Here is a 57671-nt window from a genome sequence, read left to right as displayed (position 1 = left end):
TGATAAATGAACTGGAACGTGAAATAGAATAAAGCTTTTAACCAAAACAGATAACTGTTCTATTCTGTAAAAACTACATGAGGCTGGGACAAAAGTCCTAGCCTCTCAATTATTTTTGGATTGTCAAGCAAGACGCAGTGGTTGAGTGGGCTCTACTACGCTGATTTCATCAGCTTTTACAGCCCTACTCAACTGTGCGGAGGTGGGACGACGAAATCGAATTCTAACGAATGACCGATTTCTGTCCCACTCTCTCTCATAAACTATTCATTTGATTGATCCCTTTAGTCATCAGACTCCGCAAATACTTGAGTAGCTTTGACTGCTTTCTTCCACCCCTTGTACAGCTCTTCCTTACGAGATTCATCCATCTTGGGTTCAAAGATTTGAGCTGCTCCATGAAGAGATTTTAATTCTTCCAAGTCTTTCCAATAGCCTACAGTCAGACCTGCTAGGAAGGCTGCTCCTAAAGCCGTAGTTTCCAAATTTTTGGCACGAGCAATCGCAATTCCAAGAATATCAGCCTGAAACTGCATTAAGTAATCATTTTTCGCTGCTCCTCCGTCTACTTTTAGGACAGGGATAGGAGTCTTGGCATCTACCTGCATGGTGTCGATAATATCGCGTACTTGATAGGCAATGGATTGAAGGGTTGCCTTGATAAAGTCTTCCTTGGTTGTTCCCCTGGTAAGCCCAAAGACAGAACCACGCGCCTCTTGATTCCAATATGGTGCTCCAAGACCCGTAAAGGCAGGGACCACATAGATTTCATCCTGGTTCTGGGACTTCAGAGCATAGGCCTCGGATTCAGGTGAATGATCGATCATACGCAGACCGTCACGAAGCCATTGAATGGCACTTCCAGCGATAAAGATAGATCCTTCAAGGGCATAGTAGACCTTACCATTAATCCCATAACCAATCGTCGTCAGCAAGTTATTCTCTGATAACTGCATCTCCTCACCCGTATTCATAATGATGAAGGACCCAGTTCCATAAGTATTTTTGACCATACCAGGTTCAAAGGCTAATTGACCAAAGAGAGCAGCTTGCTGGTCTCCTGCCATCCCTGCAATCGGTACTTGTCCACCGTAGAAATGGAAAGGCGCTGTCTTACCATAGATTTCAGAGTTTGAACGCACCTCAGGAAGCATGGCTTTAGGAATGTTGAGAATTTCCAAAATCTCATCGTCCCATTTCAGTTCCTTGATATTGTAAAGCATGGTCCGCGCAGCATTGGAATAGTCAGTCACGTGGGCTGCTCCATCCGTCAGCTTCCAGACCAACCAAGTATCAATGGTTCCAAAGAGCAATTCTCCTTTTTCTGCACGCTCTTGTGCTCCTTCTACATGGTCCAAGATCCAACGGACTTTAGTCGCTGAAAAGTAAGCATCAATGACTAGACCTGTCTTTTGGTGGAAGGTTTCTACATAGCCTTGGTTTTTAAGTTCTTCAGCCAGTGGAGCAGTTTGACGAGATTGCCAGACAATGGCATTGTAAATAGGAAGGCCTGTGTTCTTATCCCAAACAACTGTCGTCTCCCGTTGATTGGTAATGCCGATCGCCTCGATTTGATTGGGCTTGATGCCACTTTCAATAAAGACCTCAGCGATCACCGACTGAACCGAGTTCCAAATCTCATTGGCATTGTGCTCCACCCAACCAGCCTGCGGAAAAATCTGAGTGAATTCCTTTTGACTAGAGCTAACTTGCTCGCCTTTTTTATTAAAAATGATAGCCCGCGAACTAGTGGTTCCCTGGTCAATCGCCATGATGAAAGTTTCTTGAGACATAAACTGCCCTCCTAAATTAGATACTTAAAAATCTTGTTCTTTCATAAACTAGTATACTCTATTTCATCTAGGATTTGTATCCATTTATTTAAGAAAATCCGGTCTAACATTTTCCTAGTACTTCCAGCTCTATCAGACCAAGCAAAAAGAGCCCTGAGGCTCTTCAAACTAGTATTCAAATGCTTATCAAGATCTGCTCTGATCTAACCGATTTAAGAACTCCATGGTCGGGCTGTCTTGATAAAGTTCTTTGAGAGGAATGTTCTGATAGACAGCTATTTCGTCCGAAGTCACACCGTAACGAATTAATAGATCATAAATACGATTTAAATCATGACGTAATTCATTCGTTATGAGGACATTATCACTTGTTTCTTTTGTTTTCCAATAATAAGATGGCAACACTTCCTTGGTTTCAATTAAAATAGTTTGCAATAAAGTTCCGCCATGACTATCCTTCTGAGAGATATCTGCTCCAAGTTCTAACATTTTTTTAAAAACCTTGAAGGATTGGTCAGCCTTTTCCTTAGACGAATACAACTGATATTGACCATTCCAACGTTTGATCATGCGCCTGCAGTCAAATACAGCTCTTCCACCGGCCGTTTGGATGACCGGTTGACAAAATGGATTCAGCTCTGTCGGTTCTTCGATAAAGTTAAGATCTGCCCCTCTATCAATGAGTAAGTCCGCAATATCTAAATGTCCCGATTTAATAGCGACTTGAAGAAGGGATTGGCCTTGATCTCTTTTAGGTTTGTCACCCGAAACAGCATTGACTTCTTCAGGCTTTTTATCCAATATCTGACGGACTCCCTCTAAATCTCCTCTTCGCAACAACTGAAAGGTTTTTTGCATGGTCTTTCCCCTCTTACCTAGTAAATAAATATCAGACTGTGTTAAAACTATGGTCCTACCTCTAGTTTCTTCGTTAAACTGATTATACCATTTTATGGACTCTACATTGAAGTCCTAAAGGGTGAAGATGACAGACTCTCACAGAAAGAGGTTAAACTTTATTTTTCCGATTTTCGTATTGCTACTAGCCAAGAGGATACTAGGATTTCGAACATAACCAGAAGGATAATCTGAGGAAGAGAACTCTGAACCAGCATAAGGACAGCCAGACTATCGATCAGCATGTGAGCGAGGATACAAGGAACAGCACCTTTCGAGTACTCCTTGAGCGCTCCAAATAGGAAGGTATTCCCTAAAATCATCAAGTAAAAGATGAGATAGTTAGACGAACCTGCTGTAATCCAAGGGAGTTGATAGATGGGAATATGCCAGAGAAACCAGACAAAGGAAAGAACCATCATTTTAGATATAAAGTGCTTGCTGAAGGAAAGATGCTCTTGTAAAAACCAACGCCAACCGACTTCTTCCAGACCACCATATAAAAATGTCCAGGGGAAATAGAGGAAGAAGGCCAAGAGGGAATTCCCAGTAAAGCGAACATTCATGAGCAGGATGGAGATCCCATAATAAATGATGGGGATGAAGAAAGCTAGGATCCAGGCCAGGGAACTTTCTTTTTGAAGAAAGACCTTTTTGAAAAATTCTCCCAGGGATTTAGTTTCACCTAAGACAATGGAAAAGCAAAGAGCCGTTATCATGGGAATCAAGTTCATTAGGATAAACAGGAGTGAGGCCCCCATACTACTCCTATCTGGGAGAAACCAAAGGATAACATGACCTACTAGAAATGTAGCAAGGAGGGCAGTCAGTGCATACCAGATAGCGACTGATTGTTTTGAAATAAATTTGCTCAAACCTTTCTCGATTTCCTCCTGTTCATTTTCTGTAAAATCTTTTAAGTCCATAACCTACTCCTCTTTATCTTTATATAGTAGATTTTACACTCTTACATGTGAATATACAACTAATTTGGATGGGATGTTGCTAGCCGTGAACAATCATAGAATAAGGAAAATCATGATTTCTTTTTTCCTAAAATACCGTACAAAAAGATCTGATGGATTTGCTTAACGTCTGTTTCTAAATTATCACTATGGGCTAACTGATTTCCTACACTATTGAAAGCATCCATAACATTTAAAACAAGCTCTGTTGATAAGTCTCTAGCAATCAGCCCCTCTTCTTTCCCGAGATTAATATAAGTGCGATAAATATCCCTTTTTTTTGCGGTTATCGCTTTCGTTAGGAGACTTGAGAAAGAGGGATCTCTCACCGTTTTATCTTGAAAATAGTCCGAGATTTGCTGACTCATTTTCTCCTGACATAGGTCTAAAGCCTGGTCTAGTTTTGTATTAAAAGCTAGATTACTTTTTAAAATATCCTCGGCTTGCTGGGTTATTTCTTCAAACAAGTCATTAACACAGAGAGCCACCAAATTATCTTTGCTCCCAAAATAATTATAGATAGAAACAGGTGATACTTTCGCTACCTCTGCAATAGATTTTATACTCGTTTCCTTAAAACCTTTTTCTTTGAATAGATGCAAAGCTGCTTGAATAATCGCTTGCTTCTTTTTCTCAGTCGTCTTTTGATATTGATTCATGTGAACACCTCAGTTACTACCAATTGTAGCATAAGTTTGAAATATATACCTGCATATTTCATTTTTTCTTGCTATTCTGACCACCTTTCTCTATAATAAAGTGTGAAATTTAATTATCAATATTTCAAACTTTATTTGCAAAAAAGGGAGGGAACATGCTCATTCAATATCTTATAAAACAGTCTAAAAATCCTAGTGGTCTTGTTGGGCGATTAATTACCAACATCTGGTCGTCCTATTTTAAGAAATTCAGTCTTTGGGCAATCAAACAGACTACCATTTCAGATAATAGTCGGATTTTAGAAATCGGTTATGGCGGTGGTAGCACTATCAAAAACCTACTTGCTTTAGATAAAAATCTTGACATTCATGGCATTGATATTTCCAAGGAGTCTTATCAAACTGCTAAACGGATGCTTTTAAAGTCAATAGAAAACGATAGTGTCCAGCTGATGGTTGGAAATGTTGAAAACCTTCCCTACCAAAATCATTATTTTGATCTTGTCTTTGCCATTCAGACCCATATTTTCTGGAAAGAATTAAAACAAAGCTTTCAGGAAATCTATCGAGTCATGTCCAATCATTCTACTCTGATTATTGCTTCCGAAAAAGAAAAAATTAAGTATCATATGACAGATTATGGAACAAGTTCTGAATTGAGTCAGTTATTAACAAGTATTGGCTTTTCAAAGATTGAAGAAAGGCAAAATCACAAATGGGTTTTATATATTGTCACGAAAAGTGAAAAAAATAAGAGTCAAATGGCGACCAAATAGCTCTTACTCTACTTGTTGAGCTTGAATTAACCCTAAAAGTATTTAGGGCAACGGAAAAGATGACGAGTTCATTAGATTTTTACTAAAACCTTAAAGCCATATCAAAAGAGCAGTTCAAAATAACTGCTCTTTTGATTTATAACTATATGAAGCAATGGAAATTAACCCAGCTTAGGATTTAGCTTTCTCCATACTACTACTAGCAATTCTCATAGCAAGAAGGATTATCAACACCTTAATCACAAGTGATAGCCATACACTCTCAGTTGATGACAGTTGTGATAAAGCATTGATCAACGCATGGGTCATGACACAGATCCATAAATTTTTCATTTTATGGTACAAGGCCGATAAGATAAAGCAGTTAGTTAGCAGACCTACTAGAAACGGAAGCAACTGAATGACAGCTAAAGAACCATCAATGTAAAAGTAAAAAAGATGCCAGCTAGACCAGGCTAAAAAGGTGATCAAAGTAGCTGAAAGATAAGGTATTTTTTCCTCCAAAGTTGGTTGAAAGAAATAACGCCAGCCAATTTCTTCAATCCCACCAAAAAGAAGGGCCTTGAAAAAGAGCACCACTGGCAAGACCAACGATTGAGTGATGATCTTACCACCTAAGATAAATGGGAAAAAGTCGAGTATCAAGAAAACAAGCACCAAACAATAATTTGCTAAACTGTCTTTGACTTGAAAAAAATCTTTGAGAACTTGTTTGAAACTAGATTGATGGTAACTAATGCTTGCAAGACTGCCCCACAAAGCTGATGACAACCCACCTACAATAACAGCGATGATCCCCATTGGTGATGTAAAATCAACCTTCACTCCTCCTACTCTTAAAAAGCAAACCAAAAGGCTGACTCCGAATACTTGACCAAAGGTCCCTAACAAATACATAGATAGGGCTTGCTTTCTACTCATTCGTGATTCCTTTTCTATTCTTTCATCTAGTTCATGACTCTATTAGATTTGGAGCATCCTACTAATCCGCATCAACCCAAAGATGGTATTGTTCACAGTGTAGACATCGAAAGAGATAGCCACACATAGAACCATCCTTGACTAAGTATTCAGCTACATCCTGAAGTTCATCACGTGCCTCATATTCTTCCAAGACTTGCTCTGCAATGCCCATCTCTTCCAGTTCACGAGTGCCAACTGTCCCCAGATAGGCACAGTAGTCTTGGCAACAAGAGAGCCAATATTCGCCCTGCCAACTACTATAGCCAGGAGTTTGACAGAATAGGATCTGGTCTTTTTCCTTATCCATGACCCCTTGCCAATCAGCATCTTGGATAAACTCTGCTTCAAACTTTTGGGCAGCACGACCAGTAGAAATACAAGTTGGACAGAGATGTCTTAGGTCTTCTACACAATAAGGTCTCAGAGCATAATAGATGGTGTGGTCTTCTCCACACGAAGGGCAGGTCTTAGGCTCCCCTTCCTTAAAGGAACCCGTCGCTAGTGGATCCGGATGATAGCGAAAGGTTGGCAATTCACTGACTTTCTCCTTATGAGCCTCTTTTTCTTTTTCGGTCAAGGGACGAGGGAGCGCAAAGCGATCTCCATGACTTAGACTCATCTTTTCTAAGGTGAAAAGTTTCTTAACTTGCTTGCGATCAGACTTGTCTACTAGCTCTGAGAAGAGAGCAAAGGCACTGGCATACAAGCCCAACTCCTGATACACATCCACCAAGACCTGCTTAGCTTCTGGAGTTTCCAGTAAGGTCAGCCGATCTGCAAATTCATAGAGAGCCAGCACGCTAGATGAATCCTTATCTTGCGATTGGAACTGCTTTTTTAAGTGGATATATTCTTTCATAGAATCGTTCATAGAATTGCTCACTTTCGTTTTTACAGAGAATCAAATACTAGTTTTGTTTCCTTCAGGTGATTGTATTCTAGCGTTGAAAATGTACTTTAAACCCATACTTGCCAGCATTTTGCTTGAGTTTTTCAACCAACAGTTCATTCTGTTTACTTTTTCCGAAAAAGAAGGGAATGGTCTTTCCATTTCTGAGTTCGATATAGAAAGCATAGCGACTCCCACCACCGGCGCGACCACGGAGCAATAAGTAGGTTATCTGCTCCATCTCTTTCAATGGGATCATACGACGACTGAAACACAGAGCAACATGGATATAGAAGATTCCACGGTTAATATGGAAGGGCGCAAAGAAGGGACCACCACTACGTCTCGCGATTGCCCTTCTTCTCAAGATAAGGAGAAGAGTGAAAAAGAGCAATAAAACTAGCACATATAGAATCGGAGCATACTCCATTATCTTTCTAAATTCTAACACGCTGTCCTTCATCCTCTACTTCATCTCAACCCATTTTTCATTATCCATGATAAAGGGCTTAGCCAGACCTTCGCCTGTGTAGTCTTGGTACTTGGTCTCTAAGTATTTGTAGACATCTTCCTTGGTCGCAAACTTGATGGCTTGATAGGGTTCTTCAAAGGTTAGCTTTTCGACAAAGAGATAGCCGTCCTTGGTAGGAACCAAGACACCGACATGACCGACAAAAAGGGTATTTCCATCCAGGTTATCATGAACGATAACAGAAAGCATGCGCGCATTTTCATTGAACTTGAAGTGAGAAAAATACTCTTCCATCTTCTTGGCATGGACCTTGACATCCGTTGTTGCTTCTGTCGGAACCCGTGAATACAGAATGTTAAAAGCTTCCTTGTCTGCCTCACCGAAGATCTTCCCTTTGTCAATCGCATCATTGTCCACGAACAAAAGTTCACTATCCGCTTTCATTTTAGGAATCTCGATACGATTCTTCAGAAGAGTATAGCTATTGATCCGGCAGTTGGTCCCGACGAAATCGCCCTTTTTCTTGGTCCACAAGTCACTGATCTTCTCAACATTGTAGTCTGTTTTCTTGAAGGTGCTGAAGTCACCCGTCAAGCCGACCGAGCCGACAATGCTATCATAGTCCGTTACTAGACCAAGAAATTTGTCTACACTTTCCTGATCCAAATAAGCAGATAAGAGAGCCCGCACTTCTTCGACGCTTTCCTTGCTATTGAGGTTGCTATAGGTGCCCTTGTAGTGCTCCTTGTCTGAACTAGATTTCTGTACAGTGGAACTTGCCTGCTTTTCCTTGGATTGCTTTTGGTTGGTCCCACAAGCCGCTAAAGCAAAAATCGCCAAGGTACAGCTAGTAAGGAGCATGAATTTTTTAGATGGTTTCATAAACTGGTTCCTTCTCTATTGATTAAAATGTTTGTACTATAAATTTTTCATATCGATAATCCTTTTCCTCTATTATAGTTTAAAACTGGCTTTGCTCCAACTATTTTTTACGAAATGAGAAAAGTTTATGAGCAGCAAAAAAGAGCTGGCAAACTGTCCAGCTCTTCAATATGTTACAAAAATCAAAATTAAAACTATTGTTTAATTCACCCAATCTATTTTTGCATGCTCTATTGCGTACTCAGCTTCTTCTTGAGTAAATTTTCTATATTCAACAAGTATTTTTAATAACCTTTCTTTTGAAATGTTGCCACCGTTTGAAGAAGATTCTGCTTGTTTCACAGCTTCCTCTTTCCAATCGAAATTACCTTGTTCTATGGCATAATCAGCCTCTTCTTGAGTAAATCGTTCAACATTTATAAGTTGCCAAACTAATTTTTCTTTCGAATAATGAAACTCTTGATAATATTTTGCTTTTAAAAGTGCTTGCTCTTTCCAGTCTACATTAAGCTTATTTAAAGCGTACTGAGTAGCATCCTCTGAATACCTGTCATACTTAGTAAGATAAATTTTAATTTGCTGCTGCGATAAATGCTTTTTTGACCAAGATTTAGCTTTTTCATATGCCCTTGTATATTCTGGATATAGTAAAGTTGGAGGAAATAGTCCTTTCATAAACATATTCATTAATGATTCTAAATCTTCCTTATTTTTTCTATCACTTGAAGAAGAGTATTTTTTATAATCATAATTCTGCGTACTAGAACTTGAAGTAGCGTATTCTTGTTTTGATGATTCAAAATCATCCTTATTTCCATCACTTGAAGAAGAGTATTTTTGTACAGGATTAGTCAACTGTGATCCTGAACGTGAATTTATCCATTTATTATAATTTATTTCATAATCAATTACTATAAGAGCTAGCATTCCTGCAAATAATCCAAAAATTGTAAAAATAAATATCAAAAACTTTTTCATCATGACTACCTTTACTTGTTTTTCTCCAATGAAATTTTCATCCCTCTGGAACTGCTTTCATTAGTATTATATCATGAAATATTGTTCATTTTTATTTACTAGTGTAAAAGTCTCTATGGCTAGTAAATAAAAAAGTGACTGCATTTCAACTGCAATCACTCATTCAATTGTGTGATAAAAAAATAACAAAGTATTATATTAGATTATTTAATCTTATGTTTGTTCATCTTTTCTTCAAAGATAGCTGTCATAATCATGCGGAGCTCTTCTCCTTCTTTTTCAGGAAGGTCTCCTTGACGTTTCGCCACGGCATAAAGTTCAGGGTATTGCTTAGCTACACGCTCAACTGTCTTGGTCGTCGCATGCCCTCTGACAAAGAATGGAATGCGTTTGATCCATTCTTGCGGTACAAGGGCAAGCAACTTCTTCGCCGCTTCCTTATCAGAAATCTCAGCCGTACTTAAACCTTGGTTGATTTGTTCTTGTTCTTTTTCTGTAAAATCATTTAATTCCATAGTAAACTCCTCATTTGTTTATCTAAGGCCACATTATACACCTATGAAGGGGAAAGTACAACTAAAGGATTTCGGAAAATAGAGCAAGGGTAAGTCAATACCTATTTGTACTTTTCTATCTCCGTTTTTAATAGACTGAGCATGCTAGCATGGTGCTCTTTGACACAATCATTGTCCCATTTTCGATCATATTTCTTGAGCAGGTCACTCATCACCTTCAATTTGGGACTTTGCTCTATTACACTTGGATCAGGTTATTTTTTTAAGAATCAGCATTCGAATTTACTTTAAATCATACTTCCAGTCTTCTCCATCTTGGTAGTAGAAAAATTCAGACAGGTCTTCTTCAAGAAAAATACGAAGCATATCCTCCATATCTAGAGAGAGGTCTAGATTTGGCAATTCTTTCAGGTCCTCCCACCAGACTTCCCCCTCTTCAGAGGATATTAAGTCTCCTTCAAACTTTTCCGTCTTATAAAAGAGAACTACATAACGAATGCCGTCTTCCACCCAATCTTTCATTCCACACATCTGCGGAGAAACAATCCTTAAACCAGTTTCTTCCTTCACTTCACGGATCACTGCTTCCGTAAATGATTCTCCCACTTCGACATGACCTCCAGGAAATGTAATGCCTGGCCAATCCTCTTTTTTACGATCAATAACAAGAACTCTATTGCCGTCTCTTACCATACAAAGATTTGTAAACTCTACGGTCTCATTCATACAAATACTTCCTAACTATGTTTGTCTTTTTCTTTAAGGATAGGATAAACAATCTGTACCCTATTCTTCTTTTGGTTGGACTTGCGTATGGGCTAGCAAGTCTCCTAGATGCCTCTTATCTTTCCGAAACATCATCATTGCTAGTAACGAAACTCCGAGTAAAGTCGCTGAAATAGAAAGGATAATGGATAACATATCAAAATCACTATAGAAGCCATGAATCGTGCCCATATGACCGAGTTGCCAAGGTAAAAATTTGATGACGTTTCTGATCAAGCTAGCTTGCACTGTTTTTTTCTGGTAGACCAGTTCAAGTCCCGCTTTTACCTTCCCAAAACTGCCATCATTTTTATAATCCAAGAATGTGAACAGGAGCGTGATTGGCAAAACAGAGGTGAAAAATACAAGCCACTGCGACTGAATTTCTGTAAACTCTGGGACGCCATTAAAAAAGATGATGTAAATAAGCATCGAACCTAAAAACAGAAGAACTAGGTAAGCTAAAATGAAAAGATAATCAAACAGAAATTCTGTCATTCTTTTTTTAAACGAAATAGGATTGATTGCTAACATCTTCATCACTGTCTCCCCCTTTCTCATCTCCTATTATAATATAAGGGCACGAATAAAGAAACTATTAATAAAAAAGAAAGACTGCAATCCTTTGATTCCAGTCTTCTTTCTTACTAATCTTCTCTATAAATAACAAATCCATTTGGCTGAATGATCAAGCGATCATGGGAAATGCTTCCAAGACTCATCAGATCTGCTTGTTCTCTTTCTAGGACAACGTCTTTCTTGGAGTGGTTAAAGTAGGCTTTGAGGAGCTGTCCTTCATGCCGCCATTCTACTGCCACCACGTCTGGCTCTACTTCTTCCAAGCTAACCTTGCCATACTGAATCATACTCGCTACTTCTTTTCGTAGCTGGATCAAGTCCTTCATAAAGTTCAGCATATCATAGTCCTCTGACACGCGCTCCCAAGGCATGACACGACGACAATCCGGGTCTGGGCCACCGATGAGGGCTAGCTCCGTTCCATAATAGATACAAGGCGTTCCTCGTTGCAGATAGAGGAAGGAAAGAGCAGACTTGACGGACTGAAGATTGCCTTTAGCCGTTGTCAGGATGCGTTCTGTATCATGGGAGTCCAAGAGGTTGAACATCACCTCAGAGATCTGCTGCCTGTAGTACATAGACTGGCTATTGATCTCCCAAATGAAGCGTTGCGTCTCCTTATGTCCTCGCAGGAAATAATCCTTGATACTTTCAGAGAGCGGATAGTTCATCACGGCATGGAACTCATCACCATTGAGCCAAGGTTGGGACGAATGCCAGATTTCCCCGAGGATATAGAGGTCTGGCTTCTTGGCCAAGACCGCCTTACGGAAATCCCGCCAGAATTGATGGTCGATCTCATTAGCCACATCCAGTCGCCAAGCATCAATATCAAACTCTTCAATCCAGTAAGTCGCCACCTTCAAAAGATAGGCCTTCACCTCAGGATTAGCCGTATTGAGCTTAGGCATATAGCCCGCAAAGGCAAAAGCATGGTAAGACAAGTCGCGACTATTCCACAGATTTTCTGAGGAGACAGGGAACTCTTTAATATGGAACCAGTCCTTGTAAATCGAATCCTCCCCGTATTTGACCACATCCTGCCATTGGGGTGAATCATAGCCAATATGGTTGAAGACGGCATCCAGCATAATCTTCATCCCACGCGCATGGGCCTCTTTCACTAGCTGGCGGAAGGTGTCCTTATCACCAAAATGTCGATCAATTTCAAAATAATCAATGGTATCGTATTTGTGGTTGCTTGGAGATTCAAAAATCGGGCAAAGGTAGAGCCCTGTAATCCCTAACTCCTGCAAGTAGTCCAAGTGATCGATGATCCCTTGTAAATCTCCACCAAAGAAATCCAAGATTTGAGGGGCAATAGAGGCATCCCAAGGGCGGACGCCTTCTGGTGAAATGGCTGGATTCCCATTGGCAAAGCGCTCAGGAAAGATTTGGTACCAAACCGTCTGCGCCACCCAATCTGGAACAGCACACCCATCAATCTCATGGATAAAAGGAAGCTTAAAGCCGTTCATGACGAAGTCCAGGTTCTCCTTGGTGTAGGCTGCTACACCTCGATCTCCGTACAAGGTCTTCTCTCCCGCCGTGGACTCTAATTCAAAGAGGTACTGGATCCGGGCATGGCGGACAGATACCGACACTTGCCAATAATCAAAGAGGTCGTCTGTCGTCACCTTGTCCATTTCCTTAGTTGCCTCATAAAGATCCTCTATAAAAATAAAGGGATCCCCATAGTGCAAGACAATCCGTTTGATATCTTCTTTCTTGGTCCGGATGCGAATATGGAGCTGGCCGTCCTTATAAAGATAGGCATACTCCGATTCAGGCCGGTGATAAATCGCTGCTAATTCCATTTGTCCTCGTCTCCTACTATACTCTCTTTTCATCATTTACCGTTTTATGCAAACGATTCCATAAACTATTTCTAGTATACTACTTTATAAAAACGTTTGCAATATGTTGAGAGAGATAATTTTAGACTACTAACTTTATAAGATTGTATTGCACACAAAAAGCCCAGCGATTGGGCTTAAAAATTTTTGTTGAAGCAATGACTTTACCTTATAAGCATCACTTTATACTGTTTCCTACTAAAATATACTACAGATCTATATTTCTGTTAATAGTTTATTGAACAGTTGTTCGAGCTTACTGGTATCTCCATAAACTGTTCCATCCATATATAAGTGATAGATATCATCATCTAAACCAATTGAAATTTCACATTCATAGCCTTTCATCAAAGCTAAAGAACGGATAACTTCTCGTTGAGTACGACCATTTCCTTCTCGAAATGGGTGAAAATAATTTAGATTATCTAATATCTCAGCTAAACTTTTACAAATCTCAATTTTATTATTTGCGTTCAGTAAATAGTTTGAAAGCAAAGTATTTAAAAATTTTTCTGCCATATCAAAAGACTGAACTGGCATAAAAGCATTTCCACTTTTAGATATATTTACTTGACGGTATTGACCTGCCTAAGTATACATTCCTTCAAAAAGAAACTTATGAATCTTTAAAATATCTGAAACAGTATTTACTTCAATTGGATTAATAAACAGTTTTAAACTTTGACTTGCTACTAAACGATATTCTAATTCTCGTGCTTTATTATCATTTTTCTCATTAAATTTATTTATGAGAACAGATGAATGGGGATAGGTGTATAAATTATCAGGGTCTATATAATCATACCCTTCATATATTTTTCTGACCATTATCCAACTCCTAATGCAACTGCCTCTTCTCTCAGTCGCTCCACGTCTTCTACCGTGGGATGCCATCCTTCAATCATATTGGTGCTCAGAGCAAACCAGACACTCTTAAAAACCTTTTTGTTGTCAAAAATCACACCCATAATCATCATTTTTTCTTTATCTACATCTAAGGTCATATTCTACCTCCGTCCTATTATTATAGCATATTTTAAATCATTTTAGTTCTCCTATTTAGTACTTACCCTACACAAAAAGCCCAGCAAATGGGCTTTCTCATTATCAAAATAACTGATCCTCATTCCTTACTTGTATGCCGCTTTCCAAGACTGAGCGCTTGCTCTTCTGACATTTCAACTACTTTGGCAAAGTTAGTATTTCGTGGCATGCTATCCTTAGAGTACCAATAAACATCAGCACTTCCATTTCTGGCCACATAAACAACTGGAGCTAGTTGACGAGTTGGCTGTGAAGGCTCTACAGGTTGAACGGGCTGTGCAGGCACTGCTGGCTGACTCGGTTGAGGGGCTTGACTTGGTTGCGTCTCTACAGAAGGACTGGCTGGTTGTGGTTGACTAGTTGGTTCTGTCGGCACTAAAGATGGCTTGGCGGTTCCCTTCAGATAGTCAATGGTCGCATTCTTGGAATAATTATCCAAGGTAACGGTGGTGATCCCATAAGCATCTACCGACTCTTTGGGACTACTTAGATGGATAGGCAGAAGGTTGCCATCTCGATCAATTCCTACATATTGCAAGGTCACCTGACGAGGAATCAATTCATCCCCCGTATAGACAGGCGTCACCTTATAATCCAGCCAATAATTGGGGTGGGTGGCCAGCCAGCTATCGAGCCGTTTCTCGTAGTAAAGCATGCCTTCCACATTACTATCCGCCGTCCCTTTATAATTTCCCGTATTGGCCCAGGCAGTTAGCGGAACCAGATTTTTCCCTTCATTGGTCAGGCCACTAAATTGATAACCAATCAGATGCCCTCTATGGAACAGCCAGGCCTTCTTCCCTTTGTTTCCATAAGCAATCTTAAAATTGTGCCAGCCAACCGGATTATAGCTGAGCCGTGGTTCTCTTTTTTTCTTTGGCTCATCCTTGTCCTGAAGCTGAATATGGGCAGAAGTTGCCCGACCTAAATGATCAAACTCACCTAGAACGAGTTGCTTATTGCCATTAAAAGGCAATAGATTCAGACTCTGGTAATCGAGACCTGTTTGCTCAGCTTGAGCCCCTTGAACAAAAGCCAAGGTTATAAAAACCGAGACCAGCGCAACAATAACATTTTTCAAAAACCGTTTTGTAACCATGATTGAAACTCCCACATTTCTATCTAGTGATATTATAGCAGAAAAAAGCGGTTACAGAACAAATAACTTTTTAGAACCTATTTTATGCTATTTTTTATTACTCCCAGACTTTCTGGAATTTTAAAATATTAATTTTAATTGTATTCATCATTCCATTTGAATGTATGGTAAAATAACTAAAATAATGCTAAAAATCAACGCTAAAACGATAAATGCCACGCAAAGTAGCAAAAATAATGAGAATGCAACCTCTACTTGCTTGTGCTGTAATCATCGTTTATTCTATACTAAAATCAGTCATATTGCTACTTTATGACAAATTACATCATAGAATATAGAGGAGGTCATACAACATGACATTTGCTGAAAAATTAAAATCCATACGTAAACAAGTAGGGATGTCACAAGAACTTTTAGCTGAAATAATCGGTGTATCAAGACAAGCTGTAACAAAGTGGGAAACTGGTGCTGGAATTCCAGATATCGAAAATATGATATCCATCTCAAACCTATTTAACATCTCTATCGATGAGTTAATCTGTAATGAAAGAACTACTCTTAATACAAGCGAATATCTTTTTGAGAGTATCACAGAGTATGATATCGATAAGATCAAGAGCTATGATATGAAATTTGGAGGCGCAGAAAAGTTTGTATTGTCCGGATACAATGGAGAAAAAATTCGAGTTCGTCTGGTATCCAATCTTCTTTCTACACTTCAAAATGATTTTAAAGTAAAAATTGATGATAGTAGAAAAAGAATTGACCTAGATGTAAAACGTTACAATGGTGTAACAGAGGCAACGGCTAAAGAAACGGTCAGTATCTTTGTGCAAATCCCAACTCGCTATATTAGTCACATTGAATGCGCGGTTCGTGCAGAGTCTGTAGAAATTCACTCCCTAGAATGTGACAATATCGAACTTGACCTTAAAACATCTCGTATTACTCTAGAAGATATTTCAGGTAAAGTAAAAATAAACTGTAATCTTGATATGGAAGTATTATGTCATTCATTAAACGGTGAAGTTGACATTAACCAGATTTCAGCAACATCTAGAATTCGTATTCCTGAAAACAGCCTATTTACTGCTGTTACCAAAGGGATTGGAACAAATATTTATTATGAAAAAAATGGGCAAAAAACTGAACCATTCGATTCACCCGATGCAGATAATATAATTGAATTGAATGGTATTAAGAGTGAACTAGTTATCTATACAGCTGAAGAAAGAGGGTAACTAAATGAATGTAAATTATTTAAAAAGATACATCATCAGTTCTTATGTCCTTGTTTGTGCACTCATTATTTTTGTAGCAGCTCCTGCAAGTTTAATATTTAAGGTTCCACCTGTTATCATGTGGATTGTACGAAATATCGTCGCATGGTCTCCATCATACCTTCTTTTATTTGGATGGAAGTATTTCAGGACTGATGAGAAAAGAATAACTTTCCTTAAGCGGTGTTTCTCTGCTAAAGTATCATTACTCCCACTTCTATCTTCATTTGGTCTTACATTTGGGCTCAGTATTTTATCACTCTTCATCTACTCACTTATAACCCAAAAAACAATGTTCTCCTACATCAATCTAGGAACCGTATCATTGCCACTAAGTATTTTCTTATCATTTACATCAGGTCCGACTGGAGAAGAATTAGGGTGGCGTGGTTATATGAGAGAAGAATTTAATAAAAAATATCATTTTTTAAAATCCTCTATTTACCAAGGCCTAGTCTGGTGTTTCTGGCATACACTTCTGTGGGTTGTAGATTCAAAATTTACGGACTGGCGGGCCGTTCCTTATATTATTGCTAATATAGTTGTGATTACATCTATTACTATTTGTATGAATATTATTTTGGAAAAATATAATAATCTGATTTATTCTATTTTCATGCATTTTGGTTTTAATATCGTTTATGTATTTTTGGATGCTGATATTGGATTTTTTATCATTTTGACCTTGCTATACCTACTCATCACACCGATTGCAATTCATATACGTAATAAAACCGTGGAGAGATTATAATGGGAAAAATCCTCCATTAACCGTACAAAATTTTGACTTCGAAGGTCCTCCTACAACTGTCTGTTTAACTTGTTTCAAACATGAATCAGCGAGATAGATTGTAAAATCATATAAAAAGAACACCAACAAAAATCATCTGTTGGTGTTCTCTTCATTTTTAGATTTTGGAAAAAACTCTTGTCCATGTATCAGTAGATACCCTTTATCTCTATTTTTCATGAACATTTTTTATAAACAGCAAGTTTACAGTCTTAATCTATGTAGAGATATACAACTTTCCTAAATCAACTTATATTCATACCACTCTTCATCTACTTTCTGAAAACCCAAAGCCAAAAACATTCTTTGACTTTGAGTATTAAAAGGATAAATTTGAGCAGTTACCTTAACCATTTCTTTCTCTTTGGCCAACTGTATCATTTCAGAAATACATCGTCTTCCGATCTGTAAATTCTGATACTCTTTGCTGACAACTATTGAAAGTTCCGAGTTATCTTGAAGTGTCACATCTCCAACCAACACTCCCTCATATTGGATATAATAGCACGAACCATGTGAAGTTAGGTAATCATACATTTTATGAAGTTTTGTTACATCGTAAATCTGATCAGTATTATCCACTTGTTTGCAAACCTCACTATCTTGATACCAAAGAAGGGAGATGTCATCATTCCTATAATAAGGAATAAGAGTGATCTGATCGTCTACTATTCTATTCATCATGACTTCTTCTTATTTCTATTTAGAGATTTCTTCCGATACTTCAATATTTCCCATCAACCAATTGGACATCTTTTTGCCCTTGTCTTTATAAGGATTGGGAGGAAACAAGGTAAAAGGGGGAATGCTGGCATCCGGGAAGAATAGTTCTACGCTTATCGTTCGTTCGCGATTATTATTGACGTAGGCTGTAAAATAGATATGGTAATGTCCGCTCACATCACCACCATTATCATACTCTCCTCTAGCAGTATTTGGCAATAAGGTAACAGACTCTATGCCCTGCTTTTCCTGGGCTAACTGTGTAATGATCTCACTCTTAATAGCAGCCTCATGATTTCTGACGAAATTCCCATCATCACTATATCCAGGATGATCACTAAGAGAATAGAAAACAATGACCATCAGAAAGGGTAGGGAAATTAAAAAAATAATTAGCTTTTTCGATTTTAACATGTGGGTCCTTACTAATCTGAATCAATATTAAGAAATCTCACCTTATAGCCATCTTTGGTATATAAAAATTCTAATTGAAGGGTCATATCCACTAATTCTGAATTAGAAGTCATCTCATAGTCAACGGTAAACCCAGAATGGTCATTATAATCATAAATCTCCAATTGAGAATACTCATAAGGTGGATGGAAATTACATGCCACTCCATATTCATCAATCGTGTCAAAATCATTTAATTCAAGTGTTTTTTCAACATATCCAAAGAATTCATTTAAATCGTCAATCTCAGATTCGTCAACATAATTCTTTATATCTTCATAATTTTTTAAGTGAATATCTTTTAAAATATTTGTGATAACCTCTATAACTTTTTCTCTTTTTAAATCTATCGAAAAATCCCATAGGGAAATCCTTTCTCACTGTACATATTAGTTTACTGAGATGTACTTATCCCATCGCTTTAAGGGCCTATCCAAATAAGAATAAGCCTGATTTTTTATCTAATCTAGGAATTATGAATTAATTGCTCCAATTCTACTTCTGAAAGATATCCATGATTGTATAGTTTACTTAACAAGGCTTCATCTACGGTAATTTCATAATAGTCAGTCACAAACTCATGAAATCTCTCAAAGCTATCAAAGAGGTAAGATAGCAACCATTCTCCGCCATCCTGATCTTGGTAAGTCTGTTGATGCGCGTGACCGTCATACCAGATAAAGAAGGTTGTTTCATCTTTTTGTTCTTCTGAATAAAGTGAGACATACTTTTCATCCAGTCCTTTATAAAAACTATCGATGATATCTTGATTCCACTCGTCAGCACCAAACTGGCTTAAACTACTTTCATGATCAAAGCCTTTTATAAGGATCATTTTATCAGTCAAAATCAAATCTAAAGAATCACCAGATCCATTATCAATAAGATAGCGGACTCCATAGTCTTCCTCAGTCTTAATCACGAGTCTGAGCCAATCCTCACTCGGATCTGTCAGATATTCGTCAATGACTAGCAAGGCATCTAAGCGAGTCTTTATCTTGTCCCAATTAATCTTTCTCATCTCTAAAAAACCTCCATCTTATTCTTGCTATTTATCAAGATCACAAGCCCTATAACGAGCTGTTAGATAGCCTGAAAAGCTAATCTGAGGGATATTCCACTCATTGGGCAAATAAATGGAACAATCTACCTGATCGCCTAGAGGGGAACTTGCTGAGAAGACATATCTTCCCAAATCCTCATTATTAGGATTTCTTTCAACTTGACTCAATCTGCTAGTATTGAACCAGTCTTTAAACAGTAACCAGATTTGCTCGGCATCTTCGTTTAATAAGGAGACTTTCAAGTTGTAGCTAATTCCGACCCTACATCTTTTTTTGAATCCTAACTCATCAGCTTTACAAACTTTTATCGATCCCTTATCATACTGCCAGTTATCACTATCTAATAGGGGAAATTGAATAGATAGATTGTCTTTAAATCCCTGTATAGTATCTAATAAATCTTTGGAGGCGGCTTCGAATAATTCTAGTTCTTCCATAGTCTTCTCTTTAATTTTCATAGCGAATCACATTCCGATTTAATCTGCATCAACCCAGATCTGGTATTTTTGACAATGGAGACATCTAAACAAATAACCACAGATAGGCCCGTCTTTAACCAAGTAGTCTTCTACCTCTTGATATTCCTCACGCGCTTCATAGTCTGCCAAGACTTGCTCAGCGATTCCCATATCCTTTAATTCACGAGTTCCAACTGTACCCAGGTAAGCACAATAATCTTGGCAACAAGAAAGCCAATATTCTCCCTGCCAACTAGAGTAGCCTGGAGTCTGACAAAAAAGCAGCTGATTCTTTTCTGGATCCAATTCACCCTGCCACTCGGCATCTTGGATAAATTCCGCATCGAATTTCTTAGCTGCTTGACCATTTGCAATGCAAGTTGGGCAGAGATGTTCTATCTCTTCAATACTGTAGGGTCTAAGAGCATAATAAACATTGCTTTCTTTCCCACAAGATGGACAAACCTTGGCTTCTCCTTCAACAAATGAACCTGTAGCTAAGGGATCTGGATGATAGAGAAAATGGGGTAAGTCTTTTAACAAGTCCTGCCTTTGCTTCTTCTCTTCTTTTGTTAGTGGACGAGAATGGGCAAATCTATCTCCATGACTTTGACTCATTTCTTGTAAACGACTCAGTTTCTTTATCTGTTTTCGATCTGGTTTATCTAAGATTTCAGTAAATAAGCTATAGGCACTAGTGTAGAGACCCAATTGCTCATAGAGGTCAACTAAGACTTTCTTCGCTTCTAAATCATCAGACTTAGCTAATTCATCAGCCAAATCATAAAGGGCTGCGACACTTGAAGGCTTTCCATCTTGGTCCAGGTATTGCTTTTTTAATGTAATGTATTTTTCTAGAAATGGATTCATAGGATTACCTTTCTAATGGAATATAAAAACCTTAACAAATAGTGACTAGGACATTTCCATTGAGTTCTAGAATATTTTTGTAAAACTCTTTCATATTTACAAAGCAGGTTAAAATGTCATCCTTGATTTCTTCCTCTTCCTCAAGATAATCCCAAATATCAGGATACAAGTCGGCTTTCTTGCATGCTTCCATACTAAAGTCTTTCAAAGCCTTGTCCATATCAAATTCTTCTAAAGCTTGACTGATAGCCGCAATTCTCGATTTTTCAGTATAGGCGATATATTCAGATACATCCTCTAGAGGAGTCACCCCTAAAACAGCTTCTCTCAAGGGATTGTCATCCAAAAATTCTGAACTACTAAATCCTGTCATGACAAAGAGAAGAGCATCCCACATTTTGTCGATATCTATTATGATATCATGAGTGTCAGCGGAGTCCTCAGCAAAGTCTAACAAGTCATCTTCTTGGTTAGAAAGAGCTTTTATTTGTTCTAATTCATTGTCTGGTAAATATTGATAATTGGCAATCATTCCCATGATTTTTCTCCTTTGAATCTTGTAGGATAATACTGATATTTCTAGCTCTATTTCTATAGAAAATGCTATAATGGAGCTAAGAAATTGTTTTATTGAATGTTAAATAAAGGGAAATAGTAATGTTCACTAGTATTGTTTTGGGTTTTTATGCTCTTTTCTTTCTATCCTTATCCTTTACTATCTACCTCTATATCAGACTTGTAGTTGCGGTTAAAAAAGGCAAAGACATTCCCAAATGGATTTACAAACTTGGCCATGCTGTTCAAGGAAGAATTCACGTTGACTATGAAGAAATCACTGATGCTAATGCCCTTAAAGAGATTCATTGGTTCTTGCTGATCTATTTAATCGTAAATCTACTCGTATTGGCTGTCCTCTACTATCATAGTAATAGCTTTCCTCAAGCCATTTATGAATGTTTGAAAAAACAATTTTTCATCGTACTTGTTAGTATGGTTTTAAAAAGTATTGGTAAATTTGTTGTACTGGCTATAAGCAAAAACTTTCATAACAGTCATGTCTATGCATCAACCAACGCTGTTATCGGGACAGCTTTTTTAACAAGTTATGTTTTTATGTTCTGCATGATGATGAGTGGTCTTCCAGCTCAACCAGTTCCCGTAACCATTCAAGATACCACTGTCATCATCGGTGAAACCAAGGCTTCCGAGCTTTTAGACCAAGGCTATACCTTTGGAGATAAAGGCGCAGAGAGTTCCATCACCAATCCCAAAAACGACCACTTCTACTACGGTCAGCTTCTTGAAGTCAAGCGGGATGATCAGTCCTGTGGCTTTATGAGCCTTACTCCTACGGGAAGAGATACTGATCAACTCAAAAACTGCGTCATCACCTATTACAGAACACCTAAGGATAGCAAGCAACTAGAAAAAATTTCCATCAATCATGTCAAGCTAGCAAATCTCAAGCTCCAAGATTTTCAAACACGAAAATTAATCGATATCTTTGAAGTCAATCCAGCTGATTATAACGTCTCTGATAAAGATACCAACTTTATCCTAACCATCCAAACAGCAGATTACGACCTCTGGAAAAGATACCGGATTGAATCCAAGTTCAATTCAGATGGTTCGATTGATAGCTATGGAGTCAGAGCCCAGCATAGCATGTGGGAATGATTCACCATTTCCCCCTTTATCACATAAGTATTAAACTGGAAAAATATCGTCGACAAGTTTATAGGTTTCGATGAATCGAAGGCCAGAGGAACCTTTATCTCTAGTGATTTCTTCATAAATATCTTCTAAATTTTGGGCAGGTGCCAACATCCAAAGACTAAAAGGTCTAAGTTTCACCTGTCCAATTTTTTCAATATTTTCTAATAATTGCCCTAAATCTTTGTGATTGAACCAGCAATCTGTAACGAGAGCAAACTTTGTATTGTCCATCTTACAGGAGATTTGACTGGTCAAAAAATCATCGATGGAGGGCTTTTTGGTTTGTAAGAGGCGTGTGCAAGCCAAATGATACTCAAGCTTTCTAGGACTCTGCTCCACCATAGATACAAAGACAAGACCATACTCATCTTGGAACTTAACAGTAAGGAGATCTCCTTCTTCAAAATAAGGTTTACGTTTAGTTTTGGCTTTAGTGACCTTTAGAGGTCTAGGATTTTCAGTTTGCAAATGGATAGCAAGATTATCCAAGACCTTTTGCCTTTGCTTCAAAGCCTTTGAATCTATTTCCAACCAAAATGGATCAGCCCCTTTTTTGATAAGCTCCAAGGTTTTATCTCTGATATCGTCTGTCAGGTGACCAATCTTCCACAGTGAGTAGGCAAGAGCAGTCCAATAAATTTCTGTAAAAAAGTCTGTTTGACAGTAATCTTTCTCCGCATCGAGGATATCCTTGATAATATTCGCTACATGATCACCATCTCTATAGCGACCAACTACCTCATTGTAAATGTCATACCCTTGATCACTGTCAATGATTTTAACGCCATCAATTGCCATTCTCAACTCCTAATGCTCAATCGACATCTTATTGATAAATCTCAAAGCTTATTTAATCTTATGCTTGTTCATTTTCTCTTGGAAAATATCTGTAAGAATTTGTTGCAATTCTTGAGCTTCCTTTTCAGGAAGTTGGCCTTCTTGTTCAGCTACTGCATACAACTCCGGATACTCGAGCGATACTCTCTTAACAGTATGTGTAATAGCATGTTTTCTAACAAAAAATGGAATCCGTTTAATCATATCTTGAGGAATTAATGCGATAATCTTATTTTACAAGATAGGTTTTCCTGATTTCCATTTTTATGATAGATATTTCTCCTTAAGAAGCTAGATAGTGCTAGATGTTTCTCTTTACTGCTCAATCCGTCTACTCAAGCAGTGGCATAAACTCACAAAGAACTTTGTTTGACTATTGAATATCTTCCATCGCTTCTTTCACATATTCTTCGACATCTTCAATCTCTACAAACAGCGGGTCTAAGTGGCATAAGAAGTGCCAATCTTCGGTGCCGCATTTTCTGTAGAGAATCGCTTCGCCGTCTTCACTTCCGAAAAAGCTTCTGTCAACTTCATACCCTTTGTTTTCTAGGAATATTTTTGCCTTGCGGAAGTTTGCTTCTCGTGCTTCGACATAAGCTTTCACTTCATCGTTATTCACGACATATGCATCTACTTTTGTAGCTCCTTCGATCATTTTATCGTTTTTAACGGATAGATTCGAAATTTCTTTCCAAATAATGTCCACATTTTCCTCAGAATTAAACGAAAATCTAGATAAAGGGACAATATTTCCATTGAAGACAATCTCCATATAATCCGGTAGATTTTTTGGATTAAAATACTCCACATCAAAACTATCTTCTTTTTCTAAAGTATATCCCGGGATTTGCGCTACAAAGGCTCTTCCCTCTTCTAAAGAATCAAACACGACTAAATCTTTTGAATAATTGTTTTGGTAAAATTCTAATAGATACATCATTAATCCTTTCAATATTTAGATAGAAGATAGTTTTTTAGCAAACTAATATACTCAACACGTGAGGATAGAGATTCAAGCATTCTTTTTACTAAATAGGATTGATTGCTAAAAATTTCACCAGCTTACCTCCTCTTGTCTCATCCTCAATTATAACACGTTTCCACTCACATATCAGATATTTATTATTGGACCAAATAACCTTTTGAAATAGAAAACAAGCTCACCAATTCATCAAGTCTATATTTTTTATGAGATTCTTCATTAATGCTAAAAGATTTACAGTTTAAATTTTATTAAAACTCCTTGTTTATGACCTTACGTCATGATGTATAATAGGTATGAGGAGGTGGGTAATGATGGCTAAATATAGAGCAATTCCGGAAGGATTTATGACAGTGGGGGAACTTGCTAAGAAAATGGGCATTACCATCCGTACTCTACAATATTACGATAAAGAGGGGCTACTTTCCCCATCGGCAGAAAGTGAGGGAGGTCGCAGGCTTTATACCGATAAAGATATAGTGCTACTCCATCAGATTCTATCATTAAAATCATTAGGCTTTTCTCTCAAGGATATAAAGGGGCGTTTGATCTCTTTGAAAACACCTGATGATGTTGCCAATGCTCTTACAGAGCAAGCAGATATTCTTCGTAAAAATATTGAACAACTTAAGGATTCTTTAGTCGCAATAGAGCAGTTAAAGGCAGAAGTTTTACAAATACAGACGGTCAATTTTAAGAAGTATGCAGACATTATTGTCAATCTACAGATGAAGAATGACTCCTACTCTCTCATTAAGCGCTTTGATGATGATACGCTCGACCAGATACGCAGTCGATTTGACAAGAAAAGCGGGCAAGATTTTATGGATAGGTTGAACCGCCTAAGTGATCAAATCGTGGAGCTTCAGAAAGAAAACGTACCAGCTGAAAGCGAACAATGCCAACAGGTTGTGCAAGAATACTGGAGCTTGATTATGGAGTTTACAAATGGTGATATGAGCATGCTTCCGAAGTTGATGGAGATAGGGAATATCGATACCGCCTCAAACGCTTGGGAAGAAAAGCAAAAAATCGTTAATGATTATTTAGGGCCTGCTTTACAAGTCTATTTTTCAAGGCTTGGAACAAATCCCTTTGAGGAGGTAGAACCATGAAAGACGCAATAGAGGTTTCTGGATTAAAGAAAAGTTATGGTAGCAATATGGTTCTTAGAGGTCTCGATTTTCAAATCAAACAAGGAGAAATCTTTGCTCTGCTCGGAGTAAACGGAGCTGGTAAAACAACAACGCTTGAATGTATCGAAGGTCTGAGAAAATATGATAAAGGCAAGATAGTTGTAAACGGGAAAACCGGAATTCAACTACAGTCCTCCTCTCTACCCGCTCACATCAAACCGATGGAAGCCATAAAACTCTTTGCAAAATGGAATCATACATACATTGATGATGCTATGCTAAAGGCCCTTGGCATAAAAGAAATTGAACAGACGCAATACATAGAATTATCCACCGGTCAAAAAAGAAGATTACATCTTGCTCTTGCACTTATCAGTAATCCGGATATTCTATTTCTCGATGAACCGACAGCGGGACTTGATGTTGAAGGAAGACTGTCCCTCCACGAACAAATCCGAAAGCTCAAATCGCAGGGAAAGACAATCGTCTTGGCAAGCCACGATATGGCCGAAGTTGAAACCTTATGTGACCGCATTGCTATTTTGAATAGTGGAAAGATCGTATTTTGTGGTACTCCTTCAGAACTGACAGACAGGTTGGGAAGAAAATATTTCATTCATTTAAAGACCCGGGACGGAGAGGAATCTTTTGAAACAGATACGATCGAGGACACTTTGATTTCATTATTGGAAGAATGCAAACAGAAACATATCCAGATATTGGATATTAAGGTTGATCGTGGTACACTGGAGCAGCATTTCATCGAAATGGCAAGGAGGGGATCGGAATGAAAGGATTCTTGTATAGCCTAGCATTACAGTGGAAATTGGACATACGAAGTAAGTCTCTCTTGGTTACTTACTATATTGTACCGCTTATTTTCTTTCTTCTCATGGGTGGTATTTTTACTTCCGTTATGCCTGAAATGGGTAGTACACTCATACAGTCAATGATTGTCATGAGTGTTTCCATGGGGGCCTTTCTCGGCTTACCGCCTTCCTTGATTGAAACATACGGAAGCGACATAAAAAAGATTTATAAAGCAAATGGTGTGCCTATTCACTTAGGATTGGTGACCATGCTTCTCTCTGCCTTTGTTCATTTGATAATGACCTGCATGGTGATCCTACTACTTGCTCCAATTTTATTTAAAGCAAGTCTACCGAATCAACTTCCCCTATTCTTTCTCGCGCTTGCCATCTACATTTTTGTATCGTTGAGTATCGGAAGTATACTGGGCCTTACTGTTAATAATCAAGCAAAGCTGACCATGATAGCGCAACTTGTATTTTTACCCTCAATTATGCTCTCAGGAATCATGTTTCCTAGCAACTTACTACCTGATTTTCTTCAAGCAATCGGGCGTCTTTTCCCAGCCTTTTGGGGATTCCGCTTGATGCTAGATCATGGTTTTGGTCTTGAAAATCTTTGGTATCTGATTCTTGTATCCTGTATCTCAGTAATGACTTGTATCCTCCTCTTAAATCAGCAAAAATCTAACTAAGTGCCTGAATAAATCCATAGCAACATTAACTATTAAGCAAAAAGCGACGAGATTATTACTTATCTCGTCGCTTTAGTGTTTTTGGTTGTCTTTATCTAATCTCTGTTATGTTATTGAAACTTCTTGCTCCCATCGGCTAAGCACATCTTTTAAAGGCTCATCTAGATAGGTATAGGCTTTATCCTTAATCCAATCAGGAATACCATATGCGGCCTCTGCTATACTTCCGGTGATAGCAGCAAGAGTATCACTATCCCCACCAAGAGAGATGGCATTTCGAATAGCATCTTCAAAATCTGTACTTTCAAAAAAAGCAATGATGGCTTGAGGTACCGTATCCTGACAGGTTTCGTTGAATCGATACGTAGGACGAATTTCATCTAGTGTTTGAGAAAGATTATATCCATACTCTTGCTCTATGTATTCCTTGATGAGTCTCTTGCACTCTGTAGGGTTATCGTTGATCGGTTTTCCATAGTCGCCACTGTAACCTCCAAAGTAATAACGACACATAAAGATAGCATCAGACGTCGCCATAGCTCCCTTGACCCCCTCTGGATGGTTATGAGTCACCTCTGCAGAAATTCTCGCAAGATTTCTACGAGATGGCCAAGTACCTGTTCTTGCACAGAAACCACAATCCATGACCCAAGCACAAGGAGAAACACGCATGGCTGAGCCATTGCCAAAGCTATTATAAGGGGAGCAATCATTGCTTTGAATCCATGTATTAAACCTAGGCCCGTACCCAGCATCGGGATACATTCTGCCATATTTCTTCATAGCATCAATAAAGTCATCCTTCTGACCACCGTTCATGATGGCTTCAGCAACAGCACATGTCATAACCGTATCGTCCGTGAAAAAACAATGCTCACGAAATAATGGAAAGTCTTTCGTTTTAATATTGCTCCATTCGTAAACAGAACCTACAATGTCTCCTACTATTGCTCCTAGCATAAGATTCCTCCTTACAGCATATCAGATTTCCAATGGATCGCTCTTTAAAAATGGTACCACCAAATCAATCCACTCTTGAGGCAGGTAAGCTGATAAATAGCCATGGTTATACCCCTTTGCTTCATACTGGATCGTGTTGGGATGTAGCTGCTGAAATAATTTCGCCGATGCTTTCACACAGTTCAATTCTTTTTCACCGTAGATATACAGTACCTGGGCCTTACTAGCAGAAATTGTTTCCTTCAACTTGTAACGCCCCATATAGGTTTTGTAAATGGTCACCAATGTTTTGATAGGTGTTCTTGGCAGATCCTCCAAATAATAACCTTTTATTTCCTCTGGATAAGCCAGTTTAGGATAGAGTTTGTCCATCATGCTTAATTGAAGTTTGCAAGAGAATTTACTGAACATCAGTTTACCAAATAGGGATACTAGAAAGATGCTGAGTTTAGCTAACCCTGGTTGAGGAATACAGAGGCTTCCGTCTATGATGGCCTTCTCAGCTATCTCGCTGTCTAAGGACAAAAGCTCCATAGCAATTTGACCACCAAGTGAAACACCACCGATCGCAAATACCTTCCCACCACAGTTCGCTTTGACATAGTCTAGGATCTCCAAAGCGGAATCTTCCGTAGAAACATAATCGAGTTGGTACTCTTCGCCGTGACCATTCAAAGTAGGTAAAATAACACGGTATTCTTCTGACAAGATTCGTGCTTGACGAAGATAGTTCCACCAAGAACTGCCACCACCATGTATCAGCAAGATAGGAGGCAAATTCCTATCACCAAATTCATGGAATTTCATGTTTAAACTCCTTACTGTGAGACTTTCACTAGATACATCCCTCGTTTGACGTAATTGTAATGATATTTTTAGATAGAGTTTTTATTATCTATGCCACAAAAAAGAATGAACCTACCACTCCTTTCTGAAATCTATACCTCCACTTATTTCTCCAGTTTTATCACCTTATCATAGCGCTTCAAGTCCTCTTCACTATAGTGATGAATCACTTCTACGAGTGCTTGAGGGAGGGAGAAGAGAAGTTCACTGATTTTCTCTTGATTTTTAAAGTCCAGATTGGCTTTGACCTCATCAGCTAGGATAAATTGGCGATTGTGATAAAGAGCACGGGCAATTTCCAAGCGCTGCTTCTCACCGCCTGACAGAGTCTGGTTGCTAAGGTTTTTGTTTTGAAGAGCTTTCAAACCAGTTTGTTGCAGGATTTCGTCCATCCTTACAGTATCAAGTTCTTGTCCCAAAGCAATATTTTCCTCTAGGCTCAAACCATCAAAGATATGACTAGACTGGAGAATGTAAGCTCCTGCCTGATAGAGTTCATCCGAGGTTAGTTCTTGCCCATGGTAGCGAATCCGACCATGACTAGGTTCAATTTCACCATAGATTAGGTTCAGTAAGGTTGTTTTTCCAGATCCACTTTCTCCGATAATGGCAATCTTTTCCCCTTCCTCAATAGTAAGGTCACAAGAGGCTAGGATTTCTTGACCATCACGCTCAACACTGACTTTCTCTAACTGGATAGGAAAGACAGAACCTTCGAGAACAGAAGGCATATCCAAGTCTACTCCCAACAATTTTTGATATTTATCACAGAGAGACTTGGCTGATTTTCTAGTATTGATAAAGTAAGATAACTCCTGAAATTGATAGCCAATATTATACGATACGAGGTAAATTCCTACAAAGCTGGCTGCAGATAGGTAGTTATAATAGGTCATGAAACCACCAATGACAATAGGCGCAACAGAGCAAAAAGCATCAATTCCATTGATAAAGAGGCTATTTATAGTCCGTTGTTTTTCATAGGCGATTTCTTCCTTTAGAGCCTTGTGCAAATCTTTAGAGAACAGTTTGTAAAACAAGCTTTGCCCCCGATAATACCGTATGGAACGAGCACCTGCGATCATATTGGTTGCTTGAGAGACATAGGCTTGATTAGCTAAGGACTTCTCCTTCGTAATTTCATCCAAACGTTTAGAGCCAATTCCACTACAAAGAACAGGTATCGAATAAAAAATGATAAAGAGCAAGCCAAGATAAAAATTAGTCCAAAGAGCGTAACAGATAGAGACGGTTGTAAATCCCAAAGAAGAAATAATAATAACAGTTGGCTCAATATAATTATCTTCTAGCTGTTTTACATCATTTTCCAAGTCTGACAAAACTTCTTCATCCGCTATCTGACGGCTATATAGAAAAGTCTGAAAGATAGCCTTCTTAATACCCGACTTGAAGTCTGTCAGCACTCGTGCGTAGTAATAACGTTTCCCCGCCAAACCCAGCAAGAGAATCAGATTTCCAACAATCCCCCAAAACAAGACCTGCCATAGCAAATGCAACTGGTGATTGGTAAAACTGGAGACAATATACTGAATCAAAGCTGGTGTAATAATAGCCTCCAGCCAAGTAATCATAATCGCTATAAAATAGAAGAATAAGTGCTTCTTGGTTACATAAGATCTAAGCGTAACGTATAAACCTCCTGAAGTTATTTACCAACTTAGATAGTCGCTCTTTAACTCTTTGCTGGGATACAAACACTTTAAAAATATTTCATTCAAAGATTTTTATGCTTTACCAGCAGAACTACAGATGCAACGTGGTGCTGGAAAGCATCTTTATTATAGAACGAAAGCAACTAGTCTGGCTTTGTTATTAGATTATTGAGCGAATTTATCAATCTAAGAGAAGAGTTAAAAGCTGATTATGTCTACTCTAAAATATTATAACATAGAAAAATAAAAGGGTAAATGGAAATTGAATCCTAACAATTCCATCTATCAAACCAAGATACTAAACTTATACTCTTTCTCTAATATTTCCTATGTACACGAGAAAAGCCTTGACCTCAAGGCTTTTTACAATCCCTTTCATTACAAGGTTTTTACGCTTTTACCTACCGTTTCGTCGTACACTCCTTACTCTACGACAGCTATACCCCAGGGCACTTTCTCGCATGTGCGGACTCAAAAGGTTCAGTGAACCTTTTGAGGATTAGCTACGTTTCACTAACAAACTCACACACTCTACGTATGGTGCTAGTAAACTTCTATATTATAGAACGAAAATGACTAAGTTGTTGTTTAAAATTAAACTTAAGAATGAAACTATTTTATAGTTAGCATTTTTCAAGCTTTATAGCTGATAATTGTCACTTAATAAATTTACTTGCTAACTTGTAAACTTTTTGAATCTCTTTACTCTTAACATCCCAACTATCAAGTTCTTCTTTGATCAACTCTGGAAATTTTTTGCCAATATCCCTCAAAGCATTACCGACTGATTTTCTAACATATTCACTAGAATCTTCTTTTAATGTTGCGATTCGTTTAATAGCTTCATCTGGATTATCCTTGAAATATGGTCTACTCGTCCATATTCTCAAACCTTCTGTAACAGCTCTTCTGACATTTGGATTATTATTTTGTAGCCAGTCGTCAATAACCGGAAGAGATTTTTCATAACCTGTTTGCTTACAAAATTCATCAAATGCTTTTGCTAATACTTCTTGAACTCTCCAATTGTCATCCTTTGAAACCTCATCCCTCATAAAGATCAAAATTTCTTCATACGATGACAAATGGCCAAAGAGAAATACACTGTACATTCTAACTTGATATACATTGGATTTAAAAGCTAAAAATGCTAATTCTTTGGTATACACATTATCGTTTGATAGATAATCAGCAAGAGCTCTTTTCTCTTCTTCTTTAAATCCATTTTCTATTAAAGAGAATTCTTTTTCTAAATTTAAAATATATTCTTTCATGTAACTTGACCCCAAAACAACATTCCAAGTTTCAAGATAATTCTCGATAGGTATTAATAAAGAATTGAATTCGTTATAATATGAGCAAATAATCCTGACATTTCTTCAAATTGATATTTAAGCTCTTTTATTATTCAGTCTTCTTCTTGTTCAAGTACCAACTAGGAATGATTTGATTCATATCATCATACCATTCTAAAATTTCCTTAGCTTGTTGTTGCATTACTGATATTTCTTCAGCTCCGTAAGGTACAGCCCATGACAGAGCACCAACTATGTTATTTAGAATATAGATAGCGAGAAGCTTCCAAAATAAATCCGGAACCTTATGATCAAAATATCCATCTATCATACCAGACGCAAAAGAGGGAGAGACTTGAGCAGACCATACAATACGATTGAATTCCTCCCAAGGATCTCCAATATCAAATCGATCAAAGTCAATGATATAAATTTTACAATCTTCACCAATCATGAAATTCCCGATATGATAATCTCCATGTTGGAAAACCTGAGGTCTATCTTTTAACAATTCTCGATTTGCATTTAAAAAATCAATAAAGATCTGACCATTTTCATATTGAACGGGACATTCTTTGTATTTGGAGATTTTGTCATCAATTTTTCGATTATAAAAGACCTCCCAATCTTCACGAACTTCTGTGACAGGGAGTGAATGAATTTTTTGAAGGATTCTTCCTGCTTCTACTCCGTAAATGTATTGTTGTTCTTTTGAAACAGTTAAAATGGTTTCTCGAGCATCTTTCCCATCTATCCATTCATGTAAAGAATGTACTTCGTCATCGCATAGTTCTATGTTAATCGGTTTACACATCGGAACTCCAAGAGAAGCTACTTTCTCCATCATATCAAATTCAAATTTTTTAGAATCTAACTTCTCCTTATCAGAAACACGCAAGAAATATTTTTGCTGATTTTTATCTGTCACACAATATTTTTTATCATCTGACCAACCTTTATTTATGGCTATCTTACTACTAAAATCCACCAATAACTCCTCGATTAACTTTACAACATTACTATATTCTTAACTAATGAAAAGTAATTCGTAGTCCGTCCATTCTTTCACACTTCCTAAAGATACATAAATTTTGACCACGTTCTGAAATTATAATGTCTTCTTAAAGTGAATAATTCTATTTGCCTCCTGGAATCCAATATTGAGATGAAATCTTATAGAATCAGTATTCGTTAAAGTACAATCACTTGCAAATTCCTTACATCCTTTATTTTTCGCCCATTCCTCACATTTTGTACAGAGATTTTTAGCAATATCCTTTAAACGATATTCCTCGTCGACAATAATCCCTTCTAAGAATCCAACAGGACTATATTTACAACCTTCAACATAATCGAATCTGAGTGAACATAGTGCTAACCCTACAATTGTGTCACCTTCAACTTCTGTAAAGATTGCAGTATTTTTGCCATTCGTATATTTTTTTACTTCATCAATAGCTTCTTTATCGGTCAATTGGGGCCATAATTGTTTCATTAGTTCAGCCGTTTTTATAGAATCTTTTGTTATTCCATCCATATTGATGTTCCTCCGCAAATTACAAGCAAATGTTTCGAATCAAGCTGTTACTTTGTTACTCATTGATTGATACCAATACCATACCCTTCTACTTTTCGCTGTCTCAGATCGGAAGAGTAGAGTCACACACTCGGCGGTTCGGACTTACCGTATCATTTCGTCGGTTTCCCTCCTCATTCTACGAGTCCTATACCCCAGGGCACCTTCTCGACCTTCGGTCTCACCTTGTCCCATGGGCAGATCATCTACTTCTATTTCGCTGAAGCCTCAGATCGTACAAGAAGTGATACTGCCTCAACATGTGGTAATATTCTGCTTTTATACTAATAAACAAAAGACAATGAAAATCATTTTAAAATGATACTGTGGAACGGAAAGATTTTCACCAGTTCCAAAAGAAACGACATTCATCACTCCACTTTAAATTATAAAAGATAATTCTCTAACATAGATCATCTAATTAGCAAATCGTTACATTCAATAATGGATATCCTGATCTAAATTTTAAAATGTTGTTTCCTTACTAATTCTATTACTCGCCAATATTGTATAAATTAAATAAGCAATAAAAATGATAATAAAAATAACATAGCAGCCAGTCTTACAACTTACTACTTTTTATATGATAATTTACAAATGTCTTTCCAGCCACTCGATCTTTTTAAAATCCTTATTGTTATTGTGATCATTTCGATATGAGTCTTGAGAAGAAGCTTTGTAAATACTTAGATACTGCTCCAGACTTGGAAGACGAAAAGCGATGCCTTCAATGTGAATAAGCTCTATATCCGATTCCGAAACTCCTGCAAAATCAAGTAAGGAATCGATACTTCCAAATTCAACACTCACTCTATCCTTTTGGAATTCATGCTCATGAATATCTATTAAGACGTAGCCTAAGTCTTTCATCACTTTCATTATCTTGTCCCATTCATAAATTCTGAGATGATCAGGTGCTTCCCAACCTCTAGGGTCACCAGGCACATGAATGTCAATGTCAGACGGCCCCCAATTTTCTTTCGTTCTAAACTCAAATCCCAAAGAGCCCATCAGTGTCGGTGTAATTCCGACTCGATTTAAATGGAAACAAATGGTTTTAAATTCTTCAAATAAGAGACTCATATTTACTCTAAACCTTTCATATAGATTTTCGTTATTTCTACTATATAACCTTGAACAAAATCACCTTCATTTTCTAGAGTATAGCCAGTTATTTTGGATACAAATTCTTTTCCTTACTAATTCTATTACTCGCCAATATTGTATAAATTAAATAAGCAATAAAAATGATAATAAAAGTAAGATTAATCTTCAACACAAAATAGAGATTTAACAAATTTGCGAACGCATGAAATAAAATACAATACCCCACAGATTGTGTTTGACGGTAAAGAAGCCCTAAAACAAAACTTAAAAATAACGTATATATAAAAAATAAAATAAAAGGAAATCCTTGATGACTTTCTCCAACAATAAACCATAAAGGCAGATGCCATATCCCCCAAATTAATCCTACAATCAAATTAGATTTCCAATAAGTATATTTTTTATCAAGTAAGGGTTGTAGTATGCCTCTCCATCCTAATTCTTCGTGACCACCACCAAAAAAGATTAATTGAATATAGAATAGTGGCATCAGGTAAATTGATACTCCGTTTAATTCTAAGGAAGATAAAGAAAATAGTATCAAAATTGCTAACAAATGAATAATGAAATAAATACTACTATTTTCTTTCTTACTAAATACAAAATGTTGAAATTTTATATTATTCCTTTTCAAATAAAAGACACTTGCAATAGCTGGTCCAAGTGCACCTACTATATGTAATGATCTCCCTATAATCGTTTCTAATCCCAAAATATGAGATTGCGTAATTATGGCGAGAAGCCCCCATGTTATATAAGTAATTCCAAATGTAATATAAAGATAATTTTTTAAATTCCTTTTATCAATTTCTGTCATTTCATCTCCATATCTTGATTATTTTAAATGTAATATTTTCTGCTTCTTAGTTGCTCTCGATTATAACTACCTATATTCTATCACAAAAATGCAAAAAAAGCCTTACAATCAAGGCTTTTCAGTATCCCTTTCGTTCCAAGGTTTCTAGGCTTTTACCAGCAAAGCTACACACTCGACGTGTGATGCTAGCAAACATCTATACTACAGAACGAAAGTGATAGATTGTTTTATAAAATTATACTATAAAACGAAAGAGAATTACACACTCAACTCAAACAACTTATAAAACTCACCTCTCCTATCCATCAAGTCACAAAAAGAACCATCTTCAACAATGACGCCTGCTTTCATAAAGAGAATCCTATCATATCTTTTCAAAATGTTCTCATTCAACTTGTGGGTGACTACAAGTGCAGTTAAATCTTGAATATCCAAGATTGACTTTTCAATTTCAGTAGTTACTTGATTATCCAAAGACGAGGTTGCCTCGTCCAATAATAAGATTGGTGTTTTTCGAATCAAGGCACGCGCAATACTAAGTCTTTGTTTTTGTCCGCCAGATAGATTTGAGCCATTCTCTCCACATAAAGTCTGTAGACCAGATTCATTTTCTAAAACATAACTTTCTAAACCTGACTGCTGTACAGCTTGCTTTATTTCCTCATCAGTAAAGGATTGATTAAGAGTAATATTGGCTCTTAAAGTATCATCAAAGATATAAACATCTTGTTGAACAATAGTCATTAAGTTATAAAGGCTCTCTGCTGAAATAGCTTGCAAATCTATATTATCAATGGAGATGTGCCCACTTGTTATATCGTAAAAACGCAGTAATAGATTGAGCAAAGTTGATTTCCCACTCCCTGACATTCCTACAATTGCAATTTTTTCCCCTTTTTGAATCTTTAAAGATAAATGATTAAAAATTTTTTCTTCAGCATTAGGGTAAGAAAAGTCTATATTTGAAAAAGAAATAACATCATCGAAATATTCTTTCGTTTCACCAGTCTGAAGTCCAGTTACATCTTTTACCTCAAATGCATTAAGTGTTGCTTGCCCTTCACGAAATTTACTCATTCCCATACCAATTTCATTTAGTGGCATTACTACAAAATTGACTAGTTGAACAATAGCTGTCACACTTCCAATTGTGGTATAGCCATTAAATACGAGATACATCCCTCCACCAAAAGCTACCAAAAAAACAATCATCCCTGAAAGCTGTGAAATAACATTAGCTAAAATATCAAATTTCCCTTTTATAAAATTTATTTCATCAAATTTTTCACTTTCATGACTATAATCCTCACAGATAGCCTCTTTCACATTAAAACTTTTAATAACCAGAAATCCTGCTAAAATATCTTTAACCTTAGCTAAATACTTCTGATCTGCAATCATAGCACTATTTTGTAGAGAGGCTGATTTTTGTCCAATAAATCCTGATATCATCATTGGAATAATGCTAGCAATGATTACTAATAAGGTCAAAAACCAATTACCTATAAACATAGCTAGGAGTGAAAAAATCATTAAGGAAAGGTTTTTTGAAATATTAAAATACTGGTGCAGATAATCTTGCTCAATTTTCTTCATATTTTCGGTTAATACAGAAATAAATTTCCCTGATTTTTCTTTAGAAAAGTCTTTATAATCCCTATCTAAAATAGATTGGAACACCTTGTTTTTATATCTTGACATGATTTGCCTAACAAGTTTATTTTTCAATCGAAGAGATATAAAGTTGAGTCCTGCATAGATGAAAATAACAGTAGCCCCTATTAGTACCGCTTGAGTTAAGGCATCTTCATTTTGGGACATACCACTATCAATAATACCTTTAATAGAATAAGCAAAAGCAATATTAGTTAAAGGGACCAGTATATTAAATATCATGAAAGCATAAAAAGCCTTCTGATGGTTCTTTATCAATTGTTTCATCCTTAATCTACCTCATAATTCTTAATTTCATTGAGAAAATGTGACATAAAATATTCTTCTAAGTCAATATTCTTTCTCCTAATCTCTTTCATAGAAACCTGTTCTACCATTTCTCCATTTTTGATAAAACCAATCTTATCTGCTATCTGTGAAATTTCCGATAATATATGACTCGATATTAGTACTGTAATTCCATGCTCCTTAGAAAGCGACAACAAAAGATTTCGAATTTCTTGAATTCCTATTGGATCTAAACCATTGATTGGCTCATCTAAAATTAACAATTTAGGTTTTGTTAGAAAGGCACGAGCTAACCCAAGCCTTTGCCTCATTCCTAACGAAAAATCTTTTACTTTTTTAGTCGTATTTTTTAATCCGACCATTCTTAAGACTCTTAATACATCTGATTCAGTAATATTTTTCCCCATATACTGAGCATGAATTACCAAAATTTCTTTTGCAGTGCAATTATCATAAAAAATTGGTGTTTCAATAATACTACCAATCTGGCTAAGGATTTCTTCTCTGTGTTCTTGTAGATTTTTCCCAAAAATTTCAATACTACCTGATGTAATTGTTGATAAGGATAACATACATTTCATTAACGTTGTTTTTCCAGCACCATTCGGTCCTAAAAACCCATAGATTTCTCCTTCAGCAATTTGAAGGTTGATACCACTTAAAATTTCTTCTTTATCAATTGTTTTAAAAACTTCTTTTATTTCAACAATATTTCTCATTTCTATCTCTCTTTCTATATCCAGCTTTAAATGCAAGAAATTTTTTTCCGAAGCATAAATACCAACTTATACAGTCTCTTTTTTATAGAAATCATCAAGGAATTTTAACTTTCCTTCGATTGAACTCAACTATGCTATTTGATACTAATATCTTGTCTTGAAATATTAAAAATTGAAAATGAAGTAATCATTAAGCTTATGAAACTTGCAAATATCAAAAAGAATAAGTTATCAGCAATATTATTAGATAAACTTCCTGGACTTACATTTGAAAGTAATGCTGCTAAACCAAGTCCTGTAAGCATTGTTATAGCTGTTGAATGCTTAATCATACCTAAAACAAATGGTAGTAACCCTATTAGTACTGTCGCAAACGTTATTCCAGCTAAGTTAATTAATTGACTAGCTAGAGGGATATAACTAGATTCAGTGACAACAGTCATGAATCTAATGAATAATTGAATCACTAAATGTGCAGAAAAATGGGCAATAAATGCTACTAGAATGACTGAAATAATTTTTCCCCATAGTAACTTTATTTTAGAAATAGGGTAAGAAAACAACTGAAAAATTGTACTTCGTTTAAATTCATCAATAATAATCGTAGACAATAAATAAGATTCGAAAATCAAAAATGCTGCTTTTGTAAATAAAAATGAAAACAATGAAGCTACAATTGCCCAACCTTCCCATTTACCAGTAATTCTAATAACATTAGAATCCTGTCCAGTGAATTCTCCTAGTTTATTGTCAGTACCTAATCCCATAATAATGATTGCTGTAATACCTAACACTATAAATATAGTACACAACCAGGCTAAAAATAATTTAGATTTAGAAACTTTATTTAATTCAATTTTAATAAGCGACAACATAGATTCTTTCCTCCAAAGCGTAAATAAAGAATAAACTATTCAGACTAATCTCAACAAATATTTAAAAATAAGCTTATTCTTCAGACAATATCACTATACATACTATCGGTATGTATATACCAAAAAAACAAACATACCTGCGGTATGTATAATATATTTTTAATAACACACTTAAAGTATGTTATTTTTTAATTATAAATTATGTAAGATAATTTATTTAATTGATAATACGTAAATAGAAATTAGTATTAACAAGAATGACATGCGACGACTTATTTACTATTTTTTTAAGTGATCGAATAAGTTGAAAATCACCTCCATCATTTCATCAGAAATTAACTGTACCCCTAGACCTTCAAAAGTAAGTTTAATGAAATTCATTTTGCGCTTTAATTCTTCTAATGAAAAGACGGAAATTTGAAAACCAATCCAAATATTTAGAGTTAAAACAATTAAATCTGCTAGCTCTTCTGGATATTCTGTTTTAATAGACCCATCTTCAACTCCTTCGTAAACTTTTTCTCTAATTTCGGGTAAAAAATCAGAAAATAGACCTAAATACTGCTCTCCTAACAAACGAGGACTTCTTAGCATGATTGAGGCAGAGTAAACGAGCCTTTGGTGTTCAAAATTAGAGAAAGAGTCCATCAAAGAATTTTGTATCTTTTCTAATCCAGAATTTCCTCTCCAATTATAATTTAAAATTTCTTGATTATTTTCGCTAATGATCGTTTGCAGTATATCATATTTGGACTCAAAATGATGATAGATAACACCTTTTGTTAATCCACCTAAGCCATCTATGATATCTTGTATTGACGTATTATCAAATCCTTTTTCTAAAAATAAATTTTTAGAGACCTCTAGTATTTTTTGTCTAGTTTCATGTGAGTTTCTATTCCTTGCCATTTTAGTCCCTTTCTATCATACCAATGGTATGTAGTTCTATTGTAGTGGAAGTAACTATTAATGTCAAGTTCTTTATTGGAATATGAAAAGCCTTTACAATCAAGGCTTTTCGTATTCCCTTTCATTCAAAGGTTTCTAGGCTTTTACGAGCAAAGCAACACACTCCACGTGATGTGTTTGTGGAAACAAATCCACCGGCTGGACTTTCTTCAATTCATAGCCCAACTCTTGGTAGAGTTTGATATCACGCGCCATGGTGGCGACGTTACAGGAGATATAGGCGATGCGATCAGCGCCTGTTTGGGCACTTGCTTTGATAAAGCTTTCGGTCAAGCCCTTGCGTGGTGGGTCAACTAGGATGGCGGTTGGTTGGATGCCTTCCTTGAGCCAATTCTTCATAGCATTTTCAGCTGTGTCACAGACATAGTGGGCATTGGTGATGCCATTTAGACTAGCATTCTTCTGGCTATTCTCCACTGCTTCTGGGATGACCTCAACTCCATAGACTTCCTTGACATGCTTGGCAACTGATAAGCCAATGGTTCCAATTCCGGAGTAGGCGTCAATCACGATATCCTCTGCTCTCAAATCCGCAAAGTCAATAGCTGTCTGATAGAGCTTTTCTGCCATTTCTGTATTGACCTGGTAAAAGGCTGGCCCAGAGATTTGGAAGCTATTGCCCAACATTTGATCGGTAATGTAATCCTGACCATAAAGCGTACGCCATTCTTTCCCAAAAATAGCATTGGTATTCTGGTCGTTGATATTTTGCATAACGGATTTGATGGCTGGGAATTGCTTGATCAACTGCTCGATCAACTGGTCCACACGGAAAACCTTGGGACGAGTGGTGACCAAAATGACCATGATTTCTCCTGAATGGTGACCTCGGCGGACCACCAGATTGCGAATCAAGCCTGATTGTTCCTTTTCATCATAAGGCTTAAGGTCAAATCGACGAATCAAGTCCCGAAGTGCCAAGACTACTTGGTCAATGACTGGATCTTGGATATAGAAGTCTTCGATCGGCATCAAATCATGAGAGTTCTTTCGAAAGAAACCTGTCTCCACCTGACCATTGACACGACGGACAGGGACCTGGGCCTTGTTACGATACTGGACAGGATGGTCCATCCCCAAGGTCAAGGGGACTTCGATATCAGAGATTCCTGCCATCTTGTAGAGGCTATCCTTGACCTGTTTGGCCTTGAATTTCAGCTGCTCCGGATAAGCCAGGTGCCCTAAGTCGGCAATACCACTTCGCAAGTAAGCCAGGTCTAGCTCTTCATTGCGGTGAGGGGATTTCTCTATATACTCTTCAACTTTTCCGTAGCCGATCTTCTTATTGACCTTAAGCACGCGCATGCGGATGACTTCTCCTGGCAGGGCATTCTCCACAAAAAAGACCAGGCCATCGACCTTAGCCACTCCTGCTCCTTCATGGGTCAAATCGACAATCTCAACCGTTACAATTTCATTTTTCTTTAACATTGTTTTCTATCTTTCTACAAATTAAAAGGGGTGGAGTCCAAAACTCCTATCCCCTTATTATATCATCTCAGTCCCATTTGGTACAATTTCTTTTTATAAGCGTCAAAATCAACCAGCAATCCTTGACCACCGTACATATCGTAGGCATCGACCCAATCCCCATTTTCTGGGATGGTTACTCGTTCAATTCCTTTTCCAGCACTTCCGACTAGTCCAAGTCCATTGGTCAATAGGAAAGAGAAAGGAACATTGGTAGACGTCATGGCAAAAACTTTCCCAAGGGCTTCTGATCCCGTAAAGAGTTTAGTCGGATCCTTGATCTGATGCATGATAGCGGACATGACCTCTTGTTGGCGACGGGTCCGACCAAAGTCTCCTTCATCATCCTTACGGAAACGCGAGTAATTGAGAAGGGTCCGGCCATCCATCCGTTGTTTTCCAACCTTGATGGTTTGCTGCGGAACGACACCGTCTTTCATGTTCAAATCGTCTGGAACTTCTACTTCACCGACCTTTTCGCCATCAACCGTTGAAAATTGCGCATTCATCTCGACCCCATTTGGGAAGAGAGTATCGATTGCTGTCGCAAAGGTCTTGAAATCGACCATGGCGTAATATTGGATGTCAATGTCAAAGTTATCCTTAAGCATCTGACGCACCAATTCAGCTCCTTGGTTGTTATTTTGCTCCCCGATGGTGAAGGCAGTATTGAGCTTCTGGTCGTAGTAGCCATCATACTCTGGAATTTTTTGCTGGCTAACACCATCGATATGGACCAATGTATCCCGCATGAAGCTGACCATCTTGATCTTGCCTTCTTTGTTATTGACATTGACCACCATGATGGAGTCTGTCCGGGTCTCTTCCGATTTCTCACCGATCCGACCATCTGTCCCCAAGATCAGGATATTGACCCCATCTCGCGACTTCTTGCCGTTAAATTTTTCAACGACGGCCGGTTTGGCATCTGGACCTGTCGGCTTGCTGTTGAGGCCTTTCACAAACATGAAGACCATGCCACCGATAATGAGCAAGAAAAAGAGAGCAAGCCACTTAAGAATCCGCTTGACGCGGATCTTTTTCCGTGGTTTCTTAGGTATATCGCTCGTCGCAGCAACTGCTTTCTTCTTAGACTTTTTGCTACGTGATTGGTAAACAGGGAGATCCCCAATTGGTTCAGCAATCTCTCCTTGCACTTCTTCTGTAGCGTCTACCTCAGGTTGAAGGGCTTCTGCTTCCTCATAAGCTCCTTGGCTCTTCTTGAGCAGGTAATTGTATTCTAGTTGTTCTCGTTCATTCAAATAATGAAAATTTGAGTATAAGTACTCTAATCGCTTTCGCTCATGGTGAGATAGAAAGTTGGATTCGTTACTCATCTTTTCTCCATTCCGTTATCTTTTAAGGTATAGACCTGATACTGACCCAAGACTTTTGTCTGAATGCCCAAACTGTCTAATTCTTGATAGGCAAACTGCAGAAGATCAGGCGCTTCATTCAGGAGGTCAATAATGAAAAAGTATTCTCCTAAAGCTGTTTTTAAGGGACGACTTTCAATCTTGGTCAAATTGATCCCCCTCCAAGCAAAGGTGGACAAACCTTTATAGAGGGCTCCTGCCAAGTTACTTGGTAAGGTCAAAGCCAAGCTAACTTTTTGAAGGGCCGGACTTAAAGTTTCTGAGATCGCTGGCTCTTTGGCCCCTAAAATCCAAAAACGTGTATAATTGTCCTCAATTTCCTGGATGTCTTTGGCCTGGACTTCCAAGCCGTACTCACTGGCTGCTGCTAGAGGCGCAATCGCTGCAATTTCCAGGTCTGGATGCTCTGCCACATAGCGAGCCGCATAGGCTGTTGAAGCCGTCATTTCCATAGCCGCATCTGGATAATGGGCCCTTAGAAAAGCCTTCCCTTGGGCCAAGGCCTGTGGATGCGAATAGACCGTTCGAATGGGGCGGTCTTTTTTAGCCACCAAGAGCTGTTGCTTGATGGGATAGACCACTTCTGCAACGGCCTGGATGGTCCCTTGGTGAAAGAGGTAATCAAGGGTCTCATGGACACTGCCTTCAATCGAGTTTTCAACTGGGACAACCGCAAAATCGATCTCTTGATTCTCATAAGCCTTGATGACATCTGTGATCGTCCGATAGGCAATGCGTTCAGAAGTTGGAAAGCTATGTGTCGCCACATCATGGGTAAAAGATCCCTTGGGACCAAGATAGCCTACAAGCATCGAATGATCTCCGCAATTTCTTCAGGTGTTTTGTCCTCAACATCCACAATATGGGTAGCAATATCCTCATACAAAGGCAAACGTCCTTCAAAAATCTTCTTGAATTCTTCTTTGGTGTGGTTTAAAAAGAGGGGACGTTGCATGGCTTTGTCATTTTGAATGCGGCTGTACAAGGTTTCAAAATCTACCCGCAGATAAATGTTGTGAAGATTTTTTTCCAAGAGTGCACGGTTATGAGGATTGACCACAATCCCGCCTCCAGGAGAAATAATAGCCGCTTCATTTTCCAATAAACGCTCCAGCATTTCAGCCTCGCGACGACGAAAGGCTGCTTCTCCTTCCACTGCGAAATAGTCATTGATCGACATACCGATCTCTTCAACAATTAATTCATCCATATCATGGAATTTTGGATCAAGAATGCGACCAACGGTCGTTTTACCTGTTCCCATAAAACCAAGTAAAATTTTAGCCATGCAGTAAGGTCTCCAAATCTTCAAAAAAACTAGGGTAACTGGTGTTAATGGCCTCTGCCCGATCCAGCATCACATCTCCATCTCTCACCAATAAGGCAGCAATGGTAGCCATCATCCCAATCCGATGATCTCCAAAGGTCTCCAATTCTGCTCCATGTAGAGGAGTCGGTCCAGTGATGATCATGCCGTCTTCCGTTGGCACGACAGTGGCTCCCATAGCATTGAGGCTATCTGCTACGACCTGGATACGGTCCGTTTCTTTCACACGAAGCTCTTCAGCATCCGCAATCACAGTCTGACCATTTGCTTGTGTCGCTAGTAAAGCAATAATCGGCAATTCATCAATCAAGCGTGGAATCAACTCCCCATCAATCCGAATCCCTTTTAAGGACGAAGTCTTGACAGTGAGACTCGCAGAGACCGCTTTTTCATCACGATCCTCAATAGTGAGATCTCCCCCCATTTCTTGAATCACTTCGAGAATCCCTATCCGCGTTTGGTTGATGCCAACATTTTCAATCTTGATCATACTATCTGGCAGAATGAGGCCAGCCACTAACCAAAAGGCTGCACTGGAAATATCTCCAGGAACGATGACTTCTTGACCTTGGAACTCTTGTCCGCCCTGGATGCGGATGATTTTTCCGTCTACCTGGATCTCTCCGCCAAATTGGCGGATCATATCTTCCGTATGGTCACGGGTCTTTTCCTTCTCGATAATCATCGATTCACCCTCAGCCTGTAAAGCCGCAAAAATAAGAGCAGACTTGACTTGGGCCGATGCCGCTGGCAAACGGTAATGAATGGGGTGAAGCTGATGGGTGCCTTTTTCATGTAAAGGAGGGCAATCGCGCTCTCCCTGACCAGCAATCTCTACCCCCATCTGACGCAGTGGGATCGCGACACGATCCATGGGCCGTTTGGAAAGGCTGTCGTCTCCAACCATGGTCACAGCAAAATCCTGACCTGCTAGTACACCTGAGATCAAACGAATAGACGTTCCTGAATTCCCCATATCAAGGGGAGCGGTCGGAGCTTGAAGACCTTGAAAGCCGACTCCTTGAATCCGAATCACATCCCCGTCATCTTGGATGGAGACTCCCAAGTCTCGAAACACCTGGATGGTAGAAAGCACATCTTCGCCTCGCAAGATATCATAGACCTTGGTTTCGCCCTTTGCAAGACTTCCAAAAATAATGGATCGGTGACTGATGGATTTGTCACCAGGGACACGAATGGTGCCCCTGAGGCCCTTGCTATTGGTTCTTAATTTCATTGCCATCTCCAGAGTGCTTTTCCACATATTCTATCATAAATAGGACATGAATTCAATTTTTGATCAAAAATTTGGAACAAAAAACGAATGTTTCCTAGCTTTTTTTGAGCCTCTTTTCTTCTACTGACGAACGAAAATACCAGAGTCGAAATGACAACTCTGGTAGAAATATCTATTTGTATAAATCTTGAATCGGCTCAAAGATAATCTTTTCAAGATCTGCAAGATAAATAGACAATTGTTGTTGTTTGGTGAAAAATTCATTCACAATCGGACTCGCTTGGATTTTTTCCATATAGTCCTTCATTTCTTGTTGCACAGCTTCTGTTGGAAGTTGACCGGATTGCATCAAGCCTTGCAGTTGATTTTGGAAAGCGACATATTCGTCAAACAGCGTTTTCGCTTCTGGATTTGCTTCGATCGCTTGCTTGCTTTCTACGACAGCCTTATATTCAGGAAGGTCTCGCAGGGTCCGAGAGAGTTCGTTTGCTACATCATAAATATTTGCCATTTTCTAGGCTCCTTTACTGATAAGATACTTCTATTATACTGCTTTTCCTTCAATATTCCTAAAATGAAGCAGGTATTTTGACGCAAATCCTTCTTTAGACCTAGCGAGCAAGGACGGTATAAGACGTCGCCTGGCTGATCAATGTTTGAGCTCGCTCTTGATCCTCTGCATTTTTAAAGGTCAGCTGCAAAATCCCGTGGATATCTTCACGATTCTCTTCATTGATATGAATATTAACCAAGGAAATCCCTTGTAAGAGTTGTAAGATTTCGAGGATCACACCTTCCTGATCGGGGACATCGATAAAGAGATCATAGGCACTATCGCGTCCAGCACGCTGATGGATTTGCATTTCTTTTCGGTGCTTCCGCCCTTCTTGGAAAAAGGACCAGATGGCCTCTTCGTTATCTGCTTGAATGGTCTCGGCCACTTGATCCAAACGCTCTTTGAAATCTGCAATCCGCTCTAATATCGCTTGAGTGTTGGACAAGAGAATAGAGGTCCACATGCCCGGCTCACTTTCCGCAATCCGTGTCATATCCCGAAAGCCACCAGCTGCAAAACGGCGGGTCATTTCATGCTCTTCCCCATAAGCTACGGCCTGCTCGACCAGAGTCGAAGCTAAAATATGAGGAAAATGACTGATCTGAGAGGTTATCCTATCGTGTTCCTCAGCATCGATTTCGATAAAGCGGGATCCCAATCCACTCAGAAGCTCTTTCAACTCTTCCATGGCACCCCCTGTCGTCAAGCTGGAAGGGGTAAAAATATAATAAGCGTTCTCAAATAAAGTGGCATCTGCTGCTGCAGCACCTGTCTTATGACTACCAGCCATAGGGTGTCCTCCCACAAAGCGTACATCCTTATCTGTAAACACTTTTTCAGCTTGTGCGACAATTTCTGCCTTGGTAGAGCCTGCATCTGTCACCAATACCCGGTCTTTCAAATGCAAGCTAGCTAAGGTTTCTAAGTAAGACTTGGTTTGCTTGATGGGAAGGGTTAAAATAATGATATCTGCTAAAGGGGCAAAGGCTGCGAAATCATCCGTCACCTGATCCACCATTCCTCTTTCAAGGGCGATGGTTCGAGAGGCTTCACTACGATTGTACCCAAGAACAGTCACGTTTGGGTGGGCCCTCTTAATGCCAAGCGCAAGTGAAGCACCAATCAAGCCCAAGCCTGCAATATATACAACTTTCTTCTCCAAAGGAAAACTCTTTCTCTTAAAAATTCTTCGTAAAGTCCCGGTGCTTAGCAACGGCTTCTTTCAATTCTTCCAAGTTATCGGATGAGAATTTTTCAAGCACTTCTGTAGCAAGGACTGTTGCGACCACTGCTTCCATTACCACACCTGCAGCTGGCAAAGCCGTTGGATCGCTGCGCTCAACTGTTGCTTTATAAGGCTCATGGGTTTCAATATCCACACTCATCAAAGGTTTGTAGAGGGTCGGAATAGGCTTCATGACGCCACGAACCAGAATGGGCTCACCATTGGTCATGCCCCCTTCAAAACCTCCAAGATTATTGGTGCGACGGGTATAGCCAGTGTCCTGAGACCAGATGATTTCATCCATGACTTGACTACCTTTTAGGCGACCTGCGTCGAACCCAAGACCAAACTCCACTCCCTTAAAGGCATTGATAGAGACCACTCCTTGAGCGATTTTGGCATCCAATTTCTTGTCCCATTGCACATAGGATCCTAGTCCAACAGGCACACCACCAACCAAGGTTTCCACAATTCCCCCGATGGTATCCCCATCTTTTTTCACTAGGTCAATGTAAGCCTTAACGGCTTCTTCTTGTTCTGGCACCACGATCGAAACTTCCGACTGACCTGCCTTTTCCTTGATTTCTGAAACAGTTAGATTCTCGGGAATTGCAATCTCGATTCCCCCAAAATTCACAATGTGGCTGGCCACTTCAAGGCCGATTTCTTCTAAAATCCGTTTAGCAACTGCACCAACGGCTACACGCATGGTTGTCTCACGGGCAGAAGAACGCTCTAAGGAATTTCGGAGATCATCAAAACGATACTTAATTCCTCCGACTAGATCGGCATGACCAGGACGTGGCTTGGTGATCTTACGTAGATTTTTCTGTTTCTCTTCTACCGGTGCTACATTCATGATCTCCAGCCATTTTTGGTGATCCAGATTGGTCACATTCAGAGTAATCGGACCTCCTATAGTCAAGCCATGACGGACCCCTGATGTGATCTCGACCCGGTCACTCTCAATTTTCATCCGAGCACCGCGACCATAGCCACCTTGTCGACGTTTGAGCTCTTTATTAATATCCTCTTCAGATAAAGGAAGGCCTGCCGGAACCCCCTCGATGATGGCTGTTAGTCGAGGCCCATGGGACTCTCCTGCTGTTAAATATCTCATACGACCTTATTCCTTTCTTTCTAAAAAGTCCTTCATTTCTTGAAGAGGGATTTGATGAATCGCTGCTTGCCCCAACTCTGGAACAATGACTAATTTCAAGTTCGTCCCACGTGCCTTTTTGTCATGGGTCAAGGCTTGATAAAGGGCTTCTTTATCCCAGTTCTCATAGGTCACAGGAAGGCCAAATTTCCGGCACATTTCTTCGATTTTTTTAGCGATTCCCTTTGGCATCAGGCCCTTTTCTTCTGCAACTCGGGACAGCTGCACCATGCCTATACTAACGGCTTCCCCATGCATAACCTGTCCATAACCAGCTGTCGCTTCAATGGCATGCCCGATCGTATGACCAAAATTGAGATACAGTCGAATACCATTGTCCAGCTCATCTGCCACAACATGGTCTCGCTTCACCAAGCAAGAATGAGAAATGATGCTCTCTGCATGCTCTAAAATACTCTGGACAGAACCATCCATGGCTTCCAATTCTTCCCAGAGTTCCGTATCTTGGATGAGGCCGTACTTGATGACTTCGCCCATCCCCTCGATCAATTCACGTTGCCCCAACGTGCTCAACACTTCAGGATCAATAAACACACCATCTGGTTGAGCAAAGGTCCCTACCATGTTTTTGGCAAGTGCTGTATTGACTCCCGTCTTTCCCCCGATAGAAGAATCCACCTGTGCGGTCAAGCTAGTTGGGATCTGAACAAAGGAAATTCCCCGCATATAGGTTGAGGCAGCAAAACCAGCCAAATCACCAACTACGCCACCCCCAAGAGCGACGATTCCATCACTGCGCGTCATACCATGGGTAGCTAGAAATTCATAAACTTTTGAAACAGTGGTTAGATTCTTACTAGCTTCCCCTTGAAGAAACTCAAAGCGCACCACTTGAAAACCAGCTTTCTCAAGGCTCTTCTCTACGATTGAGGCATATAGCTTAGCCACGCGGTTATCGGAAATGATAGCGACTTTTTTATCGCCCCAAAGAGTGCGCAACCAGTCTCCAACCTGGTTGAGACCACCTCTTTCAATCACAATATCATAGGAATGTCCTGGAATAGGTACCGATACGTTCATAGGAATCTCCTTCACGTTTTTCTTTGATTCTATCTTATCATGAAATAGGGCACATGTCTCAATCAAAATGAAAAAGAGACTAGAGCAAGACTGTTTTTTAAAAAATCAGTTCCTGTTCTAATCTCATAAAGCTTTTTCAATAGGAAAATGTAAAACCCTCTCTTAGTCACATACAAATTGGCGATATTCTGTTGTCAATGCTTCCCATACAGACTCTGTAGGAAATACTTTCCCAGTCATTAATTCAAAGGCTGCTTCAGCTTGATAAAAGAGCATTCCCAGCCCATTTACCCTCTGGTTTCCTTGATTCACTGCTAATTGCAGAAAGGGGGTCACTGCCGGATAGTAGGCCATCTCTACGATTAAGGCATGTGGGGGAAAGGTCAAGTGACTCTCTATTGGAAGAGACTGACCATCCATTCCAACACCAGTGGCATTTAAGATGAGATCAGCTTGATGAAAAGAGTTTTGAACATCTTCATCTTTCTCAATCGCATACAATTCTATCAAGAAATCAAAGCCTTCTTCAACCAACTGAACTATTGAACGATAATGAACCAATCTTTCCTCTCTCACAAAGACAAGGATACGTTTCACACCTAGATGAATCGCCTGTGCAATAATCGCTAAAGCTGCACCACCTGCACCTAAGAGAACCATTGTTTTTCCCTTAATAGAGAAAGCAGGAGGTAAACTACGAAAGAAACCAATTCCATCCGTATTATAGCCTTTAAGCTTGCCATCACGGTGAACAATGGTATTGACAGAACCGATCTTTCGGGCCATCTCATCCACTTCATCTAGATAAGGAAAGACCTTCTGCTTATAGGGCATGGAGATATTGGCCCCAATCATATCTAACTTACGAATTTGGCTGATGGTGCTTTCTAAGTCTTCTTCAGCAATATCCCAAGCTAGATAAGCAGCATTGGTCGCTGTTAATTCATAGGCTAGATTATGAATGAAAGGAGAGATACTATGACGAATCGGATGGGCAATGACCGCTGCCATCCGAGTATATCCGTCAATCTTCATTTAATAACTCCCGAATTCTTCTCATATTTTCAAGAGGAATTTGACCTGGGGCACTTTCATCTCCGACTCTAGCATAAGACCAGGAAGAACCTGTCAAATCAGCTGTCAAGCGCGAAATCTTCCCGACCTTGCCCATGGAAATGGTTACATATTCTTGCTCAGGGTTCAGTGTCTTGAAACCACGCGTATAATTCATCAAGTCAAGAACATCTTGTTCATTGTGGGCCATGACAGATACTTTGACTAATTTTGGAGAAAAGCTGGTCAATTCCGATAAGATCTCCATCATATTTTCCGGAGTTTCTTGGAAGTTATGGTAGCTGAGAACAAGATTTGAAAATTCCAACATCTCTTCAAAGACTTCACGGTGACTATAATACTCGAAATCGATATAATCCGGATGATAGATGGATTGAATATCTTTCAGGATTCCAACATATTCTTCATTAGTCAGCTCCATCTCTCCACCTTCAGCTCGAGTCCGCAAGGTGAATAAAATCTCGCGTCCAGCAAATTTCTCAAAAACTGCAGGAGCAACGGTTAAGATCTCGCTTTTTTCTAAAAAGTCCGCACGCCACTCAATAACATCTGCATCCTCGTAACGCGAACTATCTAGTTGTTGCGCCTCTTCTAAGGAGCGAGGCATAATCGAAACAACTAATTTCATACATCCACCCTAATCGTAAATACTTTTAAGTAATTACTACTTTCTTCTTTCTTGTTCCATCGAAAATCTCCCGGAAGTCCGTATTCCGCTAGATAGCGATGCTTACGGCCTTGAAATCCCTTTTCGATTTGTTTTTTAAATTTTTCTTTGTTCACATTTGCCGCATTGGTACTGAGAATCAAGATCCCACCTGGATTTAAAATCTCGAGTGCCTCGCTGACCAATCGATGGTAATCTTTAGCGACTGAAAATGTCCGTTTTTTATTCCGCGCAAAGCTAGGCGGATCAAGCACGATCACATCATAGCTTAGGTCATGGCGTTTGGCATATTTGTAATAGTCAAAGACATCCATCACGACAAAACGATGAGCATCCAACGCCAAGCCATTTGCCACAAAATGCGCTTCTGATAGTTCTCTACTTCTCTTAGCCAGATCGACCGATGTTGTCTCAACTGCTCCACCCATTGCCGCAGCCACAGAGAAGGCCGCCGTATAGGAGAACATATTGAGCAAGGACTTGCCAGCTGCTAAGCCCTCTACCAAGCTACCTCGAACTTCATGCTGATCCAAAAAAATCCCCGTCATCAAGCCATCATTGAGAAAGACTTGGTAAGAGACCCCATTTTCAAGAATCAAAAATTCTTGCGGAGCTTCTTCTCCATAGACATGAGCCGATTCATAGTCCAAGCCTTTAAAGCGAATCTTTTCATAGCCACCTCGGACTTCTGAAAAAGCTTCTTGAAAGGCCGCTAGAATGGTTTCCTTGATCTGAAATACGAAGGGATTGTACCAAGAAAAGACAACAAACTCACCATACAAGTCAACCGTGAAGCCACCAAAACCATCTCCCTCTTGGTTAAAAAGACGAAAGGCTGTCGTCGTTTCATCCGCATAATAAGAACGACGGTATTGCTTGGCTTTGATGAAAAGCTTTTTAAAAAAGTCTTGATCAAAAGCGACCAACTCTTGTGAAACAAACCATCCAATCCCTTTATTTTGTTCAGATAAGTATCCGACCCCGAGGGATTGTCCATCTCCTGAAAGCAATTGAACCGCTTGATCCAAAGCGGGAAGTGAGTCAAAATCTTGCTTTTCAAGAAGGGATTGTCCTTGTTTGATTTTTGTTGCGACTTGGCGACTGACTGTGAGTTTTTTCATATCCTCTATTATAGCAAAAGTCTGCAGTTTTCACAAAGAGAGGCTTTATTTACTGGAACTTTTTTTACCGTTTTATCCTAGCTTTCATCATTTAGCTTCAAATGATATAAAATGCCGGATCTTTCCTATTTCTTTCCTCTCCTTTACAGTCATTTTTTTCTTTCTCCATAAAATTGTGGTATACTTGTATATGAAAATTTTTAGGAAATAAGACAAGGAAGTAACATTTTGTGAAAAAAATTACGAATTCGATACTCAATTTCATGAGTACCAGACTAGGATTTGTCTTGACCCTTCTGTTGCTCTACTGGTTCAAAACCATGTGGGCCTATTCAGTTGATTTTAATTTAGACATTCAGGGACCGTATCAGATTTTTCTAGCAGTGATCAACCCATTGCCGATCAGTCTGCTCTTCATTGGTCTTGCACTTTATATCAAACGAACCAAGCTCTTTTATAGTTTGGCCTTTGGGATCTACCTTCTCTTATTTATTTGGTTGATTTCCAACTCCATCTATTATCGAGAGTTTACAGACTTCGTAACGGTCAATACCATGTTGGCTTCCAGCAAGGTTTCTGCCGGTCTCGGAGCTGCTGCTTTAGAATTGTTCCGACCTTGGGATGTGATCTACATTCTAGATTTCCCTATTCTAGCTTTCTTCTTCTTTAAGAAATGGATTCGAATGGACAATCGTCCCTTCAATAAACGAGCTAGTTTTGCGGTTACCTCTTTATCAGCTATGCTCTTTTCGGCTAACCTTTTCCTCGCAGAAATTGACCGACCTGAGCTCTTGACTCGTGGGTTCTCAAACTACTATGTCGTTCGTGCCCTAGGCTTACCAGCCTTTCTAGGTTACAGTGCTAATCAGACCTATGCTGCCAACAAAGAACGTTCCAAAGCGTCCGAAGCAGATCTAAAGCCGGTAGAAGAATATATCCAACAGCATTATGCCAAGCCCAATCCTGAGTACTTTGGAATGGCAAAAGGCCGTAACGTCATCTACATTCACTTGGAAAGTTTCCAACAATTCTTGATCGATTACAAGTTGAAAGTAGACGATAAAGAATATGAAGTGACACCTTTCTTAAATTCACTTTACCACTCGAAGGAAACCTTTGCCTTTTCAAACGTCTTTAACCAAGTCAAGGCAGGGAAAACGTCCGATGCTGAGACCATGATTGAAACAGGCCTCTTCGGACTCAACCAAGGTTCCTTTATGGTGAACTATGGTGGAACCAATACCCAACAGGCTGCACCATTTATTCTTTCAAAAAATGGTTACAACTCGAGTGCTGTTTTCCACGGGAATGCTGGAAGTTTCTGGAACCGAAATACCGCCTATAAACAATGGGGCTACAATTACTTCTTTGATGCTAGCTACTTCACCAAACAAAACAGCAGCAATTCCTTCCAGTATGGTCTTAATGACAAATACATGCTCAAGGATTCCATTAAATACCTTGAAAGATTGCAACAGCCTTTCTATACGAAGTTCATTACGGTTTCAAACCACTATCCTTATACGACCAGCTTGTCGGGAGATGATCTTGGATTCCCACTAGCTAAAACACAGGACGAAACCATCAATGGCTACTTTGCGACCGCTAACTACCTAGATTCTTCGATCAAGGCCTTCTTTGATTACCTGAAAGAATCTGGTCTTTACAAAAATTCCATCATCGTTCTCTATGGGGACCACTACGGAATTTCAAACTCCCGCAACCCAGCTCTTGCTCCTCTACTTGGTAAGAACTCTGAAACGTGGTCAAGCTATGACAATGCCATGTTGCAACGCGTACCTTATATGGTAGTCATTCCAGGTATGGATAAGGGTGGCATCATTGATACCTATGGTGGCGAAATTGATATGCTCCCAACCTTGGAACATTTGTTAGGTATTGAATCCAACAAATTCCTCCAAGTTGGTCAAGATATGCTCTCTCCAGAACATGATCAAATCGTCGCCTTCCGCTCCGCTAACTACTTTGTTACTCCAGAGTATACGAGCTATAGTGGCCGGACCTATTACACCAAAACAGGTGAGGAAATCACGAACCCAGACGAAAAAACCAAGGAAGAACTGGACAAGATCAGGGAAGCTGCTAACCTGCAATTGAAGATTAGCGATAGCATCCAGACCGGTGATCTCCTTCGCTTCTTCAAGGGCAATGATCTTGGAAAAGTCAATCCAGATGATTATTCCTACACCAATTCCTTCAAGGCATTGAAGAAGATTGAAAAGGAAAAAGGTGACAAATCAACCAGCCTTTATAACCAACGTGGCAACCAGTCCACCGTTGATCTCTTCAAAGCACCAACTTATAAAGAATTGCACCCAGAAGACGATAGTTCTTCCTCAACAGAGACCAGTAGCAGTTCTTCTAAATAAAAAGAATCCCTGAGTTTAAAAACTCAGGGATTTTATGATTTCTTTAAAAAGAACTTAGTCTAGGACTTCAAAAACAGAAGCTGTTAAATTCTCCACGTAGAATGGTCGTTTATGACGACTATTCCCAGCCATCAATTTCAATTTATTTGAATTTTGGAGGTAGTAAGGAAGTCCGCTGGCGTTGAAGATGACCAAGTACTTCTTGTCTCCTGTTAATTCATAGATGACAAGGCCACTGGTATCAGTTGCAGATTGAATAAAGACTTGTTGGTAGATTTTATCATAGCTTTCAAGCCCTAAGACAGGAAGACTTGTCTTCAAGGCGATCAAGCTTCGGATATAGGCAATTGATTCCTTGTTCTGACTGACCAGATCCCAGTTGACCTGATTCACAAAATCTGGAGCATTGTAGGAATTCATGGCCCGTTCACGATCCAAAGGTGTGATTTCTCCATCAGGACCTGTCGCTACCAATTTGGTCCGCATAAACTCTTGACCCAATTGCATGAAGGCCATGCCCTGAAAGAGCAGATTCATGGCCGTAGCCAACTCTGAGCGCTTGACCAATCCTGCTACTTCTACATTCGGATGAAGGGTCTGAAGCAAGTCATAGAGATTATAATTATCATGAGCCTCCACATAATTCAAGACCTGATTGGGACTTAAATAATTGCCAAGCTCTGCACTACCTAGAACAGCACGGGCAACGATATTCTCCGTCGATTTTCGGCTGACAAAGCCACGTTTGATGGAACCATAAACCTCAGCCCCTTTAATGGCATCGCGCTCCGTATCATTAAAGAATCCAATTCTTGGCAATTGCGCTGCATTGTCCTTCTTAGCCTTGTCCTCTGGGGCGAGACCTGTTCCCATGTCCCAACCTTCTCCGTAAAGAAGAATCCGAGGATCCAGAGCGTCCATTGCCTCCCGAATAACATTCATCGTCCTTACATCGTGAATCCCCATCAAATCAAAGCGGAAGCCATCGATCTGGTACTCTTTGACCCAATGCGTGAGGGAATCAATCATGTACTTGCGGTACATTTCATTCTCACTAGCCGTTTCATTCCCAACACCTGTCCCATTTTGGAAGCGACCATCTGGCTCCATCCGGTAATAATAATCGGGCACTGTATTTTGGAAAGGACCATGTTCGGTCGAATAGATATGATTGTAGACCACATCCAAGACCACAGAAATTCCTGCCTCATGATAAGCCCGGATCATGGTTTTGAGCTCTTTCATGGTTTGTTTCGGATTGGATGGATCCGTTGAAAAGCTAGTTTCTGGTGCAGAATAATTCTGAACGTCGTAGCCCCAATTGTAGGTCACCTGGCCTTCATCGTCGTACTGTTTAAAGCGATCAGAGATGGGCTGCAGTTGCACGACATTGACCCCTAACTGACGGATATAATCAAAGGCAGTTGCATCGCCATGGCTATTGACGGTTCCTTCTTGGCAAGCCCCCAGATAGGTTCCACGCAGGACTTCGTCTACACCTGATGTCGGTGACTTGGTCAAATCCCGAAGGTGCATCTCATAAATCACTGCTTGACAAGGATTGTCCAAACGCCAAGGAGTCGCATCGGCTCCTTTTTTAGGACCCCAATCAAACTGACGATCTGCTCTTGAAAGAATGGCAGAGCGCATCCCGTCCGCTGTCGTTGCAATACTATAAGGATCGCGCGTCACTTGAGTATGGTGTTCAAAATGGACACGATATTGATAAGCCATGCCACTTAAATTTCCTAAAAAATCTAAAATCCAAACACCTTGAGTATTTTCTGGGTGGTAGCTAGACTCTTGTTTGCCACGTGTCATCGGCATGCTCTTCCAGATAGGCGCATCCAGCTCGGTTGATTGATAAAGCAACAATTCAACTTTCTTGGCAGTAGGAGCCCATAGTTTAAAGCAATGCTCCCCTTCTTCCTCCCGATGACCGAGCCATCCTTGATACGCCCATTTAGCATCAAACTCTCTAGGGCGCATCGCCATGTCATAGGCATGAGGCTGACGATGGCTGTATGCATGACTCGTCAAAGCAGCTTGCAAAGAATAATAGACTGTATCGTCTCCATCAAGAATCCACACTTCTCGAACATGCCCTTCTGGTAAAAGTTCGATTTCAAAGTCCCGGGTCTTAGTGAGCCAATCCCCTTCTTTAACCAGGACATGGCCCCGGTTCAAGGTATCCTCACTCTCGTATACCAGATTTCCCTCTACTCCAAAATAATCCAACTTGGAGAAAGAGACTGATTTTCCTTCTACTTGATCCTGCCACTGCCACATATCATAGGCAAAATAATTTCCTTTTTGCTTATGAAAATGAAGCTTTACATGGTATTGTCGCATAACATTTTCCTATTTCCAATTTAATACCGAAGGAACCATCCGCTTGTAAAACACGTACATGACTCCAACTATTGTTTTTACTCTTCAGATGGGTGAACCAAAGCATCGTTGTTGATTTCATCAATATTTGCAAAGAATTCCAAGTGATTATGGAAGACTTCCAATTCAACCGGCGTATCTCCCCCGTATTCCCCATCTAGATTGATGCGGAATGGTTGAGCATTTTTCCCTAGCATTTCGATCGTCAACTTCTTGGTCTTGAGATATTCTACATTTTCATCGTGCACATGCTTGCCTCCATTAATGGCCTGAATCATCAGGGACAACATGTTAAAGAGCTTAGCAGTTTTTACGATAATCAAGGTAAAGTTCCCATCATCAAGCTTAGCATCTGGCGCGACACTTTCAAAACCAGCAATCGAGTTGGTCAAGGCTACAAAAATCATAGACGCTGGCCCTTCAAAGACACCATTGTCGTGCTCAATCCGCACCTTTCGAGCCTTGTTTCGTGGCAACATTTTAGCAGCTTCTGCCACATAGGCAAAGTAACCCAAGCGAGATTTAACACTACTTGGAACACTGAAGGTCAATTCTGTCATGGTTCCTGCTGCAGCAATATTGATGAAATACTTACTACCATAGGCACGACCAATATCCATCTGAATGGTTTGATTCTTTTCGATAATGCGGGCAGCTGCCACAGGATCGCCCATCGGGATCTTCAAGGCACGCGCATAGTCATTGGTGGTACCGGTCGGGATAAAGGCCATCTGTGGACGATTTTCCAGACCTGCAACCCCATTGACCACTTCGTTAATCGTACCATCTCCACCAGCAGCAATGATTAAATCAAAGCCTGCTTTAGCGGCTCTTTCTGCTTCATTTTGGGCAGAAAATGGTTCTGGAGTCGTTTGATAAGCGCTGGTTTC

Annotated in this window: 59 protein-coding genes and 1 pseudogene (1 of these 60 running past the window's edge); 8 read left to right on the top strand and 52 right to left on the bottom strand. The window is 39.1% G+C overall.

Features of this window, described 5'->3' with window-relative positions; genetic code table 11:
• Window positions 1-284 precede the first annotated feature (284 nt).
• The 4 genes from glpK to LPB220_RS05110 all read right to left on the bottom strand — a co-directional run bounded on the left by glpK (window position 285) and on the right by LPB220_RS05110 (window position 4314).
• Window positions 285-1793 (bottom strand): glycerol kinase GlpK, encoded by a 1509-nt coding sequence (gene glpK / locus LPB220_RS05125; RefSeq protein ID WP_150905946.1) that lies wholly within the window; start codon window positions 1791-1793, stop codon window positions 285-287.
• A 186-nt stretch (window positions 1794-1979) separates the two neighbouring features.
• Window positions 1980-2651, bottom strand: a complete 672-nt coding sequence (locus LPB220_RS05120; RefSeq protein WP_150905944.1) for an ankyrin repeat domain-containing protein — start codon at window positions 2649-2651, stop codon at window positions 1980-1982.
• Between the two features lie 158 nt (window positions 2652-2809).
• Complete coding sequence (locus tag LPB220_RS05115) at window positions 2810-3565, bottom strand: type II CAAX prenyl endopeptidase Rce1 family protein (RefSeq protein WP_150906799.1); 756 nt, start codon at window positions 3563-3565, stop codon at window positions 2810-2812.
• 161 nt (window positions 3566-3726) lie between these two features.
• The gene (locus tag LPB220_RS05110; protein ID WP_150905942.1) at window positions 3727-4314 is read right to left on the bottom strand and encodes a TetR/AcrR family transcriptional regulator; all 588 of its coding nucleotides are present in this window, start codon (window positions 4312-4314) and stop codon (window positions 3727-3729) included.
• 155 nt (window positions 4315-4469) lie between these two features.
• Between LPB220_RS05110 and LPB220_RS05105 the strand changes: the two genes are divergently transcribed.
• Entirely contained in the window at window positions 4470-5090 is a 621-nt protein-coding gene (locus tag LPB220_RS05105; protein ID WP_150905940.1) for a class I SAM-dependent methyltransferase, read from the top strand.
• A gap of 171 nt (window positions 5091-5261) precedes the next feature.
• Here the strand turns inward: LPB220_RS05105 and LPB220_RS05100 are convergent, their stop codons facing one another.
• The 12 genes and pseudogenes from LPB220_RS05100 to LPB220_RS05050 form a co-directional block, all read right to left on the bottom strand.
• A complete protein-coding gene (locus LPB220_RS05100) occupies window positions 5262-6011 on the bottom strand; it encodes a CPBP family intramembrane glutamic endopeptidase (protein ID WP_150905938.1) in 750 nt (249 codons plus the stop codon).
• Window positions 6012-6072: 61 nt separating this feature from the next.
• Window positions 6073-6924 (bottom strand): CbrC family protein, encoded by an 852-nt coding sequence (locus tag LPB220_RS05095; protein ID WP_150905936.1) that lies wholly within the window; start codon window positions 6922-6924, stop codon window positions 6073-6075.
• A 67-nt stretch (window positions 6925-6991) separates the two neighbouring features.
• Window positions 6992-7405 (bottom strand): hypothetical protein, encoded by a 414-nt coding sequence (locus LPB220_RS05090; RefSeq protein ID WP_150905934.1) that lies wholly within the window; start codon window positions 7403-7405, stop codon window positions 6992-6994.
• Between the two features lie 3 nt (window positions 7406-7408).
• A complete protein-coding gene (locus tag LPB220_RS05085) occupies window positions 7409-8296 on the bottom strand; it encodes a DUF4300 family protein (RefSeq protein WP_134974843.1) in 888 nt (295 codons plus the stop codon).
• Window positions 8297-8497: 201 nt separating this feature from the next.
• Window positions 8498-9277, bottom strand: a complete 780-nt coding sequence (locus LPB220_RS05080) for an Ltp family lipoprotein (RefSeq protein ID WP_225305930.1) — start codon at window positions 9275-9277, stop codon at window positions 8498-8500.
• Between the two features lie 200 nt (window positions 9278-9477).
• Window positions 9478-9789, bottom strand: coding sequence for a hypothetical protein (locus LPB220_RS05075; protein WP_061590946.1), 312 nt, complete (start codon window positions 9787-9789; stop codon window positions 9478-9480).
• Window positions 9790-10071: 282 nt separating this feature from the next.
• Complete coding sequence (locus LPB220_RS05070) at window positions 10072-10515, bottom strand: 8-oxo-dGTP diphosphatase (RefSeq protein WP_134974841.1); 444 nt, start codon at window positions 10513-10515, stop codon at window positions 10072-10074.
• Window positions 10516-10575: 60 nt separating this feature from the next.
• On the bottom strand, window positions 10576-11115 hold the full coding sequence (locus tag LPB220_RS05065) for an RDD family protein (protein WP_134974840.1): 540 nt from the start codon (window positions 11113-11115) through the stop codon (window positions 10576-10578).
• Window positions 11116-11201: 86 nt separating this feature from the next.
• Window positions 11202-12950 carry a glycoside hydrolase family 13 protein gene (locus LPB220_RS05060; protein WP_150905932.1) on the bottom strand — a complete coding sequence of 583 codons (1749 nt, stop codon included), beginning with the start codon at window positions 12948-12950 and terminating at the stop codon, window positions 11202-11204.
• A gap of 255 nt (window positions 12951-13205) precedes the next feature.
• Window positions 13206-13817, bottom strand: a pseudogene (locus LPB220_RS05055) (Fic/DOC family protein).
• Window positions 13817-13993 (bottom strand): hypothetical protein, encoded by a 177-nt coding sequence (locus LPB220_RS10765; RefSeq protein WP_003017298.1) that lies wholly within the window; start codon window positions 13991-13993, stop codon window positions 13817-13819. The pseudogene LPB220_RS05055 and the gene LPB220_RS10765 overlap by 1 nt, the downstream one beginning before the upstream one ends.
• Window positions 13994-14112: 119 nt before the next feature.
• Window positions 14113-15132 (bottom strand): DNA/RNA non-specific endonuclease, encoded by a 1020-nt coding sequence (locus LPB220_RS05050; protein WP_070674195.1) that lies wholly within the window; start codon window positions 15130-15132, stop codon window positions 14113-14115.
• Between the two features lie 353 nt (window positions 15133-15485).
• On the opposite strand from LPB220_RS05050, the gene LPB220_RS05045 reads away from it, so the two are divergent.
• Window positions 15486-16373, top strand: coding sequence for a helix-turn-helix transcriptional regulator (locus LPB220_RS05045; RefSeq protein ID WP_150905930.1), 888 nt, complete (start codon window positions 15486-15488; stop codon window positions 16371-16373).
• Window positions 16374-16377: 4 nt separating this feature from the next.
• A complete protein-coding gene (locus LPB220_RS05040) occupies window positions 16378-17163 on the top strand; it encodes a CPBP family intramembrane glutamic endopeptidase (RefSeq protein WP_070674189.1) in 786 nt (261 codons plus the stop codon).
• Between the two features lie 279 nt (window positions 17164-17442).
• On the opposite strand, the gene LPB220_RS05035 is transcribed toward LPB220_RS05040, so the two are convergent.
• From LPB220_RS05035 to LPB220_RS05005, 7 genes are all read right to left on the bottom strand, one after another.
• The gene (locus LPB220_RS05035) at window positions 17443-17886 is read right to left on the bottom strand and encodes a GNAT family N-acetyltransferase (protein ID WP_070845505.1); all 444 of its coding nucleotides are present in this window, start codon (window positions 17884-17886) and stop codon (window positions 17443-17445) included.
• A 15-nt stretch (window positions 17887-17901) separates the two neighbouring features.
• Entirely contained in the window at window positions 17902-18339 is a 438-nt protein-coding gene (locus LPB220_RS05030) for a hypothetical protein (protein WP_150905928.1), read from the bottom strand.
• Between the two features lie 11 nt (window positions 18340-18350).
• Window positions 18351-18728 carry a hypothetical protein gene (locus tag LPB220_RS10930; RefSeq protein WP_371106509.1) on the bottom strand — a complete coding sequence of 126 codons (378 nt, stop codon included), beginning with the start codon at window positions 18726-18728 and terminating at the stop codon, window positions 18351-18353.
• Window positions 18729-18844: 116 nt separating this feature from the next.
• Window positions 18845-19399: a hypothetical protein gene (locus tag LPB220_RS05020; protein ID WP_150905926.1), complete on the bottom strand. Its 555-nt coding sequence runs from the start codon at window positions 19397-19399 to the stop codon at window positions 18845-18847.
• 27 nt (window positions 19400-19426) lie between these two features.
• Window positions 19427-19900, bottom strand: coding sequence for a hypothetical protein (locus LPB220_RS05015; RefSeq protein ID WP_176745524.1), 474 nt, complete (start codon window positions 19898-19900; stop codon window positions 19427-19429).
• 18 nt (window positions 19901-19918) lie between these two features.
• Window positions 19919-20770: a CbrC family protein gene (locus LPB220_RS05010; RefSeq protein ID WP_150905924.1), complete on the bottom strand. Its 852-nt coding sequence runs from the start codon at window positions 20768-20770 to the stop codon at window positions 19919-19921.
• Between the two features lie 31 nt (window positions 20771-20801).
• Window positions 20802-21308 (bottom strand): YfbM family protein, encoded by a 507-nt coding sequence (locus LPB220_RS05005; RefSeq protein WP_070660383.1) that lies wholly within the window; start codon window positions 21306-21308, stop codon window positions 20802-20804.
• A gap of 119 nt (window positions 21309-21427) precedes the next feature.
• Between LPB220_RS05005 and LPB220_RS05000 the strand changes: the two genes are divergently transcribed.
• Window positions 21428-22447, top strand: coding sequence for a hypothetical protein (locus LPB220_RS05000; RefSeq protein WP_070586111.1), 1020 nt, complete (start codon window positions 21428-21430; stop codon window positions 22445-22447).
• Window positions 22448-22477: 30 nt separating this feature from the next.
• Here the strand turns inward: LPB220_RS05000 and LPB220_RS04995 are convergent, their stop codons facing one another.
• The 3 genes from LPB220_RS04995 to LPB220_RS04985 all read right to left on the bottom strand — a co-directional run bounded on the left by LPB220_RS04995 (window position 22478) and on the right by LPB220_RS04985 (window position 24263).
• Window positions 22478-23284, bottom strand: coding sequence for a hypothetical protein (locus LPB220_RS04995; RefSeq protein ID WP_070586110.1), 807 nt, complete (start codon window positions 23282-23284; stop codon window positions 22478-22480).
• A gap of 48 nt (window positions 23285-23332) precedes the next feature.
• The gene (locus tag LPB220_RS04990) at window positions 23333-23527 is read right to left on the bottom strand and encodes a hypothetical protein (RefSeq protein ID WP_083307890.1); all 195 of its coding nucleotides are present in this window, start codon (window positions 23525-23527) and stop codon (window positions 23333-23335) included.
• 169 nt (window positions 23528-23696) lie between these two features.
• Window positions 23697-24263: a hypothetical protein gene (locus LPB220_RS04985; protein ID WP_070586241.1), complete on the bottom strand. Its 567-nt coding sequence runs from the start codon at window positions 24261-24263 to the stop codon at window positions 23697-23699.
• A 356-nt stretch (window positions 24264-24619) separates the two neighbouring features.
• Here LPB220_RS04985 and LPB220_RS04980 point away from each other — a divergent pair, with 356 nt between their 5' ends.
• From LPB220_RS04980 to LPB220_RS04970, 3 genes are read left to right on the top strand one after another with little or no spacing between them, the layout of a single operon-like run.
• Window positions 24620-25423 (top strand): MerR family transcriptional regulator, encoded by an 804-nt coding sequence (locus tag LPB220_RS04980; protein WP_176745523.1) that lies wholly within the window; start codon window positions 24620-24622, stop codon window positions 25421-25423.
• Entirely contained in the window at window positions 25420-26235 is an 816-nt protein-coding gene (locus LPB220_RS04975) for an ABC transporter ATP-binding protein (protein ID WP_150905922.1), read from the top strand. The genes LPB220_RS04980 and LPB220_RS04975 overlap by 4 nt, the downstream gene beginning before the upstream one ends.
• Entirely contained in the window at window positions 26232-26948 is a 717-nt protein-coding gene (locus LPB220_RS04970) for an ABC transporter permease (protein ID WP_134974870.1), read from the top strand. The genes LPB220_RS04975 and LPB220_RS04970 overlap by 4 nt, the downstream gene beginning before the upstream one ends.
• 105 nt (window positions 26949-27053) lie before the next feature.
• Here the strand turns inward: LPB220_RS04970 and LPB220_RS04965 are convergent, their stop codons facing one another.
• The 24 genes from LPB220_RS04965 to LPB220_RS04845 form a co-directional block, all read right to left on the bottom strand.
• Window positions 27054-27908, bottom strand: a complete 855-nt coding sequence (locus LPB220_RS04965) for an ADP-ribosylglycohydrolase family protein (protein WP_150905920.1) — start codon at window positions 27906-27908, stop codon at window positions 27054-27056.
• A 21-nt stretch (window positions 27909-27929) separates the two neighbouring features.
• Window positions 27930-28715 (bottom strand): alpha/beta fold hydrolase, encoded by a 786-nt coding sequence (locus LPB220_RS04960; protein WP_150905918.1) that lies wholly within the window; start codon window positions 28713-28715, stop codon window positions 27930-27932.
• Window positions 28716-28858: 143 nt separating this feature from the next.
• A complete protein-coding gene (locus LPB220_RS04955; protein ID WP_225305936.1) occupies window positions 28859-30424 on the bottom strand; it encodes an ATP-binding cassette domain-containing protein in 1566 nt (521 codons plus the stop codon).
• Between the two features lie 659 nt (window positions 30425-31083).
• Window positions 31084-31701, bottom strand: coding sequence for a DNA alkylation repair protein (locus tag LPB220_RS04950; RefSeq protein ID WP_013903434.1), 618 nt, complete (start codon window positions 31699-31701; stop codon window positions 31084-31086).
• 130 nt (window positions 31702-31831) lie between these two features.
• Complete coding sequence (locus LPB220_RS04945; RefSeq protein ID WP_150905914.1) at window positions 31832-32710, bottom strand: aminoglycoside phosphotransferase family protein; 879 nt, start codon at window positions 32708-32710, stop codon at window positions 31832-31834.
• A 120-nt stretch (window positions 32711-32830) separates the two neighbouring features.
• A complete protein-coding gene (gene aac(6') / locus LPB220_RS04940; RefSeq protein WP_150905912.1) occupies window positions 32831-33259 on the bottom strand; it encodes an aminoglycoside 6'-N-acetyltransferase in 429 nt (142 codons plus the stop codon).
• 630 nt (window positions 33260-33889) lie between these two features.
• Window positions 33890-34381: a phosphoribosylanthranilate isomerase gene (locus tag LPB220_RS04930; protein ID WP_150905910.1), complete on the bottom strand. Its 492-nt coding sequence runs from the start codon at window positions 34379-34381 to the stop codon at window positions 33890-33892.
• Between the two features lie 88 nt (window positions 34382-34469).
• Window positions 34470-35222 carry a CPBP family intramembrane glutamic endopeptidase gene (locus LPB220_RS04925; RefSeq protein ID WP_150905908.1) on the bottom strand — a complete coding sequence of 251 codons (753 nt, stop codon included), beginning with the start codon at window positions 35220-35222 and terminating at the stop codon, window positions 34470-34472.
• A 258-nt stretch (window positions 35223-35480) separates the two neighbouring features.
• Window positions 35481-37163, bottom strand: coding sequence for an ABC transporter ATP-binding protein (locus LPB220_RS04920; RefSeq protein WP_150905906.1), 1683 nt, complete (start codon window positions 37161-37163; stop codon window positions 35481-35483).
• Window positions 37164-37165: 2 nt separating this feature from the next.
• The gene (locus LPB220_RS04915; protein ID WP_150905904.1) at window positions 37166-37903 is read right to left on the bottom strand and encodes an ABC transporter ATP-binding protein; all 738 of its coding nucleotides are present in this window, start codon (window positions 37901-37903) and stop codon (window positions 37166-37168) included.
• 134 nt (window positions 37904-38037) lie between these two features.
• On the bottom strand, window positions 38038-38778 hold the full coding sequence (locus tag LPB220_RS04910; RefSeq protein WP_150905902.1) for an ABC transporter permease: 741 nt from the start codon (window positions 38776-38778) through the stop codon (window positions 38038-38040).
• Between the two features lie 279 nt (window positions 38779-39057).
• On the bottom strand, window positions 39058-39687 hold the full coding sequence (locus LPB220_RS04905) for a TetR/AcrR family transcriptional regulator (protein WP_150905900.1): 630 nt from the start codon (window positions 39685-39687) through the stop codon (window positions 39058-39060).
• A gap of 135 nt (window positions 39688-39822) precedes the next feature.
• Window positions 39823-41178 (bottom strand): 23S rRNA (uracil(1939)-C(5))-methyltransferase RlmD, encoded by a 1356-nt coding sequence (gene rlmD, locus LPB220_RS04900; protein ID WP_150905898.1) that lies wholly within the window; start codon window positions 41176-41178, stop codon window positions 39823-39825.
• Window positions 41179-41240: 62 nt separating this feature from the next.
• Window positions 41241-42554, bottom strand: a complete 1314-nt coding sequence (locus LPB220_RS04895; RefSeq protein ID WP_150905896.1) for an LCP family protein — start codon at window positions 42552-42554, stop codon at window positions 41241-41243.
• A complete protein-coding gene (gene pheA, locus LPB220_RS04890) occupies window positions 42551-43405 on the bottom strand; it encodes a prephenate dehydratase (protein ID WP_150905893.1) in 855 nt (284 codons plus the stop codon). Before pheA ends, LPB220_RS04895 begins: the two co-directional genes overlap by 4 nt.
• A complete protein-coding gene (locus tag LPB220_RS04885) occupies window positions 43396-43881 on the bottom strand; it encodes a shikimate kinase (RefSeq protein WP_150905889.1) in 486 nt (161 codons plus the stop codon). The genes pheA and LPB220_RS04885 overlap by 10 nt, the downstream gene beginning before the upstream one ends.
• Window positions 43874-45157 carry a 3-phosphoshikimate 1-carboxyvinyltransferase gene (aroA, locus tag LPB220_RS04880; RefSeq protein ID WP_150905886.1) on the bottom strand — a complete coding sequence of 428 codons (1284 nt, stop codon included), beginning with the start codon at window positions 45155-45157 and terminating at the stop codon, window positions 43874-43876. Before aroA ends, LPB220_RS04885 begins: the two co-directional genes overlap by 8 nt.
• Before the next feature lie 172 nt (window positions 45158-45329).
• Complete coding sequence (locus tag LPB220_RS04875) at window positions 45330-45668, bottom strand: YlbF/YmcA family competence regulator (protein ID WP_003014453.1); 339 nt, start codon at window positions 45666-45668, stop codon at window positions 45330-45332.
• Window positions 45669-45768: 100 nt separating this feature from the next.
• Window positions 45769-46875, bottom strand: a complete 1107-nt coding sequence (locus LPB220_RS04870) for a prephenate dehydrogenase (RefSeq protein WP_150905883.1) — start codon at window positions 46873-46875, stop codon at window positions 45769-45771.
• Between the two features lie 16 nt (window positions 46876-46891).
• The gene (gene aroC / locus LPB220_RS04865; RefSeq protein WP_150905881.1) at window positions 46892-48058 is read right to left on the bottom strand and encodes a chorismate synthase; all 1167 of its coding nucleotides are present in this window, start codon (window positions 48056-48058) and stop codon (window positions 46892-46894) included.
• Between the two features lie 6 nt (window positions 48059-48064).
• A complete protein-coding gene (gene aroB / locus LPB220_RS04860; protein ID WP_150905879.1) occupies window positions 48065-49138 on the bottom strand; it encodes a 3-dehydroquinate synthase in 1074 nt (357 codons plus the stop codon).
• Window positions 49139-49300: 162 nt separating this feature from the next.
• Entirely contained in the window at window positions 49301-50173 is an 873-nt protein-coding gene (gene aroE, locus LPB220_RS04855) for a shikimate dehydrogenase (protein WP_150905877.1), read from the bottom strand.
• The gene (aroD, locus tag LPB220_RS04850; protein WP_003014374.1) at window positions 50163-50840 is read right to left on the bottom strand and encodes a type I 3-dehydroquinate dehydratase; all 678 of its coding nucleotides are present in this window, start codon (window positions 50838-50840) and stop codon (window positions 50163-50165) included. Before aroD ends, aroE begins: the two co-directional genes overlap by 11 nt.
• Window positions 50837-52000 carry a class I SAM-dependent rRNA methyltransferase gene (locus LPB220_RS04845; protein WP_150905875.1) on the bottom strand — a complete coding sequence of 388 codons (1164 nt, stop codon included), beginning with the start codon at window positions 51998-52000 and terminating at the stop codon, window positions 50837-50839. The genes aroD and LPB220_RS04845 overlap by 4 nt, the downstream gene beginning before the upstream one ends.
• Before the next feature lie 230 nt (window positions 52001-52230).
• Between LPB220_RS04845 and LPB220_RS04840 the strand changes: the two genes are divergently transcribed.
• Window positions 52231-54390, top strand: a complete 2160-nt coding sequence (locus tag LPB220_RS04840; protein ID WP_045759328.1) for an LTA synthase family protein — start codon at window positions 52231-52233, stop codon at window positions 54388-54390.
• Between the two features lie 54 nt (window positions 54391-54444).
• Here LPB220_RS04840 and pulA read toward each other — a convergent pair whose 3' ends face one another.
• Together pulA and LPB220_RS04830 are read right to left on the bottom strand one after the other, a co-directional pair.
• Window positions 54445-56742, bottom strand: a complete 2298-nt coding sequence (gene pulA / locus LPB220_RS04835) for a type I pullulanase (RefSeq protein WP_150905873.1) — start codon at window positions 56740-56742, stop codon at window positions 54445-54447.
• Window positions 56743-56819: 77 nt separating this feature from the next.
• Window positions 56820-57671, bottom strand: the 3' portion of a protein-coding gene (locus LPB220_RS04830) for a diacylglycerol kinase family lipid kinase (protein WP_003006748.1). 111 nt of this gene lie beyond the right edge of the window; the window shows 852 of its 963 coding nt (coding positions 112-963); its start codon lies off the right edge, out of view — the gene reads right to left on this strand; its stop codon occupies window positions 56820-56822.

It is taken from the genome of Streptococcus sp. LPB0220 (genome assembly GCF_008727815.1).
Lineage (GTDB): Bacteria > Bacillota > Bacilli > Lactobacillales > Streptococcaceae > Streptococcus.
This window is presented reverse-complemented; position numbering and strand designations above follow the sequence as displayed.

Coding starts and splice junctions, on each gene's coding strand:
- glpK (WP_150905946.1), bottom strand. CDS start 1,793: ATGTCTCAAGAAACTTTCATCATGGCGATTGACCAGGGAACCACTAGT.
- LPB220_RS05120 (WP_150905944.1), bottom strand. CDS start 2,651: ATGCAAAAAACCTTTCAGTTGTTGCGAAGAGGAGATTTAGAGGGAGTC.
- LPB220_RS05110 (WP_150905942.1), bottom strand. CDS start 4,314: ATGAATCAATATCAAAAGACGACTGAGAAAAAGAAGCAAGCGATTATT.
- LPB220_RS05105 (WP_150905940.1), top strand. CDS start 4,470: ATGCTCATTCAATATCTTATAAAACAGTCTAAAAATCCTAGTGGTCTT.
- LPB220_RS05100 (WP_150905938.1), bottom strand. CDS start 6,011: ATGAGTAGAAAGCAAGCCCTATCTATGTATTTGTTAGGGACCTTTGGT.
- LPB220_RS05095 (WP_150905936.1), bottom strand. CDS start 6,924: ATGAACGATTCTATGAAAGAATATATCCACTTAAAAAAGCAGTTCCAA.
- LPB220_RS05090 (WP_150905934.1), bottom strand. CDS start 7,405: ATGAAGGACAGCGTGTTAGAATTTAGAAAGATAATGGAGTATGCTCCG.
- LPB220_RS05085 (WP_134974843.1), bottom strand. CDS start 8,296: ATGAAACCATCTAAAAAATTCATGCTCCTTACTAGCTGTACCTTGGCG.
- LPB220_RS05080 (WP_225305930.1), bottom strand. CDS start 9,277: ATGATGAAAAAGTTTTTGATATTTATTTTTACAATTTTTGGATTATTT.
- LPB220_RS05075 (WP_061590946.1), bottom strand. CDS start 9,789: ATGGAATTAAATGATTTTACAGAAAAAGAACAAGAACAAATCAACCAA.
- LPB220_RS05070 (WP_134974841.1), bottom strand. CDS start 10,515: ATGAATGAGACCGTAGAGTTTACAAATCTTTGTATGGTAAGAGACGGC.
- LPB220_RS05065 (WP_134974840.1), bottom strand. CDS start 11,115: ATGAGAAAGGGGGAGACAGTGATGAAGATGTTAGCAATCAATCCTATT.
- LPB220_RS05060 (WP_150905932.1), bottom strand. CDS start 12,950: ATGGAATTAGCAGCGATTTATCACCGGCCTGAATCGGAGTATGCCTAT.
- LPB220_RS10765 (WP_003017298.1), bottom strand. CDS start 13,993: ATGACCTTAGATGTAGATAAAGAAAAAATGATGATTATGGGTGTGATT.
- LPB220_RS05050 (WP_070674195.1), bottom strand. CDS start 15,132: ATGGTTACAAAACGGTTTTTGAAAAATGTTATTGTTGCGCTGGTCTCG.
- LPB220_RS05045 (WP_150905930.1), top strand. CDS start 15,486: ATGACATTTGCTGAAAAATTAAAATCCATACGTAAACAAGTAGGGATG.
- LPB220_RS05040 (WP_070674189.1), top strand. CDS start 16,378: ATGAATGTAAATTATTTAAAAAGATACATCATCAGTTCTTATGTCCTT.
- LPB220_RS05035 (WP_070845505.1), bottom strand. CDS start 17,886: ATGATGAATAGAATAGTAGACGATCAGATCACTCTTATTCCTTATTAT.
- LPB220_RS05030 (WP_150905928.1), bottom strand. CDS start 18,339: ATGTTAAAATCGAAAAAGCTAATTATTTTTTTAATTTCCCTACCCTTT.
- LPB220_RS05020 (WP_150905926.1), bottom strand. CDS start 19,399: ATGAGAAAGATTAATTGGGACAAGATAAAGACTCGCTTAGATGCCTTG.
- LPB220_RS05015 (WP_176745524.1), bottom strand. CDS start 19,900: ATGAAAATTAAAGAGAAGACTATGGAAGAACTAGAATTATTCGAAGCC.
- LPB220_RS05010 (WP_150905924.1), bottom strand. CDS start 20,770: ATGAATCCATTTCTAGAAAAATACATTACATTAAAAAAGCAATACCTG.
- LPB220_RS05005 (WP_070660383.1), bottom strand. CDS start 21,308: ATGGGAATGATTGCCAATTATCAATATTTACCAGACAATGAATTAGAA.
- LPB220_RS05000 (WP_070586111.1), top strand. CDS start 21,428: ATGTTCACTAGTATTGTTTTGGGTTTTTATGCTCTTTTCTTTCTATCC.
- LPB220_RS04995 (WP_070586110.1), bottom strand. CDS start 23,284: ATGGCAATTGATGGCGTTAAAATCATTGACAGTGATCAAGGGTATGAC.
- LPB220_RS04990 (WP_083307890.1), bottom strand. CDS start 23,527: ATGATTAAACGGATTCCATTTTTTGTTAGAAAACATGCTATTACACAT.
- LPB220_RS04985 (WP_070586241.1), bottom strand. CDS start 24,263: ATGTATCTATTAGAATTTTACCAAAACAATTATTCAAAAGATTTAGTC.
- LPB220_RS04980 (WP_176745523.1), top strand. CDS start 24,620: ATGATGGCTAAATATAGAGCAATTCCGGAAGGATTTATGACAGTGGGG.
- LPB220_RS04975 (WP_150905922.1), top strand. CDS start 25,420: ATGAAAGACGCAATAGAGGTTTCTGGATTAAAGAAAAGTTATGGTAGC.
- LPB220_RS04970 (WP_134974870.1), top strand. CDS start 26,232: ATGAAAGGATTCTTGTATAGCCTAGCATTACAGTGGAAATTGGACATA.
- LPB220_RS04965 (WP_150905920.1), bottom strand. CDS start 27,908: ATGCTAGGAGCAATAGTAGGAGACATTGTAGGTTCTGTTTACGAATGG.
- LPB220_RS04960 (WP_150905918.1), bottom strand. CDS start 28,715: ATGAAATTCCATGAATTTGGTGATAGGAATTTGCCTCCTATCTTGCTG.
- LPB220_RS04950 (WP_013903434.1), bottom strand. CDS start 31,701: ATGAAAGAATATATTTTAAATTTAGAAAAAGAATTCTCTTTAATAGAA.
- LPB220_RS04930 (WP_150905910.1), bottom strand. CDS start 34,381: ATGAGTCTCTTATTTGAAGAATTTAAAACCATTTGTTTCCATTTAAAT.
- LPB220_RS04925 (WP_150905908.1), bottom strand. CDS start 35,222: ATGACAGAAATTGATAAAAGGAATTTAAAAAATTATCTTTATATTACA.
- LPB220_RS04920 (WP_150905906.1), bottom strand. CDS start 37,163: ATGAAACAATTGATAAAGAACCATCAGAAGGCTTTTTATGCTTTCATG.
- LPB220_RS04915 (WP_150905904.1), bottom strand. CDS start 37,903: ATGAGAAATATTGTTGAAATAAAAGAAGTTTTTAAAACAATTGATAAA.
- LPB220_RS04910 (WP_150905902.1), bottom strand. CDS start 38,778: ATGTTGTCGCTTATTAAAATTGAATTAAATAAAGTTTCTAAATCTAAA.
- LPB220_RS04905 (WP_150905900.1), bottom strand. CDS start 39,687: ATGGCAAGGAATAGAAACTCACATGAAACTAGACAAAAAATACTAGAG.
- rlmD (WP_150905898.1), bottom strand. CDS start 41,178: ATGTTAAAGAAAAATGAAATTGTAACGGTTGAGATTGTCGATTTGACC.
- LPB220_RS04895 (WP_150905896.1), bottom strand. CDS start 42,554: ATGAGTAACGAATCCAACTTTCTATCTCACCATGAGCGAAAGCGATTA.
- pheA (WP_150905893.1), bottom strand. CDS start 43,405: ATGCTTGTAGGCTATCTTGGTCCCAAGGGATCTTTTACCCATGATGTG.
- LPB220_RS04885 (WP_150905889.1), bottom strand. CDS start 43,881: ATGGCTAAAATTTTACTTGGTTTTATGGGAACAGGTAAAACGACCGTT.
- aroA (WP_150905886.1), bottom strand. CDS start 45,157: ATGAAATTAAGAACCAATAGCAAGGGCCTCAGGGGCACCATTCGTGTC.
- LPB220_RS04875 (WP_003014453.1), bottom strand. CDS start 45,668: ATGGCAAATATTTATGATGTAGCAAACGAACTCTCTCGGACCCTGCGA.
- aroC (WP_150905881.1), bottom strand. CDS start 48,058: ATGAGATATTTAACAGCAGGAGAGTCCCATGGGCCTCGACTAACAGCC.
- aroB (WP_150905879.1), bottom strand. CDS start 49,138: ATGAACGTATCGGTACCTATTCCAGGACATTCCTATGATATTGTGATT.
- aroE (WP_150905877.1), bottom strand. CDS start 50,173: ATGAAGATTGACGGATATACTCGGATGGCAGCGGTCATTGCCCATCCG.
- aroD (WP_003014374.1), bottom strand. CDS start 50,840: ATGAAATTAGTTGTTTCGATTATGCCTCGCTCCTTAGAAGAGGCGCAA.
- LPB220_RS04845 (WP_150905875.1), bottom strand. CDS start 52,000: ATGAAAAAACTCACAGTCAGTCGCCAAGTCGCAACAAAAATCAAACAA.
- pulA (WP_150905873.1), bottom strand. CDS start 56,742: ATGCGACAATACCATGTAAAGCTTCATTTTCATAAGCAAAAAGGAAAT.